Origin of the sequence: Methylophaga sulfidovorans, assembly GCF_900114205.1 — a bacterium.
Classification (GTDB): Bacteria; Pseudomonadota; Gammaproteobacteria; order Nitrosococcales; family Methylophagaceae; genus Methylophaga; species Methylophaga sulfidovorans.
The window spans coordinates 1-55,963 of the sequence record NZ_FOSH01000020.1; the positions used below are offsets into that span (position 1 = coordinate 1).

General features: G+C 42.9%; 49 protein-coding genes and 1 tRNA gene. 26 read left to right on the forward strand and 24 right to left on the reverse strand.

The window, feature by feature from the left end:
- Positions 1-318, forward strand: a 318-nt coding sequence (locus tag BM232_RS13510; protein ID WP_143092266.1) for an IS1595 family transposase, incomplete at its 5' end; no start/stop codon positions are given.
- On the opposite strand, the gene BM232_RS13515 is transcribed toward BM232_RS13510, so the two are convergent.
- The 4 genes from BM232_RS13515 to BM232_RS13530 all read right to left on the reverse strand — a co-directional run bounded on the left by BM232_RS13515 (position 315) and on the right by BM232_RS13530 (position 3,011).
- Entirely contained in the window at positions 315-653 is a 339-nt protein-coding gene (locus BM232_RS13515; protein ID WP_245752967.1) for a hypothetical protein, read from the reverse strand. The two genes, BM232_RS13510 and BM232_RS13515, sit on opposite strands and share 4 nt — an antisense overlap.
- Before the next feature lie 15 nt (positions 654-668).
- The gene (locus tag BM232_RS13520; protein ID WP_091715719.1) at positions 669-2,102 is read right to left on the reverse strand and encodes a sensor domain-containing diguanylate cyclase; all 1,434 of its coding nucleotides are present in this window, start codon (positions 2,100-2,102) and stop codon (positions 669-671) included.
- 61 nt (positions 2,103-2,163) lie between these two features.
- Entirely contained in the window at positions 2,164-2,478 is a 315-nt protein-coding gene (locus tag BM232_RS13525; protein WP_091715720.1) for a hypothetical protein, read from the reverse strand.
- Positions 2,479-2,570: 92 nt separating this feature from the next.
- Positions 2,571-3,011 (reverse strand): RrF2 family transcriptional regulator, encoded by a 441-nt coding sequence (locus tag BM232_RS13530; protein ID WP_091715721.1) that lies wholly within the window; start codon positions 3,009-3,011, stop codon positions 2,571-2,573.
- A 360-nt stretch (positions 3,012-3,371) separates the two neighbouring features.
- Here BM232_RS13530 and BM232_RS13535 point away from each other — a divergent pair, with 360 nt between their 5' ends.
- Entirely contained in the window at positions 3,372-3,890 is a 519-nt protein-coding gene (locus tag BM232_RS13535) for a lipocalin family protein (protein WP_245752969.1), read from the forward strand.
- An 18-nt stretch (positions 3,891-3,908) separates the two neighbouring features.
- Here BM232_RS13535 and BM232_RS13540 read toward each other — a convergent pair whose 3' ends face one another.
- Positions 3,909-4,511, reverse strand: coding sequence for a cysteine hydrolase family protein (locus BM232_RS13540; RefSeq protein ID WP_091715726.1), 603 nt, complete (start codon positions 4,509-4,511; stop codon positions 3,909-3,911).
- Between the two features lie 134 nt (positions 4,512-4,645).
- On the opposite strand from BM232_RS13540, the gene BM232_RS13545 reads away from it, so the two are divergent.
- A complete protein-coding gene (locus BM232_RS13545; RefSeq protein ID WP_091715728.1) occupies positions 4,646-5,458 on the forward strand; it encodes an ion transporter in 813 nt (270 codons plus the stop codon).
- A 42-nt stretch (positions 5,459-5,500) separates the two neighbouring features.
- On the opposite strand, the gene BM232_RS13550 is transcribed toward BM232_RS13545, so the two are convergent.
- A complete protein-coding gene (locus tag BM232_RS13550; protein ID WP_091715730.1) occupies positions 5,501-5,971 on the reverse strand; it encodes a Dps family protein in 471 nt (156 codons plus the stop codon).
- 248 nt (positions 5,972-6,219) lie between these two features.
- Between BM232_RS13550 and BM232_RS13555 the strand changes: the two genes are divergently transcribed.
- The 5 genes from BM232_RS13555 (at position 6,220) to BM232_RS13575 (ending at position 9,660) form a co-directional block, all read left to right on the forward strand.
- A complete protein-coding gene (locus tag BM232_RS13555) occupies positions 6,220-6,420 on the forward strand; it encodes a DUF2061 domain-containing protein (RefSeq protein WP_091715734.1) in 201 nt (66 codons plus the stop codon).
- 59 nt (positions 6,421-6,479) lie between these two features.
- Positions 6,480-7,658: a chromate efflux transporter gene (chrA, locus tag BM232_RS13560; protein ID WP_091715737.1), complete on the forward strand. Its 1,179-nt coding sequence runs from the start codon at positions 6,480-6,482 to the stop codon at positions 7,656-7,658.
- Positions 7,655-8,149, forward strand: a complete 495-nt coding sequence (locus BM232_RS13565) for a GNAT family N-acetyltransferase (RefSeq protein ID WP_091715740.1) — start codon at positions 7,655-7,657, stop codon at positions 8,147-8,149. The genes chrA and BM232_RS13565 overlap by 4 nt, the downstream gene beginning before the upstream one ends.
- A gap of 63 nt (positions 8,150-8,212) precedes the next feature.
- Positions 8,213-8,404 (forward strand): CPXCG motif-containing cysteine-rich protein, encoded by a 192-nt coding sequence (locus BM232_RS13570; RefSeq protein WP_091715743.1) that lies wholly within the window; start codon positions 8,213-8,215, stop codon positions 8,402-8,404.
- Between the two features lie 146 nt (positions 8,405-8,550).
- Positions 8,551-9,660, forward strand: coding sequence for a PepSY-associated TM helix domain-containing protein (locus BM232_RS13575; protein WP_091715746.1), 1,110 nt, complete (start codon positions 8,551-8,553; stop codon positions 9,658-9,660).
- Here the strand turns inward: BM232_RS13575 and BM232_RS13580 are convergent.
- Genes BM232_RS13580 through doeB2 form a run of 4 tightly spaced genes read right to left on the reverse strand, consistent with a single transcriptional unit; the run spans position 9,653 to position 14,765 of the window.
- Positions 9,653-11,014, reverse strand: coding sequence for an NAD-dependent succinate-semialdehyde dehydrogenase (locus BM232_RS13580; RefSeq protein ID WP_091715748.1), 1,362 nt, complete (start codon positions 11,012-11,014; stop codon positions 9,653-9,655). The genes BM232_RS13575 and BM232_RS13580 overlap by 8 nt on opposite strands.
- Positions 11,015-11,021: 7 nt before the next feature.
- Positions 11,022-12,275 (reverse strand): ectoine hydrolase, encoded by a 1,254-nt coding sequence (doeA, locus tag BM232_RS13585; protein WP_091715750.1) that lies wholly within the window; start codon positions 12,273-12,275, stop codon positions 11,022-11,024.
- Positions 12,272-13,546: an aspartate aminotransferase family protein gene (locus tag BM232_RS13590; RefSeq protein WP_091715753.1), complete on the reverse strand. Its 1,275-nt coding sequence runs from the start codon at positions 13,544-13,546 to the stop codon at positions 12,272-12,274. Before BM232_RS13590 ends, doeA begins: the two co-directional genes overlap by 4 nt.
- A 55-nt stretch (positions 13,547-13,601) precedes the next feature.
- A complete protein-coding gene (gene doeB2 / locus BM232_RS13595; RefSeq protein WP_091715756.1) occupies positions 13,602-14,765 on the reverse strand; it encodes a N(2)-acetyl-L-2,4-diaminobutanoate deacetylase DoeB2 in 1,164 nt (387 codons plus the stop codon).
- 210 nt (positions 14,766-14,975) lie between these two features.
- Between doeB2 and BM232_RS13600 the strand changes: the two genes are divergently transcribed.
- From BM232_RS13600 to BM232_RS13620, 5 genes are all read left to right on the forward strand, one after another.
- A complete protein-coding gene (locus BM232_RS13600) occupies positions 14,976-15,593 on the forward strand; it encodes a TetR/AcrR family transcriptional regulator (RefSeq protein ID WP_245752970.1) in 618 nt (205 codons plus the stop codon).
- 67 nt (positions 15,594-15,660) lie between these two features.
- Positions 15,661-16,821 carry an iron-containing alcohol dehydrogenase gene (locus BM232_RS13605; RefSeq protein WP_091715830.1) on the forward strand — a complete coding sequence of 387 codons (1,161 nt, stop codon included), beginning with the start codon at positions 15,661-15,663 and terminating at the stop codon, positions 16,819-16,821.
- A gap of 15 nt (positions 16,822-16,836) precedes the next feature.
- Positions 16,837-17,826 (forward strand): zinc-dependent alcohol dehydrogenase family protein, encoded by a 990-nt coding sequence (locus BM232_RS13610; protein WP_091715759.1) that lies wholly within the window; start codon positions 16,837-16,839, stop codon positions 17,824-17,826.
- 14 nt (positions 17,827-17,840) lie between these two features.
- Positions 17,841-18,944 carry an alkene reductase gene (locus BM232_RS13615; protein ID WP_091715762.1) on the forward strand — a complete coding sequence of 368 codons (1,104 nt, stop codon included), beginning with the start codon at positions 17,841-17,843 and terminating at the stop codon, positions 18,942-18,944.
- 115 nt (positions 18,945-19,059) lie between these two features.
- Complete coding sequence (locus BM232_RS13620; protein WP_091715764.1) at positions 19,060-20,997, forward strand: PQQ-dependent sugar dehydrogenase; 1,938 nt, start codon at positions 19,060-19,062, stop codon at positions 20,995-20,997.
- Between the two features lie 40 nt (positions 20,998-21,037).
- Here BM232_RS13620 and BM232_RS13625 read toward each other — a convergent pair whose 3' ends face one another.
- From BM232_RS13625 to BM232_RS13640, 4 genes are all read right to left on the reverse strand, one after another.
- Positions 21,038-22,660 carry a sensor domain-containing diguanylate cyclase gene (locus BM232_RS13625; protein WP_091715766.1) on the reverse strand — a complete coding sequence of 541 codons (1,623 nt, stop codon included), beginning with the start codon at positions 22,658-22,660 and terminating at the stop codon, positions 21,038-21,040.
- Positions 22,650-23,072: a type 2 periplasmic-binding domain-containing protein gene (locus BM232_RS13630; protein WP_143092297.1), complete on the reverse strand. Its 423-nt coding sequence runs from the start codon at positions 23,070-23,072 to the stop codon at positions 22,650-22,652. The genes BM232_RS13625 and BM232_RS13630 overlap by 11 nt, the downstream gene beginning before the upstream one ends.
- Positions 23,072-24,316: a hypothetical protein gene (locus tag BM232_RS13635; RefSeq protein WP_091715771.1), complete on the reverse strand. Its 1,245-nt coding sequence runs from the start codon at positions 24,314-24,316 to the stop codon at positions 23,072-23,074. The genes BM232_RS13630 and BM232_RS13635 overlap by 1 nt, the downstream gene beginning before the upstream one ends.
- Before the next feature lie 628 nt (positions 24,317-24,944).
- On the reverse strand, positions 24,945-25,448 hold the full coding sequence (locus BM232_RS13640; protein WP_091715776.1) for a methylated-DNA--[protein]-cysteine S-methyltransferase: 504 nt from the start codon (positions 25,446-25,448) through the stop codon (positions 24,945-24,947).
- 106 nt (positions 25,449-25,554) lie between these two features.
- Between BM232_RS13640 and BM232_RS13645 the strand changes: the two genes are divergently transcribed.
- From BM232_RS13645 to BM232_RS13660, 4 genes are all read left to right on the forward strand, one after another.
- Positions 25,555-25,959 carry a hypothetical protein gene (locus BM232_RS13645; protein WP_091715778.1) on the forward strand — a complete coding sequence of 135 codons (405 nt, stop codon included), beginning with the start codon at positions 25,555-25,557 and terminating at the stop codon, positions 25,957-25,959.
- A gap of 447 nt (positions 25,960-26,406) precedes the next feature.
- A complete protein-coding gene (locus BM232_RS13650) occupies positions 26,407-27,735 on the forward strand; it encodes a TolC family protein (RefSeq protein WP_091715780.1) in 1,329 nt (442 codons plus the stop codon).
- Entirely contained in the window at positions 27,728-29,107 is a 1,380-nt protein-coding gene (locus tag BM232_RS13655) for an efflux RND transporter periplasmic adaptor subunit (RefSeq protein ID WP_091715782.1), read from the forward strand. The genes BM232_RS13650 and BM232_RS13655 overlap by 8 nt, the downstream gene beginning before the upstream one ends.
- Positions 29,100-32,240 carry an efflux RND transporter permease subunit gene (locus BM232_RS13660; protein ID WP_091715784.1) on the forward strand — a complete coding sequence of 1,047 codons (3,141 nt, stop codon included), beginning with the start codon at positions 29,100-29,102 and terminating at the stop codon, positions 32,238-32,240. Before BM232_RS13655 ends, BM232_RS13660 begins: the two co-directional genes overlap by 8 nt.
- A gap of 20 nt (positions 32,241-32,260) precedes the next feature.
- Here the strand turns inward: BM232_RS13660 and BM232_RS13665 are convergent, their stop codons facing one another.
- Positions 32,261-32,656 carry a MerR family transcriptional regulator gene (locus BM232_RS13665; protein ID WP_091715786.1) on the reverse strand — a complete coding sequence of 132 codons (396 nt, stop codon included), beginning with the start codon at positions 32,654-32,656 and terminating at the stop codon, positions 32,261-32,263.
- Positions 32,657-32,792: 136 nt separating this feature from the next.
- On the opposite strand from BM232_RS13665, the gene BM232_RS13670 reads away from it, so the two are divergent.
- From BM232_RS13670 to rlmF, 3 genes are all read left to right on the forward strand, one after another.
- Complete coding sequence (locus tag BM232_RS13670; protein ID WP_091715788.1) at positions 32,793-35,249, forward strand: heavy metal translocating P-type ATPase; 2,457 nt, start codon at positions 32,793-32,795, stop codon at positions 35,247-35,249.
- A 187-nt stretch (positions 35,250-35,436) separates the two neighbouring features.
- The gene (locus tag BM232_RS13675; protein ID WP_091715790.1) at positions 35,437-36,708 is read left to right on the forward strand and encodes an O-acetylhomoserine aminocarboxypropyltransferase/cysteine synthase family protein; all 1,272 of its coding nucleotides are present in this window, start codon (positions 35,437-35,439) and stop codon (positions 36,706-36,708) included.
- 116 nt (positions 36,709-36,824) lie between these two features.
- Positions 36,825-37,745 (forward strand): 23S rRNA (adenine(1618)-N(6))-methyltransferase RlmF, encoded by a 921-nt coding sequence (rlmF, locus tag BM232_RS13680; protein WP_091715792.1) that lies wholly within the window; start codon positions 36,825-36,827, stop codon positions 37,743-37,745.
- Positions 37,746-37,760: 15 nt separating this feature from the next.
- Here the strand turns inward: rlmF and BM232_RS13685 are convergent, their stop codons facing one another.
- Both BM232_RS13685 and BM232_RS13690 read right to left on the reverse strand, forming a co-directional pair.
- Positions 37,761-38,642, reverse strand: coding sequence for a diguanylate cyclase (locus BM232_RS13685; protein ID WP_091715795.1), 882 nt, complete (start codon positions 38,640-38,642; stop codon positions 37,761-37,763).
- Between the two features lie 103 nt (positions 38,643-38,745).
- Positions 38,746-39,918 carry a pyridoxal phosphate-dependent aminotransferase gene (locus tag BM232_RS13690; protein ID WP_091715797.1) on the reverse strand — a complete coding sequence of 391 codons (1,173 nt, stop codon included), beginning with the start codon at positions 39,916-39,918 and terminating at the stop codon, positions 38,746-38,748.
- Between the two features lie 332 nt (positions 39,919-40,250).
- On the opposite strand from BM232_RS13690, the gene dksA reads away from it, so the two are divergent.
- Positions 40,251-40,673, forward strand: a complete 423-nt coding sequence (gene dksA, locus BM232_RS13695; RefSeq protein WP_091715800.1) for an RNA polymerase-binding protein DksA — start codon at positions 40,251-40,253, stop codon at positions 40,671-40,673.
- 96 nt (positions 40,674-40,769) lie between these two features.
- On the opposite strand, the gene BM232_RS13700 is transcribed toward dksA, so the two are convergent.
- From BM232_RS13700 to BM232_RS13710, 3 genes are all read right to left on the reverse strand, one after another.
- Positions 40,770-44,804 (reverse strand): translocation/assembly module TamB domain-containing protein, encoded by a 4,035-nt coding sequence (locus BM232_RS13700; RefSeq protein WP_091715802.1) that lies wholly within the window; start codon positions 44,802-44,804, stop codon positions 40,770-40,772.
- Between the two features lie 2 nt (positions 44,805-44,806).
- The gene (locus tag BM232_RS13705) at positions 44,807-46,552 is read right to left on the reverse strand and encodes an autotransporter assembly complex protein TamA (RefSeq protein WP_091715805.1); all 1,746 of its coding nucleotides are present in this window, start codon (positions 46,550-46,552) and stop codon (positions 44,807-44,809) included.
- A gap of 79 nt (positions 46,553-46,631) precedes the next feature.
- Entirely contained in the window at positions 46,632-47,552 is a 921-nt protein-coding gene (locus BM232_RS13710; RefSeq protein WP_091715808.1) for an AraC family transcriptional regulator, read from the reverse strand.
- A gap of 154 nt (positions 47,553-47,706) precedes the next feature.
- Between BM232_RS13710 and exaC the strand changes: the two genes are divergently transcribed.
- The 4 genes from exaC (at position 47,707) to BM232_RS13730 (ending at position 52,154) form a co-directional block, all read left to right on the forward strand.
- Positions 47,707-49,227 (forward strand): acetaldehyde dehydrogenase ExaC, encoded by a 1,521-nt coding sequence (gene exaC, locus BM232_RS13715; RefSeq protein ID WP_091715811.1) that lies wholly within the window; start codon positions 47,707-47,709, stop codon positions 49,225-49,227.
- A gap of 129 nt (positions 49,228-49,356) precedes the next feature.
- Positions 49,357-51,321, forward strand: coding sequence for an acetate--CoA ligase (acs, locus tag BM232_RS13720; protein ID WP_091715813.1), 1,965 nt, complete (start codon positions 49,357-49,359; stop codon positions 51,319-51,321).
- Positions 51,321-51,722, forward strand: coding sequence for an RNA-binding S4 domain-containing protein (locus BM232_RS13725; protein ID WP_091715817.1), 402 nt, complete (start codon positions 51,321-51,323; stop codon positions 51,720-51,722). The genes acs and BM232_RS13725 overlap by 1 nt, the downstream gene beginning before the upstream one ends.
- A 3-nt stretch (positions 51,723-51,725) precedes the next feature.
- Positions 51,726-52,154 (forward strand): MazG nucleotide pyrophosphohydrolase domain-containing protein, encoded by a 429-nt coding sequence (locus BM232_RS13730; protein WP_091715819.1) that lies wholly within the window; start codon positions 51,726-51,728, stop codon positions 52,152-52,154.
- On the opposite strand, the gene moaA is transcribed toward BM232_RS13730, so the two are convergent.
- From moaA to BM232_RS13745, 3 genes are all read right to left on the reverse strand, one after another.
- Positions 52,151-53,158, reverse strand: a complete 1,008-nt coding sequence (gene moaA / locus BM232_RS13735; protein WP_091715821.1) for a GTP 3',8-cyclase MoaA — start codon at positions 53,156-53,158, stop codon at positions 52,151-52,153. The two genes, BM232_RS13730 and moaA, sit on opposite strands and share 4 nt — an antisense overlap.
- A 9-nt stretch (positions 53,159-53,167) precedes the next feature.
- Positions 53,168-53,386 (reverse strand): YgaP family membrane protein, encoded by a 219-nt coding sequence (locus BM232_RS15280; RefSeq protein WP_425435552.1) that lies wholly within the window; start codon positions 53,384-53,386, stop codon positions 53,168-53,170.
- A 66-nt stretch (positions 53,387-53,452) separates the two neighbouring features.
- Positions 53,453-54,124, reverse strand: a complete 672-nt coding sequence (locus BM232_RS13745; protein ID WP_091715824.1) for a Bax inhibitor-1/YccA family protein — start codon at positions 54,122-54,124, stop codon at positions 53,453-53,455.
- A 160-nt stretch (positions 54,125-54,284) separates the two neighbouring features.
- On the opposite strand from BM232_RS13745, the gene BM232_RS13750 reads away from it, so the two are divergent.
- Positions 54,285-54,374, forward strand: a tRNA-Ser gene (locus BM232_RS13750).
- A 1,262-nt stretch (positions 54,375-55,636) separates the two neighbouring features.
- Here BM232_RS13750 and BM232_RS13755 read toward each other — a convergent pair.
- Positions 55,637-55,963 (reverse strand): integrase core domain-containing protein (locus tag BM232_RS13755; protein ID WP_143092298.1); only part of this gene is annotated, 327 nt, incomplete at its 5' end.

Genomic DNA, 55,963 nt, shown 5'->3' on the forward strand with positions numbered 1-55,963 from the left:
ATACCCATTATTAGACAGACGGTGAAACCTGACAGTATTGTCTATACCGATACTTGGCGCAGTTATAATGCGTTAGATGTAAGCGAATTTAAACACTATCGTATTAACCATAGTAAGCTTTTTGCCGATAAGCAAAATCATATCAATGGTATTGAGAATTTTTGGAATCAAGCTAAGCGCCACTTACGGCGATTTAACGGTATTCCAAAGGAGCATTTTCACTTGTTTTTGAAAGAGTGTGAGTGGCGATTTAATAACAGTGACCCAAAGAGTCAATTAAAACAATTAACTCAATGGGTTAAAGCGAATATGGGCTAGTTATCTGGATCAGCCCCAAACAAAATTATTTGCTGGATACCTAACGAAGCTGAAGCAGTCAGTAAAATAGTGGAAAATTGTTCAATCAGATCATTCAAAGGATCCAGGATTTGCCCTGGTGCGAGAGTCACTCCAACCCCCATAGGCTCAATAGAGACTTCTGTGCCCTGAGCTACCGATATAACACCATTTAAACCACGAGCTAACGCATATACGCTGAGTGTCACTGCCATCATCTGTTTGATTTGGTGATCAGTTGACGAGGTAACGGGAAAACAAGCCAAACCTAAACAAATAAACAGCACGAAAAATGTGTGGCGGTATTTGTTTAGCATCAGAAATCTCATCTATTAACGAACACAGTTTCGCCCATCATTTTTAGCCTTATAGAGCGATATATCGGCACGAGCAATCAACTGATTCATCGCCTCGGTTTGCTGATACTCAGCTACACCTGCACTAACTGTAATTTGATGCTTTTTGCCATTATAGTCAAAGTGGTGAATAGCTATCGCTTCCCGAAGATTATTCATTACTCTGACGGCCTCATTTTTACTACAGTCCTGCATCATCAGTAAAAACTCTTCCCCGCCCCAGCGACATAACACGTCTTCTTCACGGATATGTTGGTTCATAATTCTCGCAACAGTCGTTAATACATAATCACCATACTGATGACCATAGCTGTCATTGACACGTTTAAAGTGGTCAATATCAATCAGAATAACCGATAATGCCTCATTACGCCGTTTTGCTCGTGCAACAGCTTGTATGAAAAAAGAATCAAATATTTGTCTATTCGTTGCGCCTGTCAGTTTATCTTTTGTGGCCATCGTTTCCAGGCGTCCCTGGTAACCACGCGAAGCAATATACAGTATGAATAACACAATCAGACTGATAGCAAGCGACACCAAAAGATTTACTATCAGTGCGTTTTCCACTTTTTCTGTAGCGGGGTCATTTACCTGTTCAACAATCAAATACCAGTCGAACTCTGGTACTAAACGACTATTCAGATAAATAGTACTGCCATTTATCGTATCAAATGAAAAAGATGAGCTTGGCGTGGTCAAAATGCGTAAAAATACTTTATCGAGGCCTTCTTTATTCTGTATGTGCAGCTCTTTACTGTACTTACTGCTTTGCAACATGACCTGTCCCTGACGGTCAATAAAATAAATTTCGCGGCCATAGCGTTGCTGATAGTTTTCGATCAACTCTTCCACTACTAATAGAGATAAACCAACACCGATAACACCGATAAAATTTCCTTTTTTATCAATAACTCGATAATTAACAAAAATACTCAACCGGCTTGGCTCGGCAGTGTCACGATCAATATTGATTTGATAAGGCTGACTGGAATTTTCTGCATTGAAGTACCAGGCATCGGCACTGTCATCTTCAGAGACTTGTTTTAATATACCCGTGGGATGGTAATAATTTTTTGTTTTGCTGGAGACAAAAAACGCCGTAATTGTATCGTATCTTTTTTGGATCTGACTAAGATAGCTTTCCATCTTTTCTGGATCTTTTTCACCCTCATTTACCCAGTCAAACACAAAAACATCGTTGGCCATAAGTGATGATATGACCAACGGATGAAGTAAGTCTCGTTGAATCTCTGAGTAAATATTATCGCTGGTCAACGGCAGCATCTCCTGTTGGAGTCGTTCTGAAATAGAAGATCTGGCAACAAAATATCCGATGAGACTTGTTGCTAAAAATCCTAGTAGAACGATAATGCTGATGATGACTGTATATAGTCGCTTACGATTTTTCAAAGAAAACACACCACAAATAAACCGTTAATGATATTGAAGCAGAACTATAATTTCCATTTTTTTAGTCTAGATCAAAAGGATATTCACGTTCATCGGCTTGCTTCTGTCCTGCAATCTTCTTGTGATGCCTGACCCCTAGAGCAAAACAGATAACTAACAATACATAGAAAATATCCAGGTCATCATCTTTAAATAGACTAAAGATGGCCCATACTGGCGGTACATAAAAGACAACACTGAATAGCAGTGACGCCCAAACAGGTAAATCCCTTCGGGCAGCAAGATAAACATAATGACTGAATAATCCAGATAAAAAACCACCGAAAACAGCCAGACAGAGATAAAGAATCATCCCTATAGTATTAACATGTGACATAGACTACCCAACCATAATTCAGGTTTAGCCGAACGGTATTGCTCTATCTGTTAATGATAACTCTCTACTACAAAAGAAAGCGATGCCTAATATTACACAGCCCTTGCCAATAACAGGCTTTGTTGTAATTTATGTTTGTTTTTAACCACATCAGCAAGCGTATATTCATCCAGAACATTAAAAAAGGCTTGCTGAGCTTTCCTTAAAGCACTAAATAACACGCATACAGACTCAATCGGGCAGGAGCAATTACTACCGAAACACTCCAATAATTCTGGGTTTTCTATTTTTCGAATCAAGTGGCCAATATTAATTTGCTCTGCAGGCATCGCTAATGATAGCCCACCGCCACGACCGCGCTGGCTGTTGATAATTTTTTCCTGTACAAGACGCTGAGCTACCTTCGCTAAGTGATTGGTAGAAATGCCGTAACGCTCAGATGCATCTTTAACTGTCGCGGGTTTATCTGGAACATGAATTGCCAAATACATTAATAGCCTCAATGCATAATCTGAATGTGAAGTCAGCTGCATTACACTGTCCCCATATACATTCTTACATTCATCCCAGTTTCCTCAATTGAAATAATCACTAAACCTCATTGAGAAGCAATTTCTCAGCCATTCAATGTATCTAGCTAATGAAGGATATGTCATCAGCTTATATAGAGCATCATAATGCCCCTATAGTGACGATTCCGTGTCAGAGATAGTCCCGTTAAGAATAAATATACGAGCTATTTTGATGTCCATGCTTTGCGGTAAAACGCACTTAAACTGTGCGAGTGAATCAAATACGTGCTTCACAGCAAATTCACGATACACAATTAATCATAAGCTGTAAAAGCCAAGGTGACTCACATGCAACGTTTTAGCCTTTCAGGAATAATTGTCATGGCGATATTTTTAAGCGGATGTCAGACTAATCATCCGCCTATTAAACCTGTTTCTTATGTCGATATAGATCGATTTATGGGAGATTGGTACGTTATCGCGAATATTCCCACTTATATCGAAGAAGGCGCTCACAATGCCATCGAATCCTATAAATTAAACCCGGATGGAAGTATTCAAACCACATTTACATTTCATGAAAATAGTTATGACGGAGAATTAAAAACCTATCACCCAACAGGCTTTATCACAGATGAGAAAACAAATGCTATTTGGGGAATGCAGTTTATCTGGCCAATAAAAGCAGATTACCGAATCATGTATCTGAACGAAGATTATTCACAAACGATTGTTGCCCGTAACAAACGTGATTATGTCTGGATCATGGCTCGTACCCCAACAATTCCTGAGGCAGATTATCAACATATGCTCAGCCTGATTAAACAAGTTGGTTATGATATTAGCCAGATTCAACGTGTTCCCCAGGACTGGTCTGGACAACCACCAACAGCAAGGTAATTGCTGCAGAATAAATAACTAGCGAATCGCGTCTATTGGTATGTCTTCGACCTTATCAACAACAACCGCATATAGATCTTCAGTAGCCGCCAGAGTGACTTCCTGGACCTGTTCAGCAGATAGCTGCTTACCATTATTCATACACAAGGCTCGTGTGGCCGTAGCCTCTGCAACGACTGTGACATTATAGCCACGATTAAAGCCACCATGCGCAGTTGAGTTAACGCACATATGCGTCATAAAACCCGCGAGGATAATATTCTCAATACCACGCTTGCGGAGAGCTTCGTCTAAGGATGTCTGAATAAAGGAGTTAGGGAAACTTTTTACTATGACATACTCACCATCTATCGGAGCAACTTCATCTGCAATGGCGCCAAGTCGACTATTTAAGTCATACGGTGAGCCTTTACCGCCATCATGTTGTATATGAAAAATAGGAATGCCATGCTCGCGAGCCAATTCAAGTAATTTTTTAACGTTTTGCAGAGCTGCTTCAACGTTATCCAACTTCATCACACCTTCCCTGTAGGTATTCTGGCAATCAATAAGGATTAACGCAGAGTCACTTAATGCTGAAGCCTGATGCCCTATTCCAACGATATCACGTAGCGTCGTCATAACCGTTCTCCATTTATGGCAAAAATTGACAATACCATATATCCCTTCGACACATAATGTTCCGACTTGCATAAATTTTTGCAGTCGCTATTATTCCGCAGCAAGCCAAGACATATCATTAAACAGGAGAAAAAATGGCCTCATCTCTTACCCAAAAGACAAATCGTTTTGCGGCTGTTTTTCTTAACATCAAACAAAATAAATTATTTGAATCGATTGTTGTCGCTGTCATCCTTTTTTCAGCTTTAATGATCGGTGCAAAAACCTATAACATCCCACCTAATGTTCTGACAGTAATTGTGTGGCTGGATTATGCGATCACCATTTTTTTCCTAATTGAAATCAGTATTCGTTTTTTTGCTGAGACCAACAAACTCCAATTTTTCAAAAGTGGCTGGAATATTTTTGACACCATTATTGTGGTTGTCAGTCTTATTCCGATAGAAGACAGTGAGCTGGCACTGGTAGGTCGTTTAATCAGAATATTCCGCGTTTTACGGATGGTCTCTGTCATACCAGAATTGCGGACGCTACTTAATTCTTTACTACGTGCATTGCCACAACTCGGTTATGTCGCACTTCTAATGTTTATCATTGTTTATATTTATGCCGCTGTAGGAACAACTTTTTTTGCCGGCGTAAACAAAACATTATGGGGTGACATCGCTATTTCAATGTTAACGCTGTTCCGTGTCATGACTTTTGAGGACTGGACAGATGTAATGTATGAAACCATGGAAGTCTATCCATTAAGCTGGATTTTCTATATCAGTTTTATCTTTCTCAATGCCTTTGCTTTTCTCAATATGCTTATCGGCATCGTGGTCAATGTCATGGAAAAAGAAAATGCAGAACAATGGCAAAAAGAACATGCTGGTGAAACCACCATTCAGGATTTATCTGATCAGATAAAAGAGTTAAAACAACTTATCACAGACCAGAAATAAAAAAGGGAGCTTTCGCTCCCCTTTTTTTAATCTTGATGATGGCTACGACTTAAGTGCTCGTAACATCCATGCTGTTTTTTCATGGACACGCATGCGATCAGACACCAATGATGCAGAAGATTCATCGTCTGCTTCTTGTGCAAGTTTTAAGACTTTACGGCATGTTTTTACGACCTGTTCATGACCGTGGGTCAACAGTCCGACCATTTCTTTTGCCTCTGGCACACCTTCCACTTCCTTGATTGAACTCAGTTCAGCGAAAGCTTTATATGTTGCAGGAGCTGCAACATCCAGTGTACGAATCCGCTCAGCGATATCATCCACTGCTACAGCGAGTTCAGTATATTGTTCTTCAAACATCAGATGTAATTCACGGAATTGTGGTCCAGAGACATTCCAGTGAAAGTTATGTGTTTGTAAATAAAGAGTGTATGAATCTGCTAACAGGTTTTTTAAACCGTCAGCAATATCTTGTCTATCCTGCTTATTGATACCGATATCAATGGTACTCATTAATGAGCCTCCTTATTATTTAGTGGACATATATAGTCACTATGAACGCAGATTCGTTCATATCGATTAAATATAATTACATCATAATGATTGTGCAGTAAATGTAAAACAGTTTATTCCCATGGAAATAACAGATAAAAACGATGATTAAAATTATCGACTTTTCCAATCAATATGATTTAACTAAGTTGTTGTAAAAATGCATATAAGTTAATGATAATCATTCTCAACTAAACAGGAGAATGATCATGACTAAAACGATCAGCTTTGCCATTGTCCACTTCAGTGTGGCATTTACCGTGGGTTATGTAATGACCGGCAGCATATTAGTCGGTGGCACAATGGCGTTAATTGAACCGGCTATCAATACTGTTGCGTTTTATATGCATGAAAAAGTATGGACAGCCATTAAACAGAATAATGCTGAAAGAAACCCAGCTATTCAATAAAGGTGAGAAAGATTGAATGAGAAACACGAAGAGATCGTCAACATACTCAATGGCCCGATGTGAAACTATCCCTTCAGGCTGATATTTTTAAAGCGTTTTTCACGTTAGGATTGACGGCATTTGGCGGTCCGGTAGCCCATATCGCCTATTTTCGACAGGCGTTTGTTGAAAATAGACGCTGGCTTTCTGACGAAGACTTCACACAACTACTAGCTGTCAGCCAAACATTGCCGGGACCAGCGAGTAGTCAGTTAGGATTTGCCATTGGTCTATATCGTGGCGGCATCTTAGGCGCTATCAATGCCTTCCTCGCTTTTACCTTGCCCTCAGCAATAGCGTTGATTCTGTTTGCCATGTACGTGGTTTCAATATCATCGCCATTGAAAGATGCCGCTCTACATGGATTACAGCTTGTGGCACTCCCTGTTGTGGCTGACGCCGTTTGGAAAATGTCACGTCAACTTTGTCCTGATTTAAACAGAAGAATTATCGCAGGCCTCAGTCTGTTATTTTTAGTACTATCGCCCTTCAGTTTTAGCCAATTTCTTATCATAGGATTCGGTGCTATTGCTGGCTTATATCTGCTACAGCCTAATACACCCGGTCAGCCGTTTTCGTTGAATCTTCCTTATAGCAAAAAAATGGCTGGTCTCTTTTTAATCCTGTTTATTATTCTGTTTTTTATCCCTTTATTGAATATCGACCAACCGTTATTTCATTTTATTACTATTTTTTATCAGGCGGGTGCAAGCGTATTCGGTGGTGGACATGTGGTTCTGCCATTATTAGAAAACAAGATGGTGAGTACCGGCTTGATTTCATCGGAACAATTTTTAGCAGGGTATGGGGCAGCTCAAGCTGTTCCCGGCCCCTTATTTACTATTTCAGCTTATCTGGGAGCCTTGTTACCGGGAGAAAGTGGCGGTGTTACTGGTGCTGTTATTTCATTGTGCGCCTTGTTTCTACCAGGGTTTTTATTAATTCTGGCATTGCTGCCTTTTTGGCAGTCGCTGCAAAATAATGTCGTCATACAAAAAGCGTTGCTAGGTATTAATGCAGCTATGGTTGGTTTATTGGCGGCTGCACTCTATCAACCAATATGGCAACATGTTATTCATTCTTTTACCGATATCATTATCGCGATAACAGGCTTTATTCTGTTACACGTTTATCGTTTATCGCCGGTCATTATTGTTTTATGGTGTCTGGCTGGCAGTATTATCACGAGTTTATTATGAATTCATCTCATATCAGAAAAGCTGAGCAAAAAGATCTCACTAAAATCACCCAGCTTTTAATCCGCTGTGCTGAAGACATGCATCAACAAGGCATGCCACACTGGCTTGGTGTTTATGATGATAATTCGGTTAAACAAAACCTGTTAACCAAGCAAGTATATGTGCTGGAAAAAGGGGACCAAATTCTGGGATGTATTGCTATCGGCACCGACAAAGCTAGCTATTATGATGATTGCTGGCCAGAAGCACCCAAAGCAGATGTCTATATCACCCAATTAGCTGTTTCTCCTGACATGCAGGGCACTGGTTATGGCAAACGACTTATGCAGTTCTGCCTCAATCAAGTACAAGATAAAACAGTACAATTAGATGCGGTAGATCACTACCCAGCATTGCTCAAATTCTATAAAAACCTGGGGTTTCAGATTATTGCCACAGGTATTGGTTTAGGTGATAAACGTCACTTGTTCAGCTATACAGCAAACAGCTGATACTCAACAGGAACTCCACCTCTGAACTTCAGTCATTGAAATGAATAATGATGGAGAAATCACATGGTCTACGCATTACAAGAACACACTGTATCCTGCCCTTACTGTGGTGAAATTATTTCGGTGGTGATTGATGGCTCGGTTGAATCACAAGAGTATATCGAGGACTGTGAAGTCTGCTGTCGTCCTATTACATTTACTGTGGAAGTGGACCACACAGGTCTTTATGTTCAAACCTCGCATGAAAATGAATAATCCCCTTATCCACACTGACTCTAAATAACAATAAACCCTATTTGATATTAATTATCACTTCACTTAAGATAATTCGCTCTTTCCTTTTCAGTAGCGACGTATCTACTGTTATCTCAACTGGTATCGTTCAAACACATTAATTTCATATGCGAAAATTCTGGATTGAGTTTCACCGAATCAGTGGTCTGATCTTATTTATTCCGCTGTTTCTGCAAAGCGTTAGTGGCGCAATTATTGTGTTTGATCACGCCATTGATGAGTGGTTAAACCCACAGCTTGTACTTGAAAATGGCACCACAAGCTCTCCCGCCCCTATAGCTGAAGTGATGTATGCCGCCTTACATGCATTACCGAATGTGGCGCATATTAATTCATTACGGGCACCACGAAATGATAAGGCCATGTACACCGCTTTTGTGGAAATGAATTCACAGTCGCCCCTTCATGGAAAAAATATCGAAGTCATGATTAATCCATATACGGCTGATGTGGTGAGTGTGCGTGAATGGGGAAGTTATTTCACGTCAATGGTCTATCTGTTTCACTTTACGTTTCTTCTGGGTGACAACATGGAGTTAGTATTAGGTTTTCTGGCTATCCTGATGCTAATCAACGTGATTGTAGGTGTCTATTATGGCTGGCCTAGAAGCAAAAAAGCCTGGAACTGGTTACTGGCTCGCACAAAAAAAGCAGGTTCAACCGTTGCACGATTACGCCGAACCCATATTGCTTTAGGACTTATATCACTGCCTGTGTTTATTGTCTTAATTGTGTCCGGTATCAGTTTGGTATTCCCGGATCAGACAAAATGGTTGCTCAATCGTCCAGCAAAAGTCTCGCCAGATATAGACTGGTTGAGTAATCATCCTATTCAACCCGATAATTGGCTTATCAGTGCCAAACAGTATTGGCCTGATAAACAATGGCAGCGAATTATTCCACCAAGCAGTCAAAATCCAAGTGTTGAAATCCGCTTAAACGCAGCTAATGACCCACGTAAAACCTCGGGAAGCTTTGTGTTGTGGCTTAACCCACAAACCAACCAGATCCTGGCCGAGCAAAGCTATGACGCGATGAGTCTCAGGCAAAAAATAGCCTTCTGGTTATTCCCTTTACACAGCGGTGAAGCCTTTGATTTAACAGGTCGTATTCTTGTCTTCATCTCTGGCATATCCACCGCCGTGTTAAGTATTGCAGGTGGCTGGTTATGGTACCGACGTAAATTTAAACGTCAGCACCAGAAACGCGCTATTTGATCCAGACTTGTTTGGCATTTACAAACTCTTTAATACCATGCGGCCCTAGCTCACGCCCGTAGCCAGACTTTTTAATGCCACCACTCGGTAAACGAGGATCGGTCTTCACAATACCGTTTATCGCCACCTGCCCGGCATTAATCTTCATGGCAAAATCTTTGGCAAGTTCAGCATTATCAGTCCAGACAGCAGCGCCGAGCCCGAACTCCGTATCATTAGCAAGTACTAAGGCATGTTCAGCTGACTCTGCCTTTGTTGCACACATTACCGGACCAAATGTTTCTTCTCTGAATGCCGTCATATCAGCCGTGACATCTGCCAGAAAAGTGACTGGATAGGCAAAACCATTACCCTCTGGTGTTTCACCACCTAACAGACAACGAGCACCCGCATTTATCGTTTCAGTGACCTGACGATGTAGATTGTCTCTTAAATCAGCACGTGCTATCGGCCCTATATCCGTTGATTCCTCTAACGGATCACCCATGGTTAATTTTTCCAAACGTGTTTTTAATTTATCAATAAACTCGTCATATACAGGGGCTTCAATAATAATGCGTTTAGCTGCGATGCACGATTGCCCTGCATTAATAATACGCGACAAAGTCGCCACGTCTGCTGCGGCATCCAGATTAGCATCCGCCAGCACAACTAACGGATCACTGCCACCCAGTTCCAACACAGATGGTTTTATTTCTGAAGCTGCCATTGAAGCGACTTTAGAGCCTGCCCCAGCAGATCCGGTAAACGAAATAGCGACAATATCGGGATGACGAATGGCTTTTTCTACCAATGCTGTCTCCACCGGCAAATTCACCATCACCCCTACTGGAGCTCCAGCTTCTTGAAAGACCTGCTCGATTGCCTGAGCACAGCCCGGTACATTCGGATCATGTTTCATCACACAGGTATTACCGGCCATTAAGGCTGGGGCGAGATAACGGAAAGCTAACCAGAGAGGCGCATTCCAAGGCAAGATACCCAGCAATGTACCCAGTGGCTGGTAACAGACATAACTCTTAGAAGCATCAGAGGGTAACTCTTCATTACTCAGGTATGCTTCTGCATGCTCTGCGTAAAACTCGGCACACCATGCCGCTTTTTCAACTTCAGGACCACCTTCTTTTACCGGCTTGCCCATTTCTTCAGCCATCAGTTTACTAAGTAATGGCTTATTTCTACGTAGTGAAGCAGCGACTGATTTTAAAATCTCCGCTCTTTGCTGAATAGGCATGGTTCGCCAGGAATCAAATGCGTTGACTGCTTTGGCTATCGTTACATTAACGCCTTGTTCATCTAAGGATTCATATTTAAGAATCTCTTGTCCAGTGTATGGATTCGTTGCAGTTAACATCTCCACCTCATTTTGATTGTTTAGCTTTTGATTTTGATTTATCGCTTGATTCAGCCTGACGTGCCTCACTGATATCTACAAGTGTTTTATCAGCTTGTTCAGGCTTAACGGTGAAATCACGATCCATGGTGAAAAAGGATTTACAACCATCTTCGGTCACATAAATCGTGTCCGATATGCCACAGGTTTTATCCCCGTCCACACCCCACATCCATGGAATAATATGAAAGGTCATTCCCTCTTCCAGAATGGCAGACTCACCTTGTTTCAGACTGCAGATGTAGCCTTCATCCCAGCTTGGAGGAAAAGCAATGCCAATGGAATAACCAGAACGTGTGATGAGACGGGCACCGATATCGTTGTCTGAAATAATATTACGTACCATATTGTCGACATCGGATACCGTCATACCGGGCTGAACAGTCTCATGAACAGCACTTAACGCTTTTTTCATGATTTCCTGTGCTTTGTACATGGAGTCAGATAACTCACCCAGCACAACTGTTCGCATCATTGCCGTATGGTAACGGCGATAACAGCCACCGACTTCAAGAAAGACATGCTCACCAGGCTTTACGGTCCTGCCTTCCCATGTCGCATGACCTATCATTGTTCGTGGCCCCGAAGTCACATATGGCATAACTGCCGGTGGCTCCCCTCCAGCTTTAAACATTGCTGAGCTGATAGCCGCCCCAATATCATTTTCAGTGACGCCCGCCTTAGCTGCATCCAGACCTGCTTTCATGCCCGCTTCCGTTGCTTTAGCGGCACGGTGCATTAACTCAATCTCCACAGCAGATTTTCTGATACGCCCTTGCTCCACAATACCGAAACAATCCAGTAATTTTCCGTCAGTTAACGTGGTATGAATAAAGTCTTGTTGGTAAGCAGGAAAGAAATAACTGTTACGCTCGTAACCAATGCGTTTGTCAGACAGACCAAACTCACGTAACGCATCTACCAGCATTTGAATGGCATCGCCGGTATCGGGATATGGTCGGGTTCGCTCTACCCAGGTTCGGGCAATAATATTCGACTCTTCCATCGCCCGGGTAATCATGAAGGGTTCCTGTTCAAGCGGTACAACTAAAGCCTGGAAGAAGGAATACCCCGTGGTCTGATAATCGGTCATATACATAATATTTTCCGGATCAGTAATCACCACGGCATCTAAATGTCGTTGAGCAATACGCACACGTAATTCGCTCAGGCGGCGCTCATATTCCTCAAAAGGGAAAGTCATATCATCACGTTGTCTCATGCCGCTTCCTCCATGACTTTGTATGTAGTCTGCACCAGGATATCTAAACCGGCCTGCAAGTCATCGTCAGGGATAGTCAGTGGTGGAATAAGCTTCACAACCCGTCCACCGGTACCACAACTGGCGATCAATAACCCGGCTTTAAAACAAGTATCTACAATAGCTTTGGCATGTTCACCGGTTGTCACGTCCAGACCAATAATCATGCCCTTACCACGTATTTGCACTTGATGGAATTTGTCTTCCAGTGGCGCTAAAGCCTGATACATTTTCTCGGCTTTTTGTTTAACCTCATCCATTAAGTCGTCATTATCAAAATAGCTTAAGGCCTCTTTACCGGCGACAAATGACAAGCTCTGACCACGGAACGTACCGGTATGCTCACCCGGAGCCCAATACTCATCAATTTCAGGTTGAATCAGGTTCATTGCCATTGGCGTGCCCATACCGCCAAGCCCTTTCGCCATACAAATAATGTCGGGATCGATGTCCATATCATCAAAACTGAAGAAGGAACCGGTTCGGCCCATACCAACCTGTATATCATCGATAATCATCAAAGAGCCTACTTCACGAGCAAGTTTGGCTAACTCTTGCAGCCATTCTTTAGAGGCAACATTCACACCGCCTTCAGCCTGAATCGTTTCAAGTAAAAAGGCCGCAGGAGGTGTTACACCACTCGATGTATCCAGATATAGAGAACGCAAATGTTCTAATACCGACATGCCACAGCCTGATTCGCAACCCTGACATGCTTTTTCACAGCCAAAGGGATAATGTGAGACATGATTTAGCGGGACACCGGCAGCACCTCGAAAATAGCGATTCGCTGTCGCTGCCAGAGAGCCCAATGTCATACCATGAAAACCACGGGTAAAAGCGACTATTTCTTGCCGTGATGTGACACGTCTTGCTAACTTCATTGCTGCTTCAACCGCATTTGTACCAGTAGGCCCGACAAACTGCATCTTGTGCGTCATGCCTCGTGGTTTAAGGATGGTTTTCTCAAACTTTTCCATAAAATCACGCTTTGCTGTTGTTTGCATATCAAGAGCGTGGGTCACACCGCCTGATTGAATATACTCAACCACGGCTGAAGTCATACGTTCATTATTGTGGCCAAAGTTCAATACACCAGCGCCAGCAAAGAAATCGATATATTCATTACCGTCTTCATCGGTTTGCCGCGCATTACTGGCTTTATCAAAAACCACAGGATAGACACGACAATATGCACGGATACTGGACTCACGTTGTTCAAATATACTCATTCATTACCTCCTGGTTATTGATATCCACTGTGATAACAGCGAACGATGTAGTCGGTTATTCAGGCAACGGCGCACCGACCAAACGCGCATAGAGACGGGTAACCAACGGAATAAGTTGATCATTAAAATCATAAAGAGGACTGTGACAGACCGATTGATGATCCGGACCATCGTCAGCACCAATTAACGCAAACGCGCCGGGAATTTCATTCAGGTAATAACTGAAGTCTTCGGATGCCATAATCGGCACTAAGGTTTCTGTATCCATTCCAGCCTGCCCATGTTCTGCCTGCCATTGCTTACGCACATTCAAAGCCTGATGAGCATGATTGATGGTCGCTTCATATCGAGGATAAATATTAACCTCGCAGTCCACACCATAAGCAGCAGCCGTTTGCTGGCTTATTTCAACAATTAGACGATTAATGATATCGCGTGTTTTTTGGTCAGGAACACGAATACTGCCACCCAATATTGCCTTATCAGGAATGACTGTGGCCGCACTAGGTGCTTCGATAGATGAGACATTGACGACCGCTGCCTGTTGTGGTGAAAGATGACGACTTACAATTTGCTGCAGCGCTATGGTGACCGCACTGGCCGCCAGCACCGGATCACGACAAAGTTCAGGCTGGCTGGCATGACCGCCTTTACCATTTAAAGTAATACTAAATGTGCCATTGCCGCACATAACGATGCCATCAGGGCAGATGAGCTTTCCGAAAGTCATCGCTGGCCAGTTATGCCAGCCATAGATTTCATCAATTCCTTGCAAAGCGCCATCATCGATCATCTTTTTGGCGCCATGCCCACCCTCTTCGGCCGGCTGAAACAACAGGGTCACTGGACCTGGTAATTTGTCTTCTACTGACTTTAGCCAAGCCGCTGTTGCCAGTAATGTCGCTGTGTGACCATCATGACCACAGGCATGCATACATCCCTCATTCTGAGAAATCCAACCATGCTGTGTTTGTTCGGTAATAGGAAGTGCATCCATATCAGCACGCAAGGCGATATGCGGTTTTGCATCACCATGAGGATTCAGCCTTGCTAAAGTACCCAGCTCAGCACAAGGCTCCCAGTGAATACCCAGTGAGTCTAATTGTTTGCGGATCAATTCAGCTGTTCGCACCTCTTGCCAACCTAACTCAGGCTGACTGTGCAAGTGTCGGCGCAATTGCTGCGCATGACTGATCGCTTGTTGCCAGATGGTAGCCATCTTGCTCCTTTGCGTTTTTATTGACTCAAAACAGTGCATGTTTTGATGAAACGAAAGTATCTAAGCACCTGAATAGGTAATTTATGCTGTCAATAACAATACTTTCAAACTCTGACAAAGATAAAGCAAGCGTTGTTCCATTATTTCAATTAACGCTTTAATTTCATCTTCAACAAAAAACTAGACGACTGGTCTAATTCATGAAATCATATGCTCATGATACAAACTAATAAAACACGTTCCACGGATACAAGACAACAGATCCTGACTACAGCACAGCAAATCATTCTTGGTAAAGGATTTTCTGCTGTGGGTCTGAATGAAATATTAAAAGCCGCTAATGTGCCAAAAGGATCGTTTTATCACTACTTTGAATCCAAAGAGCAGTTTGGCAACGCGCTGCTAGAGCACTACTTTGCACAATATGTCACGACATTGGATAGCCAGTTAACGAGTAATAAGCGTCCAGCTGTTGATCGTCTGCTGGCTTTTTTTGAGCAGTGGAAAACCAATCAATGTGATGACACCAGTATGGATAGGTGTCTTGTGGTGAAGTTAAGTGGTGAAGTGACTGACCTGTCAGAGGCGATGCGCTTAACTCTTAAGCAAGGCACACAACAGGTCATTGAGCGACTCTCCTTATGTGTTCAGGAAGCAATAGATAATCATGAAATCAATGTCGATTCTGATGCTAAAACGGTCACAGAAGAGATTTACTATCTCTGGGTAGGCGCGACGCTGATGACCAAAGTCAATCACACACCTGCTGCGCTTGAGAGAGCGATGAAAGCAACACAGAACAAACTGGGATTGGCTACTGATAATTAGAGCCTGCTTCTATTTCCTTAAAATCTAGACGACTGGTCTAATAAATTATTTTTGAGGTATTACGATGATGAACAATTTCAACTTTTATAATCCAACACGTATTGTTTTTGGTAACGGTCAGGTCGCAAAACTTGATGAACTCGTACCAAAAGATGCACGCGTTTTAGTTTTGTTCGGTGGACAAAGTGCACGTAAAAACGGCACCTTAGATGAAGTCATTACTGCCCTAGGGAACCGCCATATAGAAGAGTTTGGCGGCATCGAAGCTAATCCTGGTTACAGTACATTGATGCGGGCCGTAGAGCAGATTCGCCAAAATGAATTAAATTATCTCATCGCTGTTGGTGGTGGTTCAGTCATAGATGGCACCAAGTTTGTCGCTGCTGCTGTCCAGTGTGAGGGCGATCCATGGCAGGAAATTCTGGTTAATCACGCCAGCAATATTCATCAGGCTTTACCTTTTGGTTCTGTACTTACCCTGCCTGCTACAGGTTCAGAAATGAATGCCAACTCGGTTATTACCCGTTATGAGACACAAGAGAAACTGGCATTTGGTAGTCCCCTAGTCTATCCGGTATTTTCGATTTTAGACCCCACTAAAGCTTACACATTACCACCTCGACAATTAGCAAATGGTGTAGTCGATGCTTTCACCCACATTATGGAGCAATACCTGACGTATCCCGTTAACGCCATGGTGCAGGATCGATTCGCAGAGGGACTATTGCAAACACTTATCGAGATAGGTCCTAGTCTGCTTGAATCACCTGATGATTATGATCTGCAGGCCAATTTCATGTGGACAGCCACCTTAGCGTTAAACGGCTTGATTGGTGCAGGGGTTCCACAGGATTGGGCAACCCATATGATCGGTCATGAAATCACTGCATTACACGGCCTGGATCATGCTCAAACATTGGCTATTTTATTACCCACAGTACTGCAGGAACAACGTGAGAAAAAATATGCCAAGTTACTTCAGTATGCCGAACGTGTCTGGGGGCTTAACGAAGGCACTGACGACACTAAGATAGATCTGGCAATAACAAAAACTCGCGACTTTTTTGAACGAATGGGTGTGAAAACGCATCTGACTGATTACCAGATTAACGCTGATGCTATTCCAGTAATGATCAAACAATTGGCTGAGCATGGTCTTACGCAACTAGGCGAACACAATGATATTGACCTGGAAAAAAGCCAACATATTCTGCAAGCCAGTCTATAAATTAAGGAGCACTTTATGTCTAAAACAGTTCAAATTTCTGAGGCGGGTGAACCATCGGTTTTGTCTATCATTGATGAAACCGTACCAGCACCATCTGCAGACGAAGTACAAATTGAAGTACATGCCATCGGTCTAAACCGGGCAGAAGCCATGTTTCGCCGTGGCCAATATCTTGAAGCGCCCGAATTTCCTGCCCGTATTGGTTATGAATGTTCTGGTAGCGTTACAGCCGTCGGTGAAAACGTTAAACATATTAAAGTCGGTGATGCGGTAAGTACCATTCCTAATTTTTCGATGAATCAATATGGCGCTTATGCCGAACTTACAAATATGCCAGTCACTACTGTCACCCATCATCCCGACAATTTAAGCTGGCAACAAGCAACATCAGTCTGGATGCAATATTTAACCGCGTATGGTGCCTTGATTGATCTCGCCAAAATGCAAGCCAGTGATTATGTATTAATTCCAGCTGCATCAAGCAGTGTTGGTCTGGCTGCCATACAGTTATGTAATCTGATTAGTGCTACTCCGATTGCCATGACGCGAACAGCGGAGAAAGTAGAACAGTTACATCAACTTGGCGCCAAACATGTGATTATTAGTGAACAAGATGATGTGGTTGATGCGGTGATGGCAATCACTGATGGTCATGGCGTCAATATCGTTTTCGATCCCGTTGCAGGACCGATGTTAACAACACTAGCTGAAGCTTGTGCACCATCAGCCATCATCTTTCAATATGGTGCTTTAAGTTCTGAGCCCACGCCTTATCCGTTATTCGCGGCACTACAAAAAGGCCTCACGATTCGTGCTTATACCCTATTTGAACTCACCAGCTCTCCCGAGCGTTTAGCCAAAGCCAAAGAAAAAATCTTTGACTGGCTAAAACATTCGCAGCTAAGTCCAGTTATTGCTAAGACATTTGATTTTGACGATATCGTGGCTGCACATAGCTATCTGGAAGCCAATAATCAATTAGGCAAAATTGTTATTACACTTTAAATGGGGGATGCACAATGACATCAATGAATCAGCAAACACAGTCACTTTTATCGCCCATTGAACTGGGTTCTATCAGCATGAAGAACCGCGTGGTAATGGCACCCTTGACCCGCAATCGTGCAGGTGAAGGTTTAGTCCCGACGGCGATGAATGTTGAGTACTACCGCCAGCGAGCTTCGGCTGGATTGATTATTACTGAAGCGACATTAACCTCGGCTCAGGGTGTTGGTTATCCGAACACACCTGGCATCTATAGCAAAGCCCAGATTGATGGCTGGAAAAAAGTGACTAAGGCCGTTCATGCTGAAGGTGGCAAGATTGTATTGCAAATATGGCACTGTGGCCGTGTCTCACATTCATCTATGTTACCCGGAGGCATGAAACCACAAGCGCCGTCAGCCATTAAACCTGCAGGTGAAGTGTATACCTATGAGGGAATGAAACCCTATGAAACACCTGCGGCAATGACCACGGATGAAATCAAACAAACCATCGATGATTTCAGAACCGCCGCTTATAACGCACTAAGCGCAGGCTTTGATGGTGTGGAAATACATTCAGCCAATGGCTACCTGCTTGACCAGTTTTTACGTGATGGTAGTAACCAACGTACAGATGAATATGGTGGCAGTATTGAAAACCGTGCCAGACTGACATTGGAAGTCGTTGATGAGGTCTGCAAAATCTGGGGTTCTGATCGCGTTGGAATACGTTTATCACCATTACAGCCTTTCAACGATATGAAAGACAGTCAGCCTGAGAAAACCTTTGAGTACATTATTAATGAATTAAACAAGTTTAATCTGGCGTATTTACATATCACGGAAATGGGCTCAGAAAACCCCGGTGCTGCAGGCCCTGAGTTTGACTTAGACTTATGTCGTAAGTGGTACCAGGGAAATTATATGACAAACAGTGAATATAATTTTGACACTGCTAATGTGGCGATCCAGAGTGGCGATGCCGACTGTATTTCATTCGGTAAATTATTTATTGCTAACCCTGATTTAGTCGAGCGTTTCGCTAGTCGGGCGCCATTAAATACACCTGATAGTAATAGCTTTTATGGTGGTGATGAACATGGATATATCGACTACCCTTTTCTTGATGAAAAATAGCGGTATGTAGAAACTGACACAAACCGCGTTTTATTAGACAAGCACCATCAGTATCAGTGACGTATCGTGTTCTGATACGCTCAATATCAGGAAAATATAGACTAAAGGAGGATGTATGATACTCAAGACAATGACACAACTTATACTAGCCGGTACGTTAGGACTGACGGCTCAGGCTACGTTAGCTGATCGGGCCGATGCAGAAGAAAACCTACATAAGCTCAAGCTGCCAGCAGGTTTTCATATTGATGTCTATGCTGAAGTCGAAGGTGCCCGTCAAATGGCCTTAGGCCAATCAACAGGAACAGTCTTTGTTGGTACACGCGGTAATAATGTCTTTGCTGTCGTCGATAAAAACAAAGATCGTAAAGCCGATAAAGTGGTGAAAATTCTTGATGACTTAAAAGTCGGCAATGGTGTGGCCATGCATCAGGGCAACCTCTATGTTGCTGAGCAAAATCGTATTGCCATCTACCCTGCTCCTGGTTTTGATCTCAACTTACCTTTTAAACAAATGCGTGAAGTTATTTACGACAAGCTGCCTGATAAAGCCCATCATGGCTGGCGTTATATCACTTTTGGTCCTGATAACAAGCTGTATGTAACTGTGGGTGCGCCATGTAATATCTGTAATCCACAGGGTATTGAAGGCAGCATTATTCGCATGAATGCCGATGGCAGTGATGCTGAGGTTTATGCCAAAGGCATCAGAAATTCTGTTGGTATGGACTTCCAACCGGATACCGGCACCTTATATTTCACCGATAACAATGTCGATATGCTGGGTGATGATAATCCGCCAGGCGAACTCAATGCCGCTCCCAAAGCCGGTATGCATTTTGGTTTCCCTTATTACGCTGGCGGCAAAGCGCAACACCCGGACTGGAAAGGTAAAAAAGCACCACAAAAAGTTACTTTCCCTGTTGAGGAATTTCAGGCGCATACCGCTAATCTGGGCTTCAAATTCTATACAGGTGATATGTTCCCAGCAGATTATAAAGGCGATGCCATTATTGCTCAGCATGGTTCATGGAACAGAACCAGTCCTGTGGGTTACCAGTTAATGCGTGTCACTTTTGATGACAATCATCAGGTAACCGGTCAGGAAGTCTTTATTGATGGTTGGTTGCAAAATGGTGAAGCCTGGGGTCGCCCGACCGATGTATTACAACTTTCTGATGGTTCATTATTGATTTCTGATGATTATAACGATGTCATTTATCGTGTCAGTTATGGTGATGACAAAGCTCCTATCAAGACTGTCAGCTCACCATCAAATAATAAAACGATTACCGATCTGATAATGCCTGAATCAGCCATAGCGGCACCAGACGGTCGTGTATTTATCACAGAGATTGGTGAGTTTGGTAAAGCCGGTGACGGTAAAGTCACAGTTATCGATAAGTCAGGCCAAAAAGCAACCTTAGCCACGGATTTAAATGATCCAAAAGGTATCGATTTATGGAATAACGAATTGTATATCGCTGATGTTGATCATGTAGTGAAAGTCGATATGAACGGCAAGGTCACCGTCGCCGCAGATACTAAAGCCTTTCCAGGTAAACCCGTGTTCCTGAATGATATGGAAATTGATGGTAACGGTACTTTATATGTGTCTGATAGTGGCAATGACGATGGCGAAAATGCCGGAATTTATCAAATTACTCAAGCAGGTAAAGTCAGCGAAATTTTGAGTGATTCTTCCGCTATCAAGCGTCCGAACGGATTACTTATGGATGGCAATGACTCTCTCCTCGTTGCTGACTTTGGTACCGGTGACTTGTACCGTATGAGTATTAGCACAGGCAAAACCGAAGCGTTAAATAAAGGCTTTGGTGGTGCTGATGGTCTGGTCAGAGATAGCAAAGGTTATCTGTATGTCAGTGATTGGCAAAATGGTAAGGTTTGGCAATTAGTTGAGCCTAAAGCGACACCGCAGCTGATCAGTGATGACTTTGTTTCTGCAGCTGATATTAGTCTGTCTGCTGATGGTCAATCGATAATGGTGCCAGATATGAAAGGCGGTAAATTAGTCTATTTACCTATTCAGTAATTATCTAAACAGAAAAGCCCGAGGTTTACTTCGGGCTTTTTTAAAATCCTGTTATGACATTTTGAGTATCTACCACTTTAAAAACAGGCGGTTTAAAGTAGTTATAGCCATTTTTATATTGTGATTTCACTTCATACATCGCTAAATCAGCATATTTCAACAATGTCTCGACATTATCTGTATTAAAGGGATAAAGCGAAATCCCGATACTGGCACTGATGGTCACCAACATTTCTGGCTGACACTCGATCGGCTCTCTTAAAACAGCCAACAATTTCTCTGCAATATTGCTCGCCTCATACAAATCTGACGTCAAGCGGGCAAAAATAACAAACTCATCTCCACCCCATCGAATCGCAATATCTCCAGCCCGTATTGAACTTAACAAACGATTGGCCACAGCGATTAATACCTTATCCCCTGCTTCATGGCCGTATTGATCATTCACTGGTTTAAAGCCATCGAGATCAATCATGAATAAACCATATAAGTTTCGTTTGGTATCTGCCGAGGAGATCAGTTGCTCAATTCTGCTTTCCCCTGTTCCACGGTTATATAAATTGGTTAATGCATCGATCTCGGCCTGGCCTTTTAATTTTTCTTCTCGATTACGGCGTTCAGAAATATCCTGCAAGACAATTTCAAATGACGATTCTTTTTCATCATCGGTCATCAGTGAAATAAGACAATACAACCAGCGAGTTCCCGGCTCATCATCAACTTTAATATCAACGGCTTGTGATTCACCCTTTATTAAAACCTCTGCAGCAGCTGATTCCAATCGCGCTCTTTCTTCATCAAATAGAACAAAAAATGATATCGAATCCTGCCTGGAAACCTTCTGAAAACACTTTTCACCAATAATATTTTTAAATGATGGGTTATGAAGTTTCATTTTGCCATCAGTATCAACAATGGCTATACCATGACTGGACTGTTCAAAAATATCCCTGAAACGGTTTTCTAACTCTTCAACTTCTAATCGAAGTGTTCTTTCGCTATTAATATTCTCCTCAACAGAACTTAATAACTCATTAATATCATGTGTTAATGATCCAATCTCATCATATTTGTGTGATTGTGTTGGTACCAGGCGTTGATCACTGCCAACACGAATATTATGTAAGCGTCTGGCTAAGCGTTTAATTTCAGTAATCAGCTGCGTATTTAATAAAAAAATGATGAGCGCCGTTAATACGGCGGTCTGAATAGAAATTAATACAACGTGATTGATAGCAGCTTTTCTTGCATCCGCCTTTATCAATGCGATATTAGGTGCAAGACGCAATTTACCGACGACTTCACCGCTTGAAAAAGGTGATTCCAAATCGAAATTCATTGTCTCAGCCATAGTAGGCATCGTGCCACGTAAAGCAAGTGATTCCTGCGTCGACTTTAACTCAACAGCTTTCACCAAATCACTACCGGCAACCCCTTCAACTACCTCTTTAGCCAGTGTTAGATCATCTAAGTAAGCAGCGATTGCAGCGGTTTGAGATACGGCATGTGCCAGTTGCCGGATATTTTTTTGGCTTTGTGCCAACTCTTTTGTATAGGTATAACTATAAAATAAATAGCCTGTTGATAGCGCAGAAACAACACCAGCCAGCACCAATATAAATGCTAATCGTGTTGCAATACTGGTGCGCAGCTTAGTCAACATAACCCAGCACTTTTAATGAATCATTTATCTTATCCGCATCAATATAACCGATTGCATTGGGATCTTTTTCCAACCTTTTTATCATCTCATCATCACTGACTTCTTTGGGTAAAGCAAAACGACCAGAAAATAATAGACGTGCTCGGTATGAATTAATTTCATTAAGTGTTTTATTGACCAGATTCTGATAAAAAGACTTTCTTGCTGAAGAAGTAATTTCCTGATCTAACAAGACTATTCGATCTCCGCTCGAATAAAATTTCGTCCGCCCCATAAAAATATCAATAATCTGTTGCTTATTCAGGGCTGCAAGTGGATTGTTTTTATTAGCAACTACAACAATCTCCCCTGAAGCAGCCAGAGACGGCATCATCGACAAAAACAATATTGATAATACTAATATCGTCTTCATCAGAATATAAAGTCCACAGTCAGGCTGAATATATTAAAAGCATCTGCTTTATCTGTTTGATTTTTTTGCTCAAAGATAAAACCGCCATATTTTTCAACCCAGGTACGATCCCACTGCGCTTTTAATGAAACTGTTTGCGAAACATCCCAACGAGCCCCTATCCCCAGAGTATTTTGGTCCGCATAGAAGGCATTAGCCGCAGCCTGGGCGATTGTCTGCAATTGTTGATAAGCTGGGACAAAGGCTGGAGCAGGCGGTATTGTTTCCCGGCTACCCAGCGTCATAAATTTACTCACAATGAAATACGGTGTGACGTTGCCAAAGCGATGTCCCACACTCAAATAAGCGGAAGCATATTTATCATGAACACTGATTTCTGACTTAACGACACTCAGTTCACTTTGAATGACCCAGTCGTTTTTATCATAACTAAGCCCGGCCGTAATATATCTCAGCCAGGTATCATTAATCGTAAAACCAGCGATAGAAGCCGCTTCAGGCCAGCCAAACTTTGATGCCTGTATTAACGCATCATCAAATGCAACAGCATCGTCGTGTTTGTCATTAATTCTAGCTTGTGAGTATAGAAGTCGTAATAACCAAGTCTGATTTTCCCAGCGCAGTCCGGCTCCAAAGTTTGGCTCAAACTTTACCTTCTTTGCCTCGCCATTACTGTCATAAGGAAAGTTGCTTCGACCAGCCCATACAGATGATGTCAAGACACCATCTCCTAGTCTGAGGTGATAACTTAATTTTGCGCCATCGTATGATTCACCTGCTAGCTGGCCATAAAACGCGACAGGTAAATGCGTCCACAAACGAGCAAATCCAACATTTTTATATTCTGACGACATAAAAACGTCATTGAATAAGCGACCCAAACCAATTTCAAAACTATTGTCAATGTGATAGGTAAAAAAGGCTGCTTTAAGTGTATTATTAAATGACTGTTCAGGTCGGTCTATTGCGACAAACTGTGTTGTGAAACTTAACTTCTGGTTAAAAATATAATCAATCTGTAAACCAAGATTAGACTCTACACCGAAGTCAAAGCCATGCCCCCTGCCTTCTTGTTCGATTGAGTTACGGTAGATAATGTTATCACTGTCATTATAAATCAGGCCTAATGTTCCGTAACCATTAACAGACAAGCCTTCAATACCAGTATCGAAGGCATCGCATCGAAATGGTAACGTTACTAACAATCCGATTAATAACAAAAAACTGTGTTTAACACTTAACAAGCCAACACTCTCACTTTCAGAACAAAACCCACAAAGATTATATAGATATTTTCCTGCATTTTGTTGTTTGCAAATGAATTCTTACGCGCTATTCAATTGTTTAGCAGTTACTCACAATTTCTGTGGAAAACAATGTGGATAACTTTCTGGTAAATCTGTAAGTGACTCTTTTATGACAAACTTTATAACATGGTTAAATTTTAACCAATGCAAAAAAAGGCTGAATACTGTTGATATAGCTAGGTCTATAAAATGAATTCATCTCATTGTCTAGCTATAGAGTTATTCACTTTACCCACAAATTCGGTGGATAAGCATGTGGATAAGTTTCTGGTAAATCTGTAAGTGACTCTTTTATGACAAGCTTTATGACATGGTTAAATTTTAACCAATAACTATTTTTCTCAATGAAGAAAAAATAAGACAAAAATCTTAAAAAAATAAATGAAAATAATCACGACTAATTATTCACATTACCCACAATTTCAGTGGATAAGCATGTGGATAAGTTTCTGGTAAATCTGTAAGTGACTCTTTTATGACAAGCTTTAAAAAGTGGTCAAATTTTGACCACAGCTGTTAAATCATAGCTTGACAAATTTAGAAAATGAAAAGGGCGAAGAGAAGATCAAACACTTAGCAACGCTTTTTCACGATCCAGTAAAATCTCTTTACGTTCTATCCCCCAGCGATAGCCTGACAGCGTGCCATTTTTGTTAATAATCCGGTGGCAAGGCACCAGCAAAGCCAGTGAATTAGCGGCACAAGCGTTTGCAACAGCCCTAACAGCTGAGGGTTTTCCCAACATATTTGCCAGCTCAGTATAAGTTCTGGTTTGTCCAGCAGGGACTTGCAATAAAGTCTTCCATACGGACTTTTGAAAAGACGTTCCTACCATTTCAATTGGTAAATCTAACTCACCTGTTGGTGACTCAATATAATTTAATATCTGGATTAAATAGTCGGTTAATAAGGCATCATTTTTCTGTCGTTTTGCATGTGGATATTTTTCCAGGAGATGCTCAACTAAACCGTCGGGTTCATCAGCCAATGCAACAAAACAAATATCGCTATTATTCTTAGCAACCAGTAAACAACCCAGACTGGAAATGCCTAACTCAAACTCTACCATGAACTTATCCTCCCTACTGGATGTGGTTTTCATATACCATATAAACGATTGAACTTAATCTTATTCAAACTGCCAACAAGATAGTTGAATACTGAGGAGTGAACCTTTGAGAACCTTTAGCCTATTACTTTTAATATGTCTTAGCCCTGCTGTATTTGCTGGCAATATCAACTATCAATATAGTGGAGACAGTTTACAAAAATTATATGCTGAGCTTCATTATTTACGTGAAGTAGGTATCGAAATTCACCAAAAATATGATCTTAAGAAGAATCCAGATCAACTCCGCTTTTGTAAAGGTGAGTATGGCTATATTTCTACACGGGCAAAATCCACAATTGGTATTGCCAACCGCTTGCCTAGCCCACATAAAGAAGAATATATTGCCGCTGGCTGGAAAGCATATGAATGTAGTCAATGTACTGGTAATATTGAAGCCTGTGATGCCATTCCACCGGCACTAGAAACAATAAAAGCTGAATTTAAAGAAAAACAAAACGCGACTGAATAAGACACAACGTGAAAACATTAACGACACATTTGCTACTGATATGCATGACACTAATGATGGCCTTGTCATCATGGTCAGCGCATGCAGAAAAGCCAGAAATGGGTTCAGATATGTCTCACTCTTCATCGCATCATATTCAATCTGATGATACTGACCAACACTGCGCAGAAACTACATCAAAAGACTGCACACATTGTATGAATATGGATCATTGTCAATCCAGTCATCATAGCTGTTTTAACAGTGTCGCCCTTCCATCTAAGTCCTATCACACTATTAATCAGCCTCTGTTTGTTCTGCTCACTACGAGTCAGATTGAAACCAAACCAACAGAGCAACACAGCTCCCTATTCAGACCCCCTATAAGCGCATAACACCTATCACCTCATACCTTTGAGGCCTTGGCACATCTGTGCTCATATCATTAATTAATGATTGGTGAAGCTTATGAATCGATGGAATATATCCATTACTGCGTGGCTGGTTTTACTGCCACTAATTTCCCTTATACCAGCAGCTTATGCGGCTGAAGATACGCCATATAGCGTAGAACAGACACCAGCCGTCTTAGCCCTGGATAAAGCTATTACTTTGGCAGAACAGTCCAACCCGGGGCTTGCTCAACGCCGGGCTCAGGCTGAGGCGATGTCTGCCCTTCCCTCACAACTTGGCAGCCTGCCGGATCCCATGATCAGTATGGGCCTGGTTAACTTACCAACAGATAGTCTCAGTACTTCACAAGAAGCCATGACGCAATGGCAATTAGGTATTAGCCAGGAGATTCCATTTCCCGGCAAGTTAGCACTGAAACAACAAGCCGCTGCTGAGCGAGCCAATGCCAGCGCGTTTATGACGACAGAGTATAAACAGCAACTAATCCAATATGTAACAAGCTACTGGTGGCAGCTGTTTTATCTGGAAAAAACTCTGGCTATTATTTCCACCAATAAAACGCTACTTAAGCAGTTTATTGATATTGCTGAAACAAAATACCGTGTAGGTCATGGTCTGCAGCAGGATGTACTGCTGGCTCAACTGGAGCTATCTAAGCTCCTAAACCGTGAGATTGAGTTAAGCAGTGAACGTGAACAGGTCGTTATCAGACTCAACACCTTACTTAGCCGACCTACGGATACGCCCATCCAGCTTCCAGCCTTTCAGAATATCGACACCACACTCCTCGAGATTAAACCTATCGCGGACATTCTCTATCTCGCGAAACAGAACAGGCCATTTCTACAACAACAAAAACACCTAATTGCTGCCGCAGCAGAAGAGAAAGCCTTAGCTGAAAAAAACCTGTTACCTGATTTTAAAGTTTCGGCAGCTTATGGTCTCAGACAAGGCAATAACCTGGATGGATCAGATCGCAGTGACATGCTGTCCTTGCAAGTCGGAATTACAGTGCCGTTATTTGCCGACAAAAAACAAAAAATGGCCATTTCACAAAAAAACAGTGAATTAAAACAGCAGCACTTCGCCTATCAGGATAGCTGGAATCAGGTTCAGGCAGATATTGCTAACTACATGACGCAGTATGAGCAGGCACGTCAGCAATATAGCTTATTGAATACAGGTATCTTGCCTCAGGCCCGACAAACCATAGCGTCAATGCTATCTGGATACCAAGTGAATAAAGTCGACTTTCTTAACCTGGTAAGAGCACAAATCACACTTTATGACTATGAAACCCAGCTATGGCTTAGCGTAAAAACAGCAAAAACGGCATTAGCAAATCTGAAGGCCAGTGTAGGTAAGGACACTTTTTATGAATAAAACAACGTCTATTTTTATCAGTTTAATCAGTGGCTTATTGATTGGGGTTGGTGGATTAATGGCATACCAGTTTTTTGTCAGACCACCAGCAGTGACAGTAGAAAAACCACAGAAGCAGGCCAAACCGTTGTATTACCGTAACCCAATGAACCCTGAGGTCACATCACCTGTTCCAGCTAAGGATCATATGGGCATGGACTATATCCCCGTCTATGCAGATAAAGCGCCAACGCCAGACAAAACAGGTACCGTTAAAATTGATCCGGTCACAGAACAAAACATAGGGGTTCGTACCGCGACGGCCAAACTATCGAGTTTGTCCCACCTTATTCGCACAGTGGGTAAAGTCACTTATGACGAAGAGCGTATTTCTAAACTTCATCCCAAAACGGAAGGCTGGGTTGAAAAGCTTTTTGTCGATAAAACAGGTACCAAGGTTGATAAAAACACGATGTTATTAAGTGTGTATTCGCCACAACTGGTCACCAGCTCACAGGAATATTTATTGGCGATTAGCAGTGCAAAAACCCTGGAAAACAGCCCTTTTGACGATATTCGCCACAGTGCAGAACAAATGGTTATTTCAGCACGGCAACGTCTGGCATTACTGGATGTGCCTGAGCATCAAATTCACGATATGGTGAAAACAGGCAATATACCTAAAGCGCTGCATATCCATTCTCCGTTTAATGGCACAGTGATTAATATCGGCGCCCGTGAAGGCCAGTATGTCACCCCACAAACCGAGTTATATATGCTGGCCGACCTTAGTAAAGTCTGGGTTATAGCGCAGGTGTATGAGTCTGATCTGCCCTGGGTCAGTGAAAATGATGCCGTCGATATGCAGTTAACCGCGATTCCCGGAAAAACCTTTCATGGCACACTTTCTTATATCTACCCCTATGCAGAAGCTGCCACCAGAACGATTAAAGTGCGGATGGCCTTTGATAATCCAGATTTGTTATTAAAGCCAGACATGTTTGCTAACGTCACCATTCATACCAAAAATCAGCCTGAAGCTATCACGGTACCGACAGAAGCGATCATTCGTTCTGGTGATAAAGACCAGGTATTTATTATGAGAGCACCTGGCCAGTTCGAACCGCGTAAGGTCACCACTGGATTAAGTGCCGATGGCATGACACAAATCCTAAACGGTGTGACTGTGGGAGAAGAGGTGGTGACATCCAGTCAGTTCTTAATTGATTCTGAGTCTAAACTCAATGAAACAACTGAGAAAATGCGTGCAATCGATGCTCCCGCTGTTGAACAGATGCATGATCATCCGCAGACCATGAGCGACCATAAGAAGCCTGCCCCTGCTTCGTCTTCATCAATGAGCATGCCAGAGATGGAGCACCACCATGATTAAAGTCATCATCGATCTGGCATTGCGTGAAAAACTACTGGTTTTACTTGCAGCCGGTTTTTTAGTCGTCACAGGTCTATGGAGCCTGAAAAATGTATCTCTGGATGCCATTCCGGACCTGTCTGATGTTCAGGTGATTGTCTTCACACAGTATCCGGGACAAGCACCACAAGTGGTTGAAGATCAAGTGACCTATCCCTTAACGACAGCTATGTTGGCGGTACCTAAAGCCAAGTCTGTACGCGGCTATTCCTTTTTTGGCCTGTCGTTCGTTTACATTATTTTTGAAGACAATACTGATATGTATTGGGCACGGTCACGGGTACTGGAATACCTGAATTATGTCAGTAACCGTCTCCCAGAAAACGTATCGCCAAGCCTCGGTCCTGACGCTACAGGTGTTGGCTGGGTATATGAATATGCCTTAGTTGATAAAAGCGGTCGTCATGATTTAGCACAATTGCGTTCCATACAAGACTGGTATTTACGTTATCCCCTGCAAACCGTTGATGGTGTCGCTGAAGTCGCCTCAATTGGTGCTTATGTCAAACAATACCAAATCGAAGTGGATCCCAATGCCCTGCTCAATTATCACATTCCATTATCCAAGGTGAAAACGGCCATCCAACGATCCAATAGTGATGTCGGCGGTAAATTAATTGAAATGGCAGAAACCGAATATATGGTGCGCGGATTGGGTTATATCCAATCGCTTGAAGATATTCGTTCCATTGCTGTCAGTGTGACCGAAGATGGCACGCCAATTCGTCTGGCAGATATCGCTAATATTCACTACGGCCCTGATTTACGCCGAGGACTAGCCGAGCTGAATGGCGAAGGTGAAGTCGCAGGCGCTATCGTTGTTATGCGTTATGGTGAAAATGCACTGAGTACCATTAATAACGTAAAAGAAAAACTTAAAGAGCTGGAAAAAAGCCTGCCAGCAGGTGTGGAAATACTGCCCGTCTATGATCGCAGTGATCTGATTCATCGTGGTGTGAATAATCTTAAACACAAGCTGTTGGAAGAGTCGATTATTGTCAGCTTGATTTGTATTATTTTCTTATTCCATGCCCGTTCTGCACTGGTAGCAATTGTTACTTTACCCATTGGTATATTGATGGCATTCATCGTAATGCACTGGCAAGGCATTAATGCCAATATTATGTCGCTTGGCGGCATAGCTATTGCGATTGGTGCGATGATTGATGGTGCCATTGTGATGATTGAAAATGCACATAAACACCTGGAAAAAGCCGCGACTGAATTAGGCAGAAAGCTCTCTTCTTCTGAACGCTGGCAAGCGATAGCTACTGCTTCTAAAGAAGTGGGACCAGCTTTATTTTTCTCGCTTATGATTATCACCGTGTCCTTTCTGCCGGTATTCACGCTGCAGGCTCAGGAAGGTCGTTTATTCAGTCCCTTAGCATTCACCAAAACTTATGCCATGGCAGCGGCAGCCATTCTGGCGATAAGTTTGGTACCTGTTTTAATGGGATTACTGATTCGTGGCAATATTCTTGCTGAAGCCAAAAATCCGTTGAATCGTTTATTACACGGGATTCATCGGCCTCTTCTGAAATTTTGTATTCATTATCGGTTTCCCGTATTGCTTATCACCCTACTGCTGTTAGCTGTCAGTATTATTCCCATACAGCGAACAGGCAGCGAGTTTATGCCACCGCTCGATGAGGGTGACATTTTGTATATGCCAACTACCTATCCCGGACTGTCTATCTCTAAAGCTCGGGAGTTAGTGCAGCAAACAGATAAGATTCTCCATACCTTTCCCGAAGTGGCTTCGGTGTTTGGTAAAGCAGGTCGCGCTGAAACGGCCACGGATCCTGCTCCGTTATCCATGTTCGAAACAACTATTCGTTTAAAACCGCGAGAGCAATGGCCAGATCCAAGTAAAACTACACGGCAGCTAATGAATGAAATGGATGAAGCCATCCAGTTTCCAGGACTGACCAATAGCTGGACAATGCCCATTAAAACAAGGCTGGATATGTTATCGACAGGCATCAAAACACCGGTCGGTGTGAAAATCAGTGGTCCCAGCTTAAGCGAACTCAATACGTTAACGGCGCAAGTTGAACAACTACTCAACACGCTCCCTGAAACCTTGTCTGCATTTGGTGATAAAGCGACAGGTGGATATTTTGTTGATATCAATATCAACAGAGATGAAATTGCGCGTTACGGCTTACACATTGGCGATGTACAAGATGTCATTCAGACAGCCATTGGTGGTATGAATGTCACCTATACTGTTGAAGGTCTGGAGCGATACCCCGTCAATTTACGCTATCCACGGGATATGCGTGATAACTTAAATGAGCTTAAGCGCACTCTTATATCTGCGCCAACGGGGGCTCAGATACCCTTATCGCAGCTGGCAGATTTGAGTCTTAAGCGTGGTGCACCTGTTATCAAAACAGAAAACGCACGCCCCAATGCCTGGGTCTATATTGATATCAAATCCGATGATATCGGCGGCTATGTCGACAAAGCACGTCAGTTGATTGATGAAAAGGTGTCATTGCCGCCAGGTTATACGCTCAGTTGGTCAGGGCAGTTTGAGTATATGCAACGGGCAGCAGAGCGACTCAAACTAGTGATTCCTCTGACACTGTTACTTATCTTTTTATTGTTATACCTCAACTTCCGTAATATTCGATCACCGCTTATTGTGATGTTATCGATTCCGTTTGCCAGCATTGGCGGTTTATGGTTGCTCTATTGGCTTGGATTTAACTTTTCTGTTGCCGTTGCTGTCGGTTTTATTGCACTAGCTGGCGTTGCTTCTGAGATTGGTGTGTTAGTTCTAACCTTTATCGATCAGAAAATAGACGAAGTCAGGAAACAGAATCCACAACAAAAACTGACGAAAGAGGTTATCTGGCAAGCTGTGTTTTCAGGCAGCGCGGAAAGAGTCCGTCCAGTTGCTATGACCGCTATCGCCATTACTGCTGGCTTACTACCAATTTTATGGAGTCATGGTACCGGCAGTGATGTGATGCAACGTATTGCTGCACCTATGGTCGGTGGAATGATTTCCGTTACCGTATTAGCGCTGTTTGTTTTACCGTTAATTTATGGTCTGGTTTTACAGTTCATTGAGCGCCGAAAATAGATGTGTAATACAAACTTAAATCAAACATTAAATGCCGCCAGTATTGCACAGGGCTTGCTTTCCCCGCCTGCAGCGCAGTTACCCGCCAGGCGTTTCAAACTGTCACGAGCTTGCTGCATTTCAGCTATTTTGGCGTCCAGCTCTTGTAAACGTCGCATGGCTAGTTGATATGCGCGGTGATGATCTTGTGTCGAATCAAGCCCTATGAGCTCTTTAATTTCACGTAAAGTAAAGCCTGCTTCCTGTGCTTTACGTATAAATTTGAGACGACGTAAATCATGCTGCCCATATCGACGAATACCGCCAGCGCTATCAGGCGTATCAAGTAACCCTTTGCGTTGATAATAACGGACGGTTTCCACCGTCACATCGACTTGTTTGGCGAACTGCCCGATGGTCCAACTGTCTTTTTTCATAAGGATATTGACTCTGTACTATGGTACGTACTCTATAGTCTAAACCAAGCTACTCAATATAATCATTACCGCTATAGTCAATAGGATAAAAAAAACAACCATATCCTATTGATAAAAATTATTTCAGGAGAAGACAATGGTGACTGATCCCGTATGTGGTATGCAGGTTGATGAAACCTCTGCAAAATACCAAACCAGCTATAAGCATAAAAATTATGCCTTTTGCTCCCAACATTGCTTAAACAATTTTAAGGCGGATCCCCAATTTTATCTTAATAAGCCTGAAAAAGAGTCTGCGAAAAGTTGTTGCAGTGGTAAACATGATCATCAGCCCAGTTCAGATAACCATCAACATGCTCATGCCGATGCTAAAGGCGACTATATATGCCCCATGTGTGAGGGTGTCCGTAATGAAGGGCCTGGCAGCTGCCCGAAATGTGGCATGGCATTAGAACCTGAAAATCCTGTTTCCTCGAATCAAAAAACCGAGTACACCTGTCCTATGCATCCGGAAGTTCAACAGGATGAACCCGGTGATTGTCCGATTTGCGGTATGGCCTTGGAAGCCTCCACCGTTGAAGTTGAACCGGATAACAGCGAATACAAAGACATGTTGAAACGCTTTGTTATTGGTGGTTTGTTGGCCTTACCGGTGTTTTTAATTGCCATGTTACTGGAAATGGCGCCATCACTGTTTCCAGCAGAGAGTAGTATCCAACAATGGTATTGGGCTGAGTTTTTACTCGCCACACCTGTTGTGTTCTGGGCTGGCTGGCCATTTCTGGTGCGTGCTGTGCAATCAGTCAAAACTGGTCATCTGAATATGTTCACATTAATAGGTCTTGGGGTCAGTGTCGCCTGGACTTACAGCGTGATTGCCTTACTGTTACCCAATATTTTCCCGGCTACCATGCAGCATGATGGTGTCGTTGCTGTATATTTTGAAGCGGCCGCCGTCATTACCGTATTGGTGTTATTAGGGCAGGTTTTAGAATTACGGGCTCGCAGCCAAACCAATACTGCCATCAAACTATTAATGGGTCTTGCGCCCAAAACGGCAAGAAAAGTCACTGATTGTGGTCACGAAAAAGATATTCCACTGGACCAAGTTAAAGTGGGTGACAAACTGCGTATTCGCCCCGGTGAGAAAATTCCTGTCGATGGCATTGTCATTGAAGGTGAAAGCCACATTGATGAATCTATGGTGACAGGTGAACCGATGCCTGTGAATAAAAAAGTCGATGACAAATTAGTCGGTGGTACGGTCAACGGCACTGGTAGTTTGTTAATGCAGGCTGAAAAAGTGGGTAGTGACACCCTACTCTCACAAATCGTGAAAATGGTCGCTGAAGCACAGCGTTCCCGGGCACCAATACAGAAACTGGTTGATAAAGTCGCAGGCTATTTTGTACCGACCGTGATTGCAGCGGCGATTATTACCTTTATTGTCTGGTTTGCAGTTGGGCCCGATCCAAAACTGGCACATGCATTAATTAATGCTGTGGCAGTATTAATCATTGCCTGCCCTTGTGCTCTGGGCTTAGCCACTCCCATGTCTATCATGGTCGGTACAGGTCGAGGTGCAGCTCATGGTGTGTTGATTAAAAATGCTGAAGCATTGGAAAGCATGGAAAAAATCGACACCCTTGTGGTCGATAAAACCGGTACCTTAACTCAAGGTAAACCTGAGCTTTCTGTTATCGAAGCCAATGATGGATTCGAAAAAAATGATTTACTGCAATGGGCAGCCAGTTTAGAGCAATATAGCGAGCACCCGCTGGCAACCGCATTAGTAGCGGCAGCCAAAAAACAACAGCTCCCACTCACTGAAGCAAAACAATTCCAGTCACATACAGGTCAGGGTATTAGTGGCAAAGTAGATGGCAAATCTATTTTGTTCGGCAACAGTGCTCTGATGCAAGCAAATAAGGTTGATGTCAGCGGACTTGAATCACGGGCAGATGCCTTATGCCAACATGGTGACAGCGTGATGTTATTGGCCGTGGATAATCAGGTAGCAGGCTTGGTTGCTGTCGCTGATCCGATTAAAGACACCACCAAAGCGGCTATTGATGCCTTGCATAAAGAAGGTATCCGCATTGTGATGCTGACCGGTGATAATAGCGTCACAGCCAATGCTGTAGCGAAACAGTTGAACATTGATGAAGTACATGCCGATGTGCAACCGGAACAGAAAAATCAGCATATTAAAGATCTGCAAAATCGGGGACGTATTGTCGCGATGGCAGGCGATGGTATCAACGATGCGCCAGCACTTGCTCAGGCAAATATTGGCATTGCGATGGGCACAGGCACCGATGTCGCTGTTGAAAGTGCCGGTATGACCTTAGTAAAAGGTGATTTAACCGGTATTCATCAGGCACTAAAACTTAGTCGGGCCACCATGAAAAATATCCGACAAAACCTGTTCTTTGCCTTTATTTATAACTCGCTGGGCGTACCTGTGGCCGCAGGGATTTTATATCCTTTCTTTGGATTATTGCTCTCACCAATGGTAGCAGCAGCGGCAATGAGCCTCAGCTCCGTATCCGTCATTGGCAATGCCTTACGCTTACGCCGACTGAAGTTATAAGATTTTCAAAAACTTAAATTCGTTCTCAGTTAAAGCAGAGTCAAGACAGTATTGGTCTGTTGACTCTGCTTTTTTTACATCACGCACGACCAATTCTCTCTGATAGCGCTATCTCATGTTAATCTCTGCGGTGTAGACAAACTTAACCACAATAAAACGATATAACTCAGCACTTATGGAGAGCACTATGCGATTAGAATCACTCGCCTTACATCACGGCTATGAATCTGAACCGACCACCAAGTCGGCTGCCGTACCCATCTACCAAACCAGCTCATATACTTTTGATAATACTCAGCATGGCGCTGATTTATTTGATCTGAAAGTACCTGGCAATATTTACTCACGCATTATGAACCCGACCAATGCTGTGCTGGAAAAACGTCTTGCCGAGATGGAAGGCGGTATTGCTGGCCTGGCCGTAGCATCCGGGATGTCAGCGATTACCTATGCTATCCAGGCGATTGCTCAAGCAGGCGACAATATTGTCAGCAGCACTCAACTCTACGGCGGTAGCTACAATCTGTTCGCTCATACCTTCCCAAGACAAGGTATTACTGTGCGTATGGCTTCTTTTGACGATTACGACAAAATCGAAAGCCTGATTGACGATAAAACCAAAGCCTTATTCTGTGAATCAATCGGCAATCCTGCCGGTAATATCGTTGATATACAACGTTGGGCTGAGATTGCTCACCGACATGGCGTGCCATTAATTGTTGATAACACGGTAGCGACACCTTACTTATGTCGTGTATTTGATCATGGCGCAGATATTGTCGTGCATTCATTAACCAAATACATTGGTGGTCATGGCACAACGATTGGCGGCATGATTGTCGACTCAGGTCGCTTTGACTGGGTAGCGAATAAAGATCGTTTCCCAATGTTAAACGAACCTGATCCTTCTTATCATGGTGTGGTTTACACGGAAGCCTTAGGGCCTGCTGCCTATATTGGTCGTTGCCGTGTCATTCCGCTGCGAAATACCGGCTCAGCCCTGTCGCCACATAGTGCATTTTTATTAATGCAGGGGCTGGAGACCTTAGGTTTACGCATGGAACGTCACTGTGAAAATGCGTTGAAAGTCGCTAACTATCTACAACAACATCCTAAAGTGGAATGGGTAAATTACGCGGCTTTAGAGAACAGTCCTTATCATGAAGTCTGCCAGAAAATTACCAAAGGCCAAGCTTCCGGTATTCTTAGCTTTGGTATTACCGGTGGTAAAGAAGCCGGTGCCCGCTTTATTGATGCCTTGCAGATGATTTTACGTCTGGTCAATATTGGTGATGCAAAATCACTGGCCTGCCACCCTGCGACGACTACTCATCGTCAGTTAAGTCCGGAAGAGCTGGCAACCGCAGGCGTATCAGAAGACTTAGTGCGGATTTCGGTGGGTATTGAGCATATTGACGATATTATTGATGATATAGCTCAGGAGCTGGAAAAAGCATAAAACAGTTTTGATTCACCTATCCCAACCTGATCTCACGGTCAGGTTGGGAATTTGATTTCCGGCAGAAATACACAACGTCTATAATGATGCACTCTTTCAATTGAGAGCGTTCTCCTGTGGCATTACCCACCCATCCCAATCTAAAAGCGACTGAGCGTTCAGCTAAAAAACGTTTACATCCAAGAAATCTTCATAATCAAGGTTATGACTTTCCGAGCTTAATAAGTAGCTACCCGCAACTAAAATCATTTGTTTTTACCAATGATTTTGGCAATCTGTCTGTCGATTATAGCGATGCTGAGGCTGTTAAACAGTTGAATGCAGCTTTGCTCGCTCATCATTATCAAATCAAAGGCTGGGATATCCCTGATGGCGTCCTCTGCCCTCCAATTCCAGGACGCGTTGACTACATCCACTACATTGCCGATTTATTAGGCGTTTCAGATAGTACTAAAAGCATCCGCATGCTCGATGTTGGTATTGGGGCTAATGGCATTTATTCTCTGTTAGCCAGTCGTTGTTATGGCTGGCAATGTGTGGGAAGTGATATCAATGAGGCTTCACTTAATAATGTGGCCACTATACTTAAGAAAAACAAAGCATTAGAAACACAAATAACACTTCGTCATCAAGTAAACCCACATCAGATATTTGAAGGCATTATCAAATCAGGTGAATTTTATGATGTCAGCGTGTGTAATCCGCCTTTCCATGCTTCTGCTGAGGAAGCATTAAAAACACATCAACAGAAACAACATAATTTAAAGCTGCAAAGCAATAATCCGACATTGAATTTTGGTGGTATGGCAGCAGAGTTATGGTGCAATGGCGGTGAGAAACTGTTTCTTAAAAAGATGATCCGTGAAAGCCAACAGTTTTCAGCTCAGTGCCATTGGTTTACCAGTCTGGTATCAAAAATTGAGAACGTGAAGCCCTCAATCAAGTTAATTCAAAAACTGGGGGCCACAGAAATAAAACAAATTGATATGCAGCAGGGAAATAAAATCACACGTGTTATCGCTTGGACATTCCAGTAAAGCCAGTAGTACAAGCTACCGTACTTTAACCAGGTTACGACCAGCTGCTTTAGCTTCATACATCGCTTTATCAACCAGATTAATCGAATCTTCTACGCTACGTTCAGGATCCAGCGATGTCACACCAATCGAGGCCGTGACTCGTAAGAGATTACCCGTTTTATCGTAGATAATTTTCTGGGCAGCAACCATTACCCGCATACGCTCGGCGACCTGCTCCGCTTGTTCTAGTGTCGTGTTAGGCATACAAATTAGGAACTCTTCACCACCATAACGATAAAGCTGATCATAGGGCCGTAATACATGCTGTAAACACTCTACAGTTTGGGTTAATACGACATCCCCCATTGAGTGACCATAGTTATCATTGATCTGTTTAAAGTGGTCCAGATCAAGCATCGCTAAGGCACTGGGTTGCTGGCTTCGTTTCGCTAATGAATGTTGTTTATTCAGCTCAGCCTGCATGCCGGCACGTGTTTGAGCCCCGGTTAACGGATCTAAGTTCTGCGCCAGCTCAGCAAACTCATGGCGAAGCGCTTGAAACTGTATCCGCATCTTCTCTAGACAATCATTAAATGCATCAAACAAACTTGCTGGAATAGCTTGCTCCGCAAGGACAAGATCAATCAGTTCTTTGGCACTTTTATGCATCTTTTCATGCGCCTGCCCCAATGAAACAAAGGTCGGATGATCTTGTACCAGCTCTGCCTGAGGGGTGTAAAACCATTGACCAAACTCACATAATTTATGAGCCTCATCCTGCAGATCCTTTTCATCAGGCGGAACACGTGATACCAAAACACGTAATAGATTCTGATACCACTGTTGGTGATTTTCTATCGCTTTATCGATTTCTGTAATAACAAAGCGAAGTTGTTGGTGAATGAACGTGGTCATGCTTAATATCCGGATTATAAATAATGTCCAGCGATGAATTAATCATCGCTTTCATTGACTATTCCATACTCATGTTAGCTAAACAAGTTAGTTTATTCCCGACTTAGAGGATTTTTCTGATGCGTTCAGCAGCTTCAATCAAACGTTGCTCATCGGTTGTATAGGCAAAACGACAATGTGTCTCGGCTTGATAATGACCAAAGTCCAAACCCGGCGTAATAGCAACACCAGCTTGTTTCAGCAGGAATCGGGATAAGGCCATACTATCTGAAATCTGTTCATTCAATAAAGCTGAACAATCTGCATAGAGATAAAAAGCACCTTGCGGTGTGACAGGTATGGAGAAACCAATATCTTTCAATAAGGGAAGTAAAGTATTTCGACGTAACTCGAAGGCCTGACGACGTTGTTCTAGAATTTCTAGGGTATTGGACTGGAAAGCAGCCAATGCGGCATATTGCGACATGGTGGTTGGTGCCAGAAACAGGTTTTGGGCTAATTTATCCATCACCTCGGTATACCCTTCCGGCACGACTAACCAGCCTAAACGCCACCCCGTCATACCAAAGAATTTGGAAAAACTGTTCACCACAAAAACTTCATCACTCACCGATAGTGCCGTCGGTGCATGAAAACCATCGTAAGTCAGTCCATGGTATATCTCATCAACCACCAGATGCCCGGATTTACTGGTCACCGCAGCAGCTAGCTCCTTGAGTTCTTGTTGGGTTAACACGGTGCCTGTGGGGTTGGATGGCGAAGCAACTAAAGCCATTGTGGTTTTATTATCCCAATATTGCTGAATATGTTGAGCGGTGAGTTGATATTGCTTGTCAGCATCAACTGGAATACTTTTGACCCGCCCTTCGACAAATCTGGCAAAGTGTTTATTACAAGGATAACCAGGGTCTGCCAGCAAGACCTGTTCGTTTTGCTCCAGTAATGCGCCCATCACTAACAGTAATGCCCCTGATGCACCTGGCGTCACGATAATACGCTCAGGGTTTACCTTTACCTGATACTGAAGTTCATACCAGCCAGCAATGGCTTCTCTTAACTCAGGCAAACCACAGGCGGGAGTGTAATGCGTTTTGCCTTGTTTTAAAGCATTCATTCCAGCTTCGATAATTGGCTGAGGCGTTTCAAAATCAGGCTCACCCACTTCCATATGAATGATATCCTGCCCCGCCGCTTCCAGCTGTTTAGCCTGAGCCAAAATATCCATAACATGGAAAGGAGAAATAGCGTTTGCGCGATTGGCGACTTTTTTGGTCATGCCGTATCCGTTTGAGTTTTAAGGTGAAATGATAGGCGGCTAGTTTAGCAAATCCAGCTGGTTTAACAGCAGCTATTGAAAAGGCTTGCCAATGCCCATACATAGGCGTATTAATCTACTGTTGAAAAAGATAGACAGGTGCGCGTTTCAGTGCCATGCTTTCTGGTTTTTAACCAGACTGATGTTGAAGCGAAGATAAAAATTGACGGTTTTTTATTATTAAATAATCAATTATCACCGCAGCTGTATATCGACATTAATTTTAATTTTGCACAAGCTGGGCGCATCCGGTATAGATTCGCCCTTGGTTTTAGAAAGTATGAGGTTTCAAGATGGAAAACACTCAAGTCGACACTAAGATTGCTCCTTATCAGGAGAAAGCAGGCGAAGAGTATATGAACGACGCTCAGATTGAGCATTTTCGCCAAATTTTAGAAAACTGGAGAGCACAGCTTCGTGCTGAGGTCGACCGTACGGTTCATCATATGCAGGATGAAGCAGCCAACTTCCCTGATCCGAATGATCGTGCTACTCAGGAAGAAGAGTTCACGCTTGAACTTCGTACGCGTGACCGTGAACGTAAATTAATCAAAAAGATTGATGAGTCGCTGGTTGACTTGGACAAAGGTGATTATGGTTTCTGTGAATCATGTGGAACAGAAATCGGCATTCGTCGTTTAGAAGCCCGTCCTACAGCAACGCTATGCATCGACTGTAAAACTCTGGACGAAATCAGAGAGAAAAACCGCATCTGATTCGTCGGTTATGGTGTTGTTTCTAGAACATCAGAATGGATGTTCTAAGACCTCATACGCAAGAAAAAAGCTCCGTTTATCGGGGCTTTTTTGTATCTAGTCCTTTTTAGGCTCATAGGTATAAAGTAAATCAATCCCACTTTCTGTGCCTGACTCTGCTTTTAACGACCAGATTTTACTGAGTTGGTAACGCAGCTCAACAGTGCTGACTGAATCAAACACACCAATGCCGTAACTCAAATACAGTTTCGGTGACAGATACTTACCAATGGTCAGTGCTGCATTTTCCTTACTATCGCCTGTAATAGAAAACTCATCCAGACCAAAAGTACTGGCAATATCATCTCCTATCATCGCCCCGTTTTGCAGACCAATACCTGTTGCTGCTGAAGCCAGCAAGGCCGCATCAGTCGCGCTCGCTTGTTCAATCGGTTTACCCAAAATTAAATACGATAAGATATTGTCCTGACTCATATCGGGATCAGAAAATAAGGTGGCTTGTGGTGAACTGACGCTGCCTTCGATATACAAACCGGCGGTGACGTCTTTTCCATGTCTGATGGCTTTAATATCAAGTTCAGGGTTATCAATAGGGCCAGAAAAACGGATTTTGCCATTATCCACTTTTAACAACTGACCATAAGCAACATAACTGCCGTCTTTAATCGTAATCTGACCGTTGCCGATTAATACATCACTCGGGTTACCAGAGACGTGTAAATCCCCAGTTAATCGGCCCTGGAATCCCAACGCTTTTATATGAACCTTATCTCCCAGGCTAACCATCAAATCGATCTGCGTTTGTGATTCAGGTTTCTCTTCTGCGGGATTATTTGAAATAACATGGACATCAGCACTCGGGCTCACCGATGAATTAAATCGAGTCGGCTCAATAAGTGCTCTTGGGATTGTTACCTTACCTGTCACTTTCGTGACATCCGGTGTGACCAGAATCATCATATCGGGTTCAGCAATTACTAAAGCTTCCGGTGTATTCATCACTTCCAGCTGTTTACCTTTGACATTTGCCGTGAGTTCCCAGCCAGTCTTCTGTAAAGCATATGTACCGTCGACATTAAGCTTTCCATCACCTGAATCAGCGGTTAATGTCATATCCACCTTATCCATATTACCGTTAATCCTGGCCTGAATATTCTTTAATACAATGCCGGCATCAATAATACTGACCTCACCATTTTCTAACTCTGCCTTGCCTAAAATTTCAGGCTGAGCGATGGTACCGCCGAGATCGATATTGAGCTTAAACTTTCCTTTAAGTCCTTCTATCGCTGGATGCGTTAATTGTAAGGCGGCCAGATTCTCAATATCCGTCGTTACTTGGCCTGTTAAAGCAGCCTGGCTTGCATCGGCCATTAAAACATCAATACTTGCTGTTTCAACATTGGCATTAATAGCGGATACACCGTCAATTTGCGGTTCCATATGAAGTGTTGCTGAGGTATGGGTTTTATCTAATTGATATTCAATAAAGGTATTTTTCAATAAAACAGCTTGTTTCTGATTCAGATCTGACTGGTTCAATTGAACAGAGCCATTCTCCAGCAGAACTTTACCATTGCCCGTAATCACATTATGTTTATCTGCGGTGAGCGAAAACTGCCCTTTAAGCTGCCCTTTCACTTGTTCTAACTCTGCAGAAAATTGTTCAAATAGACTTAATGGTAATTCAGCAAACTCGCCCGAGGTTTGCCATTGCTCTTGGTTGTGGCTGGCCTTAATACATAAATTACCTTTCTCTGACTGCCAGCAATGGCGAGGAATGTCCTGCTGTTCAGTATTTAGTACTAACTTACCTTCTTGTGTCAGATGCCAAACACCCGCCTGATCATTACCGAAGTCGAACTGGCTGAATTGTCCTGACCAGGTGGATTGATTTAGCTGGCCATCAGCAGCAACATTCATATTTATCGCTGTCGATGCAAGATGCAGTTGTATCTGGTGTGATTGTTGTTTGCCGGTGACTTCAAGCTCAACCCGATCAATTAATAATTCAGGTAAGCTCAGTCCTGTAAGCGTGACACGGCTATCTATATTGGCATTTTGTTGCAGAGTAAAGTCTATATCCCCAGCCAGCGTATCAACTTTAACCGTATCAACCGTTATAGCCTTTCCATCAACATTAGCAAGAATCCGTGGTTGCTCAAGACTACCTGTCACACTGCCTGAGCCATTAAGACGTCCTTTAAGGGTTGGGTAAAAGTCTTGTAGATCAGGTGAGTTCAGTGTCCAGTTAACATTGATTTGCTGTTGCTGAAGTTTTCCTTTTACTGAAAGTGTAGAGCCTGCTGATCTGGCAGAAAAATGATCAATCAATACATCTTCACCCTTAGAGCTCAGTTTTGCCTCAATAGCTAAGGGTTTCTGCCTTAGAGAACCTGATAATTTTAGGGTATCAAGTACCACATTTAACTGATTATCTGTCTGACTAACAAGCAGTGGTGCCTGACCAGATAACACTCCAGGCCATTCTGGCAGAATAATGCCTGGATTAAGTTGATTTACGGTCAAATCACCATCCACGAGTGATTCACCAGCCCATGCAAGCCTGCCCTGATAATCAATATCGCCTTTGCCTAATTGAATATGTAACTGACTTTGTTCAAAACCAATATCTGTTTTGCCATCCCCTGTGGCATTGACCATCATAGCCACATCGTTAACCGTTAGCTCAGTTTCTGAGCGTAATGTCATCTTGTTGGCATCTCCCAACAAATTTAACTGACCTTGTTTTATATAAACAGCCACTTCAGATAACGATGCTGGCAGTGTTAAATGCTGCAAATTTGCTGTGAGATCATAGTTTATCGGTGTTGATGACCAATCAATATGGCCGTGAGTCGCAACCTTGCCGCCCAATCCATCAATATCCAACTGGCTGAGCGAAGCAGATGTGTCATTCCCCAGCAGTTGAGCCGTCAGAGTTAAAGGTTCATTTTCATAGGTCACTAGCGTCTTAATATTAGCCTGATAATCCTTTATCGAACCGGTAATGTTGGCCTCTCCATGTTCACTTTTGATCAGAACATTATCCCCTTGTAATGGCCACTGTAATTGTTGCCATACCGTCTTGATATCAAATGCTATTTCCGGCGTATCTGTGTTAACTGTGCCTGATAGCCTGATTATTTTTTCGTCATCTAGCTGTGCTTTTGCCTGAATATGCCATTGAGCCATATCCTCAGTTTCAGCATTAACGTCAATATTGATAGCGGGGAGTTCAGCTTGTTTCACAGTCGCTTGCAGCGAACTCGTCAGTTCTGTCAGAGAGCCTTGTGCGTACAGGTTTAGATTATCAATTTGCAGATCCTGTTCAGGCACCAGCTTACTGACATCAATAGTTTCTGCTGATGTTGTCAATATCCAGTTAAGAGAAGAGGTAAGATCATTAACAACCAGTTTCTGTTCTGATTTGAGTGGTTGCTGAATCTGCTGAGTGAGGATAAGTTGCTGCTGATTACCATTTATTTGCCCATTTATCGTCAATTTATCAGGAAAGACATTCAACAAATCGGCATGGTAATTCAGATTAATGTCATGTAACGCTGTTAAGCCAATACGGCCATCGAGCTGAAACTGTCCGTCTTCTACCGATAGAGATAAAGTCTGTATCATCAGTTCATCTGATATCGTTTCAGCCTTCAGATGAGCCTCTTTAACTAAGGTCGTTTCTGCTGAGGGATTATCCATAACCACATGACTGATCGTCAGCTGATCCAGTGTCACCCGTAATGGTAAGTCAATATCCGGTACGCTAATCTCAGTACTGGTATCACTGACCTCTTCAGAATGTTCAATAGGACGTATCGTCACTCCCTTCACTGCTAATTGCTGAATATGTAAATGACGCTTAATTAATTCAGCAGGCTTCCACCTGAGCTGCAATTGTTCAATCGCAACAGCCGTGGCCTGTTCTGACTGATATTGAATATCCGACAGAAGCAGCTCTCCAAATAATTCCCCTTTGGCCTCACCTACGTTTAGATCAGGGACCATTTTGTTAACGATATGCAGAGTTGTATTTAGACCTGATTGCGTTGTGACCAGCCAGGCTATGCCAGCCACGAATGCCAAAAATACAAAAATGATGGAGAAAAAAATCGTTTTACGCATAGTTATAAATCTGGCCCAATCACAATATGCAGACCGATCGGTTCATCTTTCTCAGATAGACCTTTCGCCAGATCAACACGAATCAGCCCTATCGGTGAGCGCCAGCGAACACCTACACCAACACTGTATTCAATGGGGTCGCTAAAACTATTAAAAGCATTACCAAAATCAGAAAAAACCGCCGCGCCCCAGTCTTTTAAAAACATATGTTCAAGTTCCACGCTACCCACAGCCAGATAACGGCCACCGACCACATCCCCTTCTGAGTTTTTAGGTCCAAGTGATTGATAATCAAAGCCACGGATACTGTTATCACCACCAGCAAAGAAACGTAGAGAGCTGGGCAACCTTTCAAAGTCACTGACTTCAGTCGCCCCAATCGAGCCACGGGTAATAAATCGATTATTCTCACCAAAAGCCTGAATCAACTTAGCTCTAACCACAACCTGAGCAAATGTAATATCAGATAATAATGACTCAGAGGCGCCTGAAAGAGTCAGCGACAAACGCGCACCGTGTTTGGTGTAAATAGTATTATCAGCCCAGGTACGACTCCATGACACACCGGGAATAAGTAAAAACGTCGACTCACTGTCGTCAGAAATATCAAAATCTTCTTGTAAGAATTTAATTGAGCCTGTTTCATCCCAGCCCCATCGTTCACGTTTATAGTAGCTACCTATCGCGAAGGATTCACTTTCACTTGTATCAGTATCCTGCTGTTTATATTCGGTATTAAAACCAACGGTATTAATCGTTTCGCTCCAGAAGGGCATCACATAATCAGCACTTAACGTATTGGTAACTTGCGACAGCTGGGCATCAGCTTGCAGACGGTGTCCACGCTTATTCACATAACGATTTTCCCAGCCAAGACTTAATCGGGCACCAGTATCAGTGCCATAGCCGAGACCGGCTGTATATAACTGCTTTGGTTTTTCTTCCAATGTGATGTCCATGGGTACTTGTCCATCATGTCTATCGGCCCGTTGAGTGCGAACCGATACAGAATCAAAGTAACCACTATTACTAAGATTTTTTCTCAATGTTAATGCTTTACTATCTAAATAGGGCTCGCCTTCCTTGTATGGCAATAATCTATCCAGTAATGGCTCGCCTACGACAGTATCCGGGAATAAAGTCTTGCCAAAGCGATAACGCACACCAGAATCATAATGAAGATAAACATTGGCAATATGCTTTGGCACATCAACTTCAACTGATGATTTAGTCAGCTTTCCATCAAAATAACCCCGACTCATACCTAAAGTTAATATTGATTTTTTCGCGGCTTCGTATTGTTGCTGATCGAGTTGCTGGCCTTTTTGAAGTGGAAACGCTTTCTTCAGTTTTATAAACTCGGGATCCTCTGCAGCTTCACCATTAAACGCGACATCAACCAAAGCCAGCTTAACCGGTTCACCTAAATCTATCGTGTATATCGCTTGCCAGTTGTCTTTACCTTGTTTGAGTTCACTACTAATCTTTGGCTGGTAATAACCATAGACCGTTAACATCGTGCTCAACTCTTCAGGAGCAGCTTTATATAGTTTTTCCAGATAACGTTTATTCAGGCGTTCACTTTCTTTTTGTTTTTCGATGGAAAGTCCGTTAAGTAACGTCTTGGCCAGAGAAGAATCAACGCCATTGATTGTTACTGTTACTTTGATGGGATCGGCAAAAAGTACCGGACTTGAGATCAGTAAGAAAACAAAGAATAGTCTGTGAATGAAGGCTATTGCAGGCAAAATAATCTCGTGCTGAAAATAATGATGGATACCTATTATGACAGCAATACTTGCCTGCCAATCCTAACAAATAGGTATTTTATTTATTCTGGATAAATTTTTGTCGGTAAACGCTCGGCGCGCAACCAAAGAAGCCGGTGAAACGACGACTGAAGTGACTGAGATCACTGAAACCGAAACTATAACAAGCATCGGTAACACTTTTACCTGACTGAATGGCTTCTGCCGCCGCTTTCAGACGAATTTGCTGTTGAAACTCACCAGGCGTACAACCCAACTGTTTTTTAAACTCGACGTATAAGCGGCTACGACTCATACAAGCTTTTCGACATAGCTGTTCAACATCCAGTGGATTAGCAATATTTTGCTCAAGAAAATGAATCGCTGCTGTTACACCAGTAGCATCGGGGGATTGCTGACAATAGCTTAATAAAACATCACGGCCTTGCTCTCTGAGCAGTCTGATGACTAGCTCTGTCACACTCAGATCCAACATAATTTCTTTATCAGGATCATTGCGTGTATAGAGAGACACCATTTTTTCAAGCAGAAACTGTGTATCGCCGGTGTGATGCTTATGGATGATTTTCGGTTGATATTCCCATTCATGATTCGGGGCATCGAGCACGATGAGATCACGCATCCGTTCAGATAGACGTTCAATCCTGTCTTTTGATATTTCTATCGTCAGACATGTGGTTGGTGCTGACTCATTAGCGTCAGGAAAATCAATTTCTACATGCTCGCCGGGTGGGACAACATAAGATTCATGCGGAAGAAAAAGCTCACCGTCATTATTATGCGGACTGTGCATCACTTTTCGTCCACTCACCATGCCGCAGTAAAGCAGCTGCTGAGCTTCCAGCCCCACTCTGCTAGCCGCGCGATAAGTGTCATAAATGCTCAGTTCTGACTCGGGGCCAGCAAACTGAACTTTATTCTCAGTCAGTAATTGTCGTTTTTCACGCCGTTTAACCAGCGAGAGTTTCTCAATTTTCATTTGTGTATCTTATACCAAATTATAAAATAATTTTGGAATGCTTCTGGACTCTCAGTCAAGTGATTGAGATTTTTAGTCAAGCAGACTTGCCAGTGATGGAATTATCCTGCATCTTTATGTTCATACTATAACCATAAGCAAAGAGAGAAAGACTATGATCTATGCAAAACCCGGTACTGAAGGCGCTGTCGTCAACTTTGATTCGCGTTATGAAAACTATATTGGGGGCAAGTGGGTTGCGCCCGTTAAAGGTCAATATTTCACCAATACTACACCAGTAACAGGTGAAGTAATTTGTGAAATTCCTGAATCGACCGCAGAAGATATTGACCTGGCTTTAGACGCTGCCCATGCAGCGAAAGACGCTTGGGGTAAAACATCCGTTCAACAGCGTTCTAATGTTTTGTTAAAAATTGCTGATCGCATTGAAGAAAACCTTGAAATGCTCGCTGTGGCTGAAACCTGGGACAATGGTAAGGCTATCCGTGAAACATTAAATGCCGATATTCCACTCGCCGCTGATCACTTCCGCTACTTTGCGGGTTGCATCCGTGCTCAGGAAGGCACAATGGGTGAAATCGATGAAACAACTGTGGCCTATCACTTCCATGAACCTTTAGGTGTTGTTGGTCAAATCATTCCGTGGAACTTCCCGCTTTTGATGGCTGCCTGGAAATTGGCTCCAGCATTGGCTGCCGGCAACTGCGTTGTCATGAAGCCAGCAGAATCAACACCTGTTTCAATCCTTAAACTGATGGAAGTCATTGGTGATTTATTACCACCAGGTGTACTTAATATTGTTAACGGTATGGGCCGCGTTGCTGGTGAAGCATTAGCCTCAAGTACACGTATCGCTAAAATTGCCTTTACTGGCTCAACACCAGTTGGCTCACACATCATGAAACGTGCAGCAGAAAACATTATTCCATCGACGACTGAATTAGGTGGTAAATCACCTAACGTCTTCTTCGAAGATATCATGCAACAAGAAGAAGACTATATTAATAAGTGTGCTGAAGGTTTAGTTCTGGCCTTCTTCAATCAGGGTGAAGTCTGCACATGTCCTTCACGTGCTGTTATCCAGGAAAGCATTTATGATGACTTCATCAAGATTGTTATGGAACGTGCCAAAAACATTAAACGTGGTAACCCATTAGATACAGAAGTTCAGGTCGGTGCTCAAGCTTCACAAATGCAGTTTGATAAAATTCTGAGCTATGTAGATATCGGTCGTCAGGAAGGCGCTGAAGTATTAATGGGCGGTGCTGTCGAGCAACTGGGTCCTGAATTTGATAATGGTTATTACATCCAGCCTACATTGATGAAAGGCCATAACAAAATGCGTATATTCCAGGAAGAAATCTTTGGTCCTGTTGTCTCTGTGACCACATTCAAAGATGAAGCCGAAGCATTAGAAATTGCTAACGATACAGAGTTTGGTCTTGGTGCCGGCTTATGGACTCGTGATATGAATCTGGCGTACCGTATGGGACGTGGCATTCAGGCCGGTCGTGTGTGGACAAACTGCTACCACATGTATCCTGCTCATGCCGCATTTGGTGGTTATAAAAAATCCGGTGTTGGACGTGAAACGCACAAAATGGTGCTTGAACATTATCAACAAACTAAAAACTTGTTGGTTAGCTATAGCACTAGCCCACTCGGTTTCTTCTAGAGGCCTGTTCACTCCTAAAACTCTCCCTCGATTTAGATTGAGGGAGAGTTTTTTATGTCTGCTTAACACACATTCATAATCACTGTATTGTGTTAATTTAGCTAAAGAATAACTATAAAGGTGTCGCATATGGCTCAAGATAATATCGAATCAACCTTACACGAAGACCGTCAGTTTCCACCCAGTGAAGCCTTTCTAAAAACGGCATCATTACTCTCAGAACAACTTGATGCCTTGTACCAAAAAGCAGAGCAGGATCATGAAGCATTTTGGGCAGAGATAGCACGTCAGGAAATTGATTGGAAACAGCCTTTTACTCAAACACTTGATGATAGTAACGCCCCCCATTACCGCTGGTTCCCAGACGGCAAGCTCAATGTTTCTTATAACTGCCTTGATCGTCAGCTTGAAAAAAATGCTGATAAAACTGCAGTTATTTTTGAGGGCGAAAAAGGTGACGTAGAACATATCAGCTATCGCGAACTTCATCGTCGCGTCAGTATCCTTGCCAATGCACTGAAAGCACAGGGTATTGGTAAAGGTGACCGTGTCATTATTTATATGCCAATGATCACTGAAGCTGTGGTGGCGATGCAGGCCTGCGCTCGTATTGGTGCCATTCACTCAGTGGTATTCGGTGGCTTTTCAGCTTCATCATTGAAAGACCGTATCGAAGATACCCAAGCCAAATTAGTCATCACAGCTGATGGCGGCTTTCGTGGTGGCAAAACAGTTGAACTGAAAAAAACCACCGATCAGGCATTGGATTCAGGTTGTGGCAGTGTCGAAAAAGTCATTGTTTATCAAAGAACAAAACATGATGTTCCTATGCAGGCAGGAAGAGATATCTGGTGGTCTGATGCCACGTCAGGACAGTCTGAAGAATGTGAACCAGAATGGATGAACGCAGCGGATCCTTTATTCCTTCTGTATACATCAGGTTCAACTGGTAAACCCAAAGGCATTCAACATAGCTGTGGTGGTTATCTGTTAAATGCCATCACCACCATGCGTTGGGTCTTTGATATTCAAGATAGTGATGTTTTCTGGTGTACAGCCGATGTAGGCTGGATTACAGGTCATACTTATGTTGCTTATGGCCCACTTGCCACTGGCGCTACACAAGTCATCTATGAAGGTGTACCAACCGTGCCTGACGCAGGCCGTTTCTGGGATATCTGCCAACGTCATGGCGTCACCATTTTCTACACAGCGCCGACCGCTATTCGTGCATTAATGAAAGTCGGTGATGAAATCCCAAATAGCTATGATTTATCTAAACTCAGACTGTTGGGTACTGTTGGCGAACCTATCAATCCTGAAGCCTGGATGTGGTACTACAATGTTATTGGTCAGGGACGTTGTCCAATTGCCGATACCTGGTGGCAAACTGAAACTGGCGCACATATGATTGCACCGGTACCAGGCGTCACACACGCCAAACCTGGCTCTTGTACTCGCCCTCTTCCGGGCATAGATGCAGCTATCGTCAATGATGAGGGTGAAGAAATCACCACAGCCAATCAAGGTGGTTATCTGGTAATCCGTAAACCTTGGCCTTCGATGATTCAAACCATCTGGGGAGATGACCAGCGTTATAAAGACACTTACTGGCCCTATTTCGGCGGTAAATATTATCTGGCAGGTGATAGTGCCAGACGTGATGATGTAGGTTTCTTCTGGATTATGGGTCGTATTGATGACGTATTAAATGTCTCAGGTCACCGTCTGGGCACCATGGAAATTGAATCGGCTCTAGTGGCTCATCCGCTTGTGGCAGAAGCTGCAGTCGTTGGTCGGCCACATGATGTGAAAGGTGAAGCTGTATTTGCCTACGTTGTGTTGAAAGGAGATCGCCCTGAAGGCGGTCAGGACGAAGAACTGACTAAAGAGCTTCGAAACTGGGTTGGCGAACAAATCGGTCCTATCGCTAAACCGGATGATATTCGTTATTCAGATAATTTACCTAAGACACGTTCCGGTAAAATCATGCGTCGCTTACTTCGTACTATTGCTAAAGGCGAAGAAATTACGCAAGACACATCCACACTGGAAAATGAGTCTATATTGTTACAACTTCAAGGTAAGGCTTAATGGCACAACAGGACATTCGTTCTGAATCTCAACGATTAGATAAATGGCTATGGGCCGCGCGTTTTTATAAAACGCGCGGTCTTGCCGTTGAGGCCATCTCCGGTGGTAAGGTTCATGTCAATGGACAACGTGTTAAACCCAGCCGAACAGTTCGTGTTGAAGATACCCTGACGATTTCAAAACCACCTTATGAGTTCGAGGTTGTTATTCAGGGATTAAATCTTCAACGTCGCCCCGCTTCCGAAGCCGAACAGCTTTATCAGGAAACTGAGCAAAGTCGTGAAAAACGCGAACTCTTGCGTGAGCAAATAAAGAATGAGCCGCTGGGCTTTAGGCAACAGAAAGGCCGTCCTAGCAAGCGGGATCGACGAAATATCATCAAATTTACCCGTGATACCTGAGCTATGTCTGATAAAGACTTCCTTCTTACACCGATTAAACAGTCTGAGACTGACGCCTTTAAATTAGCGGTTGCTATGCAAAAGCGTGCTTCACAAGTCGGTTTTGACTGGCCTGATTCTATAGGCGTGTTAGATAAGATTCATGAAGAAGTGGAAGAGCTAGGCCAGGAAATAAAACAACAATCTGACAAATCACTATTACTGGCTGAACTGGGTGATATCTTATTCGCCTGTTGTAATCTGGCAAGACATTTAGATATTGATCCTACAGAAGCGCTTAATAGTAGCAATGAGAAGTTCTACCGACGTTTTAATTATGTTGAAACAGCAGTCACGGCTCAGGGAAAACAGTTTGAGGATTTTTCATTGGAAGAGTTGGATGCTTTCTGGAATTCAGCAAAACAACTTGAAAAAGCTGAGGCTAACGACTAGCCGCCAGTCACACTCATATGACGGAAAATAATAGGCTGCGCCTTGATATCAAAGTCATGGCCTTTGGGTTTAATCTCCATTGAATCAATAATCGCCTGTTTCAGGGCTTGCATATCGCCAGGCTGTTGCCGGATAACGTCACGCAAATCCATCGAATGCTCTTGGCCTAGACATAATAAAAGACGCCCTTCTGTCGTCACCCTGACGCGATTACAGCTCTCACAAAAATTATGACTATGTGGTGAGATAAATCCAATCTTACTTGTCGAGCCAGCAACTTGATAATAACGCGATGGTCCACCTGTTGATGCGATACTGGACTGTAAATCAAACACAGTTCTTAACTTGGCTAACACTTCATCACTGGAGCAATAACTCTCTTCACGTGCGTGAGAGACATGGCCTAAAGGCATTTCTTCGATATAGGAAATATCCAAGTCATTATCTATAGCAAACTGGGCTAAATCAATGATTTCATCTTCATTGCGCCCTTTCATAATGACGGCGTTTAATTTAATACGCTTAAAGTTAGCTTTTTTTGCTGCGGCAATGCCGGCAAGAACTGTATCTAAATCACCTGTTCTTGTCAGTGCCTTAAATTTTTCCTCTTTGAGAGAGTCCAGACTGATATTAATACGATCTAAGCCTGAATCAGCTAAAGTCTGTGCATATTTTTCCAGCTTTGAACCATTAGTAGTTAATGTCAGCTCTTTCAGTGAAGTAGATGCTTTAAGCTGACCTAGTTCATTAAACAGCCAATCCACATCACGTCTGACTAACGGCTCTCCACCTGTAATACGCACTTTTTCCACACCAAGTTCGCAAAAAGCGCGTAGCAGAAAAACAATTTCTTCAAGGGTAAGTAACTGTTGGCGAGGCATGAATGTCATTTCTTCATCCATGCAATAGACACAACGAAAATCACATCTATCCGTAATAGACATACGAACATAGGTCACTTTACGACCAAAACGATCAATGAGTTGTGTGGGTAATTCAGCCATTCTGTTTATTTAACTCTTTTTGCTCTCTGTATCGATCTGGCAAGACGTCTGACGTGTAGACAATCCTAACACTCCGTATGCAAGACAACGACCAGTGAATGCGTTTAATAATAAACCAACACCTAGCAGCCACCACCCATTACCGTCATAGATGGCATAAGCTATTATAGCTGTGCCGATAACAATTCGACACCAACGATCCCAATTAGCTAGATTTTTCTTCACCATTTCACCATAAAAATAAACCCCGCAAAGCGGGGTTTATTTAGAAAACAAATAAACGACTTAGTTCAATCAATCATCGCCAGAAAAGGCACCAATTAACTGTAATAAGCTCACAAACAAGTTGTAGATACTGACATACAGTGTGATGGTTGCCATGATGTAGTTAGTTTCACCACCATTGACGATTTGACTTGTTTGGAAAAGAATCAGACCAGCCATCAATAAAACGAACATTGCTGATACCGCTAAAGACAGGCCAGGCATTTCGAAGAAGAAAGCGGCTAAGCCAGCTAGAAATGCGACCAGAATACCAACAAACAAGAAACCGCCCATAAAACTGAAATCTTTTTCACTTTTCACAGCATAAGCTGATAAAGCGATAAAGATAATACCTGTACCACCAAGGGCTTGCATTACAATTTGTGGGCCATTAGGTAAACCTAAGTAGGCGTTAACGATCGGACCTAAGGTCAGCCCCATAAATCCTGTTAATGCAAAAATAGACACAATGCCCCATGCACTGTTACGAAGTTTTGTAGTTAAGAAAAGTAATCCAAAATACCCAACCAAAGTAATGATCATACCTGGATGCGGCAGGTTGAAAGCCATTGATAATCCAGCAGTCATTGCACTAAATAATAGTGTCATGGCTAATAAACTATATGTATTACGTAATAGTTTATTGGTTTGAACCGCAGACTGCTGTGAACGAACAACAGTTGATTCAGCGTTATAATTCATCAGTGTTTCTCCAAGTTTTTTCCAGTTGATGAAAAGCTTACATTAATGACACCTATCCTACCCGATAAGTTCTAAATGGCAATAGATATTATGTATCTACAAATAATTTTATTTTTACGGTTGTGTTACCGAGCCATTATCTGTATTATTTCGCCTCTCTGGAGAGTTGACAGAGCGGTTGAATGTACCGGTCTTGAAAACCGGCGTGGTTTAACGACCACCCAGGGTTCGAATCCCTGACTCTCCGCCATATACTGATAAAAGGTGTATTCTGCTTGTTATTCAATGACTTGTAGGGTACGCCTTTTTTCGTTTTACCACACCTGATTACCACACTCTGTTACCACTAAAGCCCTTCCCCCATTTTTATTTCCGCGTGTGTCTGCGGTGGGGTGTTTATTTTTTACAAGTTGTAAGCTCTCCAGTGATCCTCAGAGCCGCTGGCAAGAAAAGCTAGCCCTTGACTGGGCTAGACGCTTAACGAAAACCTTTGGTAACAAACCCGCCAATCAGCCGGAAACGTTTGCCCGAGCGTTAGAGATACACTCACCACATTTACTTGAGCAGCTCAGCGAATACCTGTCATTGGGTTCAAATGATGACTTCTGATTTTTAGGTTACTTATAGCTTTGCAGTTCGTAGGGTGTACGTGGTACAGACAAGGGAGCGCTTGAGTGTTTACTTAAGTGTACCTTCCCTACCTTGTAGGATGGTACACCCTCATACTAAATCAAAAACAGCTCTGAAATAGCCGAAAGTGAGAGCTGATGGTAGATTGCGGCACTCTGTAATGAGAACCTTAGCCTGTTAATATTGGTCAGAATTATTTACGATAAATTTGTGAGCCCTTAACACGCGTAGGAGTCCCATTTTTGCAATCCCCCCGTGTACCCTAGACCCTTTTTAGGATTCTAAGGGGTACGGGGGGTATTCTTTTTTTTATGCGTAAGCTCTCTCTTTACTGACTACTAGGTGCAACCTACCGAACAACCACAGCTCACGCTCGTTCTGGCTTGTCTTAGCCTCTATGATGCTGTCCGATGCTGAGTAGTCCAGCCACTCCACGAAGATACCAAAGCCTAACACCTGCTTGATGCTGAATAGTTCCATTGTTGTTCCTAGTTGGTTGATAAAGGTCGCTAGGAGATCATGAGAGGTGTATCAGCGTCAACATATGTGCTATCGAGAGTGTCTCGTGTGTGGTTTAGTTGTACTGGTGTATAGCTGTGAGGCCGCATGGTTAAATAGATTGAGCTTTATTACTAATCTAGTCATGACTCAACTATAGAACTTAATAAATTTTCTGTCACAGTCCTTCCTTCTGATAACCTGCGTTAGATTACATGGTGCTTTTGCTAGGTTAAAGGGTATGCTTTACTACATGTATCCATAGCTATGGTGAGAACACAGTAATGAGTGATAGGTATATTCGGTTAAGTGACGATTATCCAGACTACGGTATAGACATAAAAAGCCCCTATGTCGTCTATCGATTTATGCGTGATGTAGTGGTCAACTAATTCCGGACACGGGTTTAGACAGAACTTCCGCCTTTGCAGGTGGACATCCATCGTTAAATTGATGCGGCCGTTGCCAGTTATAATAATTCATCAGGTAATAGCTCACATCACGCATTGCCTCACTTATGTTTCGATACCCCAGTCTCGGCAGCCATTCAGCCTTAAAGCTCCAAAACAAACGCTCCATGGGCGCATTATCCCAGCAGTTACCACGTCGGCTCATGCTCTGAGTCATGCGATAGCGCCATAACCGTTGCCGATATTTTCGAGAGCTGTATTGGCTACCCTGGTCGCTGTGGAATAACACATTCTGAGGTTT

What these genes read in the sequence shown, in the direction of transcription:
- BM232_RS13700 (WP_091715802.1), bottom strand. Translation starts at nt 44,804, where the DNA reads ATGCGTAAAACGATTTTTTTCTCCATCATTTTTGTATTTTTGGCATTC.
- BM232_RS13540 (WP_091715726.1), bottom strand. Translation starts at nt 4,511, where the DNA reads ATGACGACGCTACGTGATATCGTTGGAATAGGGCATCAGGCTTCAGCA.
- BM232_RS13545 (WP_091715728.1), top strand. Translation starts at nt 4,646, where the DNA reads ATGGCCTCATCTCTTACCCAAAAGACAAATCGTTTTGCGGCTGTTTTT.
- doeA (WP_091715750.1), bottom strand. Translation starts at nt 12,275, where the DNA reads ATGAGACAACGTGATGATATGACTTTCCCTTTTGAGGAATATGAGCGC.
- BM232_RS13625 (WP_091715766.1), bottom strand. Translation starts at nt 22,660, where the DNA reads ATGTTGACTAAGCTGCGCACCAGTATTGCAACACGATTAGCATTTATA.
- BM232_RS13655 (WP_091715782.1), top strand. Translation starts at nt 27,728, where the DNA reads ATGAATAAAACAACGTCTATTTTTATCAGTTTAATCAGTGGCTTATTG.
- BM232_RS13605 (WP_091715830.1), top strand. Translation starts at nt 15,661, where the DNA reads ATGAACAATTTCAACTTTTATAATCCAACACGTATTGTTTTTGGTAAC.
- BM232_RS13530 (WP_091715721.1), bottom strand. Translation starts at nt 3,011, where the DNA reads ATGCAGCTGACTTCACATTCAGATTATGCATTGAGGCTATTAATGTAT.
- BM232_RS13535 (WP_245752969.1), top strand. Translation starts at nt 3,372, where the DNA reads ATGGCGATATTTTTAAGCGGATGTCAGACTAATCATCCGCCTATTAAA.
- BM232_RS13675 (WP_091715790.1), top strand. Translation starts at nt 35,437, where the DNA reads ATGCGATTAGAATCACTCGCCTTACATCACGGCTATGAATCTGAACCG.
- BM232_RS13660 (WP_091715784.1), top strand. Translation starts at nt 29,100, where the DNA reads ATGATTAAAGTCATCATCGATCTGGCATTGCGTGAAAAACTACTGGTT.
- BM232_RS13690 (WP_091715797.1), bottom strand. Translation starts at nt 39,918, where the DNA reads ATGACCAAAAAAGTCGCCAATCGCGCAAACGCTATTTCTCCTTTCCAT.
- BM232_RS13525 (WP_091715720.1), bottom strand. Translation starts at nt 2,478, where the DNA reads ATGTCACATGTTAATACTATAGGGATGATTCTTTATCTCTGTCTGGCT.
- BM232_RS13650 (WP_091715780.1), top strand. Translation starts at nt 26,407, where the DNA reads ATGAATCGATGGAATATATCCATTACTGCGTGGCTGGTTTTACTGCCA.
- BM232_RS13665 (WP_091715786.1), bottom strand. Translation starts at nt 32,656, where the DNA reads ATGAAAAAAGACAGTTGGACCATCGGGCAGTTCGCCAAACAAGTCGAT.
- BM232_RS13515 (WP_245752967.1), bottom strand. Translation starts at nt 653, where the DNA reads ATGCTAAACAAATACCGCCACACATTTTTCGTGCTGTTTATTTGTTTA.
- BM232_RS13570 (WP_091715743.1), top strand. Translation starts at nt 8,213, where the DNA reads ATGGTCTACGCATTACAAGAACACACTGTATCCTGCCCTTACTGTGGT.
- exaC (WP_091715811.1), top strand. Translation starts at nt 47,707, where the DNA reads ATGATCTATGCAAAACCCGGTACTGAAGGCGCTGTCGTCAACTTTGAT.
- BM232_RS13555 (WP_091715734.1), top strand. Translation starts at nt 6,220, where the DNA reads ATGACTAAAACGATCAGCTTTGCCATTGTCCACTTCAGTGTGGCATTT.
- BM232_RS13730 (WP_091715819.1), top strand. Translation starts at nt 51,726, where the DNA reads ATGTCTGATAAAGACTTCCTTCTTACACCGATTAAACAGTCTGAGACT.
- BM232_RS13725 (WP_091715817.1), top strand. Translation starts at nt 51,321, where the DNA reads ATGGCACAACAGGACATTCGTTCTGAATCTCAACGATTAGATAAATGG.
- BM232_RS13610 (WP_091715759.1), top strand. Translation starts at nt 16,837, where the DNA reads ATGTCTAAAACAGTTCAAATTTCTGAGGCGGGTGAACCATCGGTTTTG.
- BM232_RS13550 (WP_091715730.1), bottom strand. Translation starts at nt 5,971, where the DNA reads ATGAGTACCATTGATATCGGTATCAATAAGCAGGATAGACAAGATATT.
- BM232_RS13745 (WP_091715824.1), bottom strand. Translation starts at nt 54,124, where the DNA reads ATGAATTATAACGCTGAATCAACTGTTGTTCGTTCACAGCAGTCTGCG.
- moaA (WP_091715821.1), bottom strand. Translation starts at nt 53,158, where the DNA reads ATGGCTGAATTACCCACACAACTCATTGATCGTTTTGGTCGTAAAGTG.
- BM232_RS13600 (WP_245752970.1), top strand. Translation starts at nt 14,976, where the DNA reads ATGCTCATGATACAAACTAATAAAACACGTTCCACGGATACAAGACAA.
- BM232_RS13710 (WP_091715808.1), bottom strand. Translation starts at nt 47,552, where the DNA reads ATGAAAATTGAGAAACTCTCGCTGGTTAAACGGCGTGAAAAACGACAA.
- BM232_RS13575 (WP_091715746.1), top strand. Translation starts at nt 8,551, where the DNA reads ATGCGAAAATTCTGGATTGAGTTTCACCGAATCAGTGGTCTGATCTTA.
- BM232_RS13685 (WP_091715795.1), bottom strand. Translation starts at nt 38,642, where the DNA reads ATGACCACGTTCATTCACCAACAACTTCGCTTTGTTATTACAGAAATC.
- dksA (WP_091715800.1), top strand. Translation starts at nt 40,251, where the DNA reads ATGGAAAACACTCAAGTCGACACTAAGATTGCTCCTTATCAGGAGAAA.
- BM232_RS13615 (WP_091715762.1), top strand. Translation starts at nt 17,841, where the DNA reads ATGACATCAATGAATCAGCAAACACAGTCACTTTTATCGCCCATTGAA.
- BM232_RS13640 (WP_091715776.1), bottom strand. Translation starts at nt 25,448, where the DNA reads ATGGTAGAGTTTGAGTTAGGCATTTCCAGTCTGGGTTGTTTACTGGTT.
- BM232_RS13580 (WP_091715748.1), bottom strand. Translation starts at nt 11,014, where the DNA reads ATGTTAACTGCAACGAATCCATACACTGGACAAGAGATTCTTAAATAT.
- BM232_RS13565 (WP_091715740.1), top strand. Translation starts at nt 7,655, where the DNA reads ATGAATTCATCTCATATCAGAAAAGCTGAGCAAAAAGATCTCACTAAA.
- BM232_RS13670 (WP_091715788.1), top strand. Translation starts at nt 32,793, where the DNA reads ATGGTGACTGATCCCGTATGTGGTATGCAGGTTGATGAAACCTCTGCA.
- BM232_RS13630 (WP_143092297.1), bottom strand. Translation starts at nt 23,072, where the DNA reads ATGAAGACGATATTAGTATTATCAATATTGTTTTTGTCGATGATGCCG.
- BM232_RS13590 (WP_091715753.1), bottom strand. Translation starts at nt 13,546, where the DNA reads ATGAGTATATTTGAACAACGTGAGTCCAGTATCCGTGCATATTGTCGT.
- acs (WP_091715813.1), top strand. Translation starts at nt 49,357, where the DNA reads ATGGCTCAAGATAATATCGAATCAACCTTACACGAAGACCGTCAGTTT.
- doeB2 (WP_091715756.1), bottom strand. Translation starts at nt 14,765, where the DNA reads ATGGCTACCATCTGGCAACAAGCGATCAGTCATGCGCAGCAATTGCGC.
- BM232_RS13620 (WP_091715764.1), top strand. Translation starts at nt 19,060, where the DNA reads ATGATACTCAAGACAATGACACAACTTATACTAGCCGGTACGTTAGGA.
- BM232_RS15280 (WP_425435552.1), bottom strand. Translation starts at nt 53,386, where the DNA reads ATGGTGAAGAAAAATCTAGCTAATTGGGATCGTTGGTGTCGAATTGTT.